The 57149-nt window shown below is 39.3% G+C and carries 59 protein-coding genes (1 of these 59 running past the window's edge); 31 read left to right on the top strand and 28 right to left on the bottom strand.

Annotation, left to right across the window (positions count from 1 at the left end):
• The first annotated feature begins 187 nt into the window (after positions 1-187).
• The 5 genes from V7Q04_RS09185 to V7Q04_RS09205 all read left to right on the top strand — a co-directional run bounded on the left by V7Q04_RS09185 (position 188) and on the right by V7Q04_RS09205 (position 3655).
• On the top strand, positions 188-526 hold the full coding sequence (locus V7Q04_RS09185; protein ID WP_333804716.1) for a hypothetical protein: 339 nt from the start codon (positions 188-190) through the stop codon (positions 524-526).
• Positions 527-772: 246 nt separating this feature from the next.
• A complete protein-coding gene (locus tag V7Q04_RS09190; RefSeq protein ID WP_333804718.1) occupies positions 773-1111 on the top strand; it encodes a hypothetical protein in 339 nt (112 codons plus the stop codon).
• 40 nt (positions 1112-1151) lie between these two features.
• Positions 1152-2708, top strand: a complete 1557-nt coding sequence (locus V7Q04_RS09195; RefSeq protein ID WP_333804719.1) for a DUF3373 family protein — start codon at positions 1152-1154, stop codon at positions 2706-2708.
• A 130-nt stretch (positions 2709-2838) separates the two neighbouring features.
• Positions 2839-3087: a DUF3862 domain-containing protein gene (locus V7Q04_RS09200; RefSeq protein ID WP_333804721.1), complete on the top strand. Its 249-nt coding sequence runs from the start codon at positions 2839-2841 to the stop codon at positions 3085-3087.
• 58 nt (positions 3088-3145) lie between these two features.
• A complete protein-coding gene (locus tag V7Q04_RS09205) occupies positions 3146-3655 on the top strand; it encodes a DUF4405 domain-containing protein (RefSeq protein WP_333804722.1) in 510 nt (169 codons plus the stop codon).
• Between the two features lie 50 nt (positions 3656-3705).
• Here V7Q04_RS09205 and V7Q04_RS09210 read toward each other — a convergent pair whose 3' ends face one another.
• Genes V7Q04_RS09210 through moaC form a run of 3 tightly spaced genes read right to left on the bottom strand, consistent with a single transcriptional unit; the run spans position 3706 to position 5679 of the window.
• Positions 3706-4959: a DUF6781 family protein gene (locus V7Q04_RS09210; RefSeq protein WP_333804723.1), complete on the bottom strand. Its 1254-nt coding sequence runs from the start codon at positions 4957-4959 to the stop codon at positions 3706-3708.
• 11 nt (positions 4960-4970) lie between these two features.
• Positions 4971-5228, bottom strand: a complete 258-nt coding sequence (locus tag V7Q04_RS09215; RefSeq protein ID WP_333804724.1) for an HP0495 family protein — start codon at positions 5226-5228, stop codon at positions 4971-4973.
• Positions 5200-5679, bottom strand: a complete 480-nt coding sequence (gene moaC / locus V7Q04_RS09220) for a cyclic pyranopterin monophosphate synthase MoaC (RefSeq protein ID WP_333804725.1) — start codon at positions 5677-5679, stop codon at positions 5200-5202. Before moaC ends, V7Q04_RS09215 begins: the two co-directional genes overlap by 29 nt.
• Positions 5680-5907: 228 nt before the next feature.
• Here moaC and V7Q04_RS09225 point away from each other — a divergent pair, with 228 nt between their 5' ends.
• Positions 5908-6186 carry an RNA recognition motif domain-containing protein gene (locus V7Q04_RS09225; protein ID WP_333804727.1) on the top strand — a complete coding sequence of 93 codons (279 nt, stop codon included), beginning with the start codon at positions 5908-5910 and terminating at the stop codon, positions 6184-6186.
• A gap of 54 nt (positions 6187-6240) precedes the next feature.
• Here the strand turns inward: V7Q04_RS09225 and V7Q04_RS09230 are convergent, their stop codons facing one another.
• Positions 6241-7290, bottom strand: a complete 1050-nt coding sequence (locus tag V7Q04_RS09230; RefSeq protein ID WP_333804728.1) for a phospholipase A — start codon at positions 7288-7290, stop codon at positions 6241-6243.
• 51 nt (positions 7291-7341) lie between these two features.
• Between V7Q04_RS09230 and yddG the strand changes: the two genes are divergently transcribed.
• On the top strand, positions 7342-8247 hold the full coding sequence (gene yddG, locus V7Q04_RS09235) for an aromatic amino acid exporter YddG (RefSeq protein WP_333804729.1): 906 nt from the start codon (positions 7342-7344) through the stop codon (positions 8245-8247).
• Here yddG and V7Q04_RS09240 read toward each other — a convergent pair.
• Complete coding sequence (locus tag V7Q04_RS09240) at positions 8222-8509, bottom strand: Dabb family protein (RefSeq protein WP_333804730.1); 288 nt, start codon at positions 8507-8509, stop codon at positions 8222-8224. The genes yddG and V7Q04_RS09240 overlap by 26 nt on opposite strands.
• Before the next feature lie 133 nt (positions 8510-8642).
• On the opposite strand from V7Q04_RS09240, the gene V7Q04_RS09245 reads away from it, so the two are divergent.
• Positions 8643-9779, top strand: a complete 1137-nt coding sequence (locus V7Q04_RS09245) for a nitrous oxide reductase accessory protein NosL (RefSeq protein WP_333804731.1) — start codon at positions 8643-8645, stop codon at positions 9777-9779.
• 50 nt (positions 9780-9829) lie between these two features.
• Here the strand turns inward: V7Q04_RS09245 and mobA are convergent, their stop codons facing one another.
• The 4 genes from mobA to V7Q04_RS09265 form a co-directional block, all read right to left on the bottom strand.
• Positions 9830-10405: a molybdenum cofactor guanylyltransferase gene (mobA, locus tag V7Q04_RS09250; protein WP_333804732.1), complete on the bottom strand. Its 576-nt coding sequence runs from the start codon at positions 10403-10405 to the stop codon at positions 9830-9832.
• Positions 10405-11670 (bottom strand): 3-isopropylmalate dehydratase large subunit, encoded by a 1266-nt coding sequence (gene leuC, locus V7Q04_RS09255; protein WP_333804733.1) that lies wholly within the window; start codon positions 11668-11670, stop codon positions 10405-10407. Before leuC ends, mobA begins: the two co-directional genes overlap by 1 nt.
• Before the next feature lie 127 nt (positions 11671-11797).
• Positions 11798-12025, bottom strand: coding sequence for a YgaP family membrane protein (locus tag V7Q04_RS09260; protein ID WP_333804734.1), 228 nt, complete (start codon positions 12023-12025; stop codon positions 11798-11800).
• 77 nt (positions 12026-12102) lie between these two features.
• The gene (locus tag V7Q04_RS09265; RefSeq protein WP_333804735.1) at positions 12103-12717 is read right to left on the bottom strand and encodes a Crp/Fnr family transcriptional regulator; all 615 of its coding nucleotides are present in this window, start codon (positions 12715-12717) and stop codon (positions 12103-12105) included.
• Positions 12718-12970: 253 nt separating this feature from the next.
• Between V7Q04_RS09265 and V7Q04_RS09270 the strand changes: the two genes are divergently transcribed.
• Genes V7Q04_RS09270 through V7Q04_RS09280 form a run of 3 tightly spaced genes read left to right on the top strand, consistent with a single transcriptional unit; the run spans position 12971 to position 16597 of the window.
• Positions 12971-14407, top strand: coding sequence for a catalase (locus V7Q04_RS09270; RefSeq protein ID WP_333804736.1), 1437 nt, complete (start codon positions 12971-12973; stop codon positions 14405-14407).
• Between the two features lies 1 nt (position 14408).
• Positions 14409-14939 carry an ankyrin repeat domain-containing protein gene (locus tag V7Q04_RS09275; RefSeq protein ID WP_333804737.1) on the top strand — a complete coding sequence of 177 codons (531 nt, stop codon included), beginning with the start codon at positions 14409-14411 and terminating at the stop codon, positions 14937-14939.
• An 11-nt stretch (positions 14940-14950) separates the two neighbouring features.
• A complete protein-coding gene (locus V7Q04_RS09280; protein ID WP_333804738.1) occupies positions 14951-16597 on the top strand; it encodes a methyl-accepting chemotaxis protein in 1647 nt (548 codons plus the stop codon).
• On the opposite strand, the gene V7Q04_RS09285 is transcribed toward V7Q04_RS09280, so the two are convergent.
• The gene (locus V7Q04_RS09285) at positions 16594-16995 is read right to left on the bottom strand and encodes a gamma-glutamylcyclotransferase family protein (RefSeq protein WP_333804739.1); all 402 of its coding nucleotides are present in this window, start codon (positions 16993-16995) and stop codon (positions 16594-16596) included. The two genes, V7Q04_RS09280 and V7Q04_RS09285, sit on opposite strands and share 4 nt — an antisense overlap.
• Before the next feature lie 108 nt (positions 16996-17103).
• Here V7Q04_RS09285 and V7Q04_RS09290 point away from each other — a divergent pair, with 108 nt between their 5' ends.
• The 11 genes from V7Q04_RS09290 to V7Q04_RS09340 all read left to right on the top strand — a co-directional run bounded on the left by V7Q04_RS09290 (position 17104) and on the right by V7Q04_RS09340 (position 27394).
• Positions 17104-17556: a GNAT family N-acetyltransferase gene (locus tag V7Q04_RS09290; protein ID WP_333804740.1), complete on the top strand. Its 453-nt coding sequence runs from the start codon at positions 17104-17106 to the stop codon at positions 17554-17556.
• Between the two features lies 1 nt (position 17557).
• Positions 17558-18013 carry a methylated-DNA--[protein]-cysteine S-methyltransferase gene (locus V7Q04_RS09295; RefSeq protein WP_333804741.1) on the top strand — a complete coding sequence of 152 codons (456 nt, stop codon included), beginning with the start codon at positions 17558-17560 and terminating at the stop codon, positions 18011-18013.
• Entirely contained in the window at positions 18010-19149 is a 1140-nt protein-coding gene (locus tag V7Q04_RS09300; RefSeq protein WP_333804743.1) for a glycerate kinase family protein, read from the top strand. The genes V7Q04_RS09295 and V7Q04_RS09300 overlap by 4 nt, the downstream gene beginning before the upstream one ends.
• Before the next feature lie 103 nt (positions 19150-19252).
• Positions 19253-20581, top strand: coding sequence for an NFACT RNA binding domain-containing protein (locus tag V7Q04_RS09305; protein WP_333804745.1), 1329 nt, complete (start codon positions 19253-19255; stop codon positions 20579-20581).
• A gap of 238 nt (positions 20582-20819) precedes the next feature.
• Positions 20820-21161 (top strand): hypothetical protein, encoded by a 342-nt coding sequence (locus V7Q04_RS09310; protein ID WP_333804746.1) that lies wholly within the window; start codon positions 20820-20822, stop codon positions 21159-21161.
• 59 nt (positions 21162-21220) lie between these two features.
• On the top strand, positions 21221-21985 hold the full coding sequence (locus V7Q04_RS09315; RefSeq protein ID WP_333804748.1) for a phosphatidate cytidylyltransferase: 765 nt from the start codon (positions 21221-21223) through the stop codon (positions 21983-21985).
• Complete coding sequence (dxr, locus tag V7Q04_RS09320) at positions 21986-23053, top strand: 1-deoxy-D-xylulose-5-phosphate reductoisomerase (RefSeq protein WP_333804750.1); 1068 nt, start codon at positions 21986-21988, stop codon at positions 23051-23053.
• A gap of 73 nt (positions 23054-23126) precedes the next feature.
• Complete coding sequence (locus V7Q04_RS09325) at positions 23127-24374, top strand: uracil-xanthine permease family protein (RefSeq protein WP_333804751.1); 1248 nt, start codon at positions 23127-23129, stop codon at positions 24372-24374.
• Between the two features lie 12 nt (positions 24375-24386).
• A complete protein-coding gene (locus V7Q04_RS09330) occupies positions 24387-25718 on the top strand; it encodes an alanine/glycine:cation symporter family protein (protein WP_333804752.1) in 1332 nt (443 codons plus the stop codon).
• Positions 25719-25733: 15 nt separating this feature from the next.
• Positions 25734-26855, top strand: coding sequence for a metallophosphoesterase (locus V7Q04_RS09335; RefSeq protein ID WP_333804753.1), 1122 nt, complete (start codon positions 25734-25736; stop codon positions 26853-26855).
• On the top strand, positions 26852-27394 hold the full coding sequence (locus V7Q04_RS09340; RefSeq protein WP_333804755.1) for a hypothetical protein: 543 nt from the start codon (positions 26852-26854) through the stop codon (positions 27392-27394). Before V7Q04_RS09335 ends, V7Q04_RS09340 begins: the two co-directional genes overlap by 4 nt.
• Here the strand turns inward: V7Q04_RS09340 and V7Q04_RS09345 are convergent.
• Entirely contained in the window at positions 27391-28002 is a 612-nt protein-coding gene (locus V7Q04_RS09345; RefSeq protein ID WP_333804756.1) for a class I SAM-dependent methyltransferase, read from the bottom strand. The genes V7Q04_RS09340 and V7Q04_RS09345 overlap by 4 nt on opposite strands.
• A gap of 102 nt (positions 28003-28104) precedes the next feature.
• Here V7Q04_RS09345 and V7Q04_RS09350 point away from each other — a divergent pair, with 102 nt between their 5' ends.
• Genes V7Q04_RS09350 through tsaD form a run of 4 tightly spaced genes read left to right on the top strand, consistent with a single transcriptional unit; the run spans position 28105 to position 33388 of the window.
• Complete coding sequence (locus tag V7Q04_RS09350; protein ID WP_333804757.1) at positions 28105-28698, top strand: FmdE family protein; 594 nt, start codon at positions 28105-28107, stop codon at positions 28696-28698.
• A 23-nt stretch (positions 28699-28721) separates the two neighbouring features.
• Positions 28722-31607, top strand: a complete 2886-nt coding sequence (locus V7Q04_RS09355; protein WP_333804758.1) for a cache domain-containing protein — start codon at positions 28722-28724, stop codon at positions 31605-31607.
• Positions 31608-31639: 32 nt separating this feature from the next.
• Positions 31640-32386 carry a M15 family metallopeptidase gene (locus V7Q04_RS09360; protein ID WP_333804759.1) on the top strand — a complete coding sequence of 249 codons (747 nt, stop codon included), beginning with the start codon at positions 31640-31642 and terminating at the stop codon, positions 32384-32386.
• Entirely contained in the window at positions 32387-33388 is a 1002-nt protein-coding gene (gene tsaD / locus V7Q04_RS09365; protein WP_333804760.1) for a tRNA (adenosine(37)-N6)-threonylcarbamoyltransferase complex transferase subunit TsaD, read from the top strand.
• Between the two features lie 4 nt (positions 33389-33392).
• On the opposite strand, the gene V7Q04_RS09370 is transcribed toward tsaD, so the two are convergent.
• Genes V7Q04_RS09370 through V7Q04_RS09385 form a run of 4 tightly spaced genes read right to left on the bottom strand, consistent with a single transcriptional unit; the run spans position 33393 to position 36022 of the window.
• The gene (locus tag V7Q04_RS09370) at positions 33393-34088 is read right to left on the bottom strand and encodes an SDR family NAD(P)-dependent oxidoreductase (RefSeq protein WP_333804761.1); all 696 of its coding nucleotides are present in this window, start codon (positions 34086-34088) and stop codon (positions 33393-33395) included.
• A gap of 12 nt (positions 34089-34100) precedes the next feature.
• Entirely contained in the window at positions 34101-34880 is a 780-nt protein-coding gene (locus tag V7Q04_RS09375) for a UDP-N-acetylmuramate dehydrogenase (RefSeq protein ID WP_333804762.1), read from the bottom strand.
• Positions 34881-35147: a flagellar biosynthesis protein FliQ gene (gene fliQ, locus V7Q04_RS09380; RefSeq protein WP_333804763.1), complete on the bottom strand. Its 267-nt coding sequence runs from the start codon at positions 35145-35147 to the stop codon at positions 34881-34883.
• Positions 35148-35158: 11 nt separating this feature from the next.
• Entirely contained in the window at positions 35159-36022 is an 864-nt protein-coding gene (locus V7Q04_RS09385; protein ID WP_333804764.1) for a menaquinone biosynthesis family protein, read from the bottom strand.
• 157 nt (positions 36023-36179) lie between these two features.
• Here V7Q04_RS09385 and recA point away from each other — a divergent pair, with 157 nt between their 5' ends.
• Genes recA through V7Q04_RS09405 form a run of 4 tightly spaced genes read left to right on the top strand, consistent with a single transcriptional unit; the run spans position 36180 to position 39495 of the window.
• Complete coding sequence (recA, locus tag V7Q04_RS09390) at positions 36180-37217, top strand: recombinase RecA (protein ID WP_198133102.1); 1038 nt, start codon at positions 36180-36182, stop codon at positions 37215-37217.
• Positions 37214-38485 carry a phosphopyruvate hydratase gene (eno, locus tag V7Q04_RS09395; protein WP_333804765.1) on the top strand — a complete coding sequence of 424 codons (1272 nt, stop codon included), beginning with the start codon at positions 37214-37216 and terminating at the stop codon, positions 38483-38485. The genes recA and eno overlap by 4 nt, the downstream gene beginning before the upstream one ends.
• Entirely contained in the window at positions 38482-38754 is a 273-nt protein-coding gene (locus V7Q04_RS09400) for a septum formation initiator (protein WP_333804766.1), read from the top strand. The genes eno and V7Q04_RS09400 overlap by 4 nt, the downstream gene beginning before the upstream one ends.
• Before the next feature lie 12 nt (positions 38755-38766).
• Positions 38767-39495: an AMIN domain-containing protein gene (locus V7Q04_RS09405; protein ID WP_333804767.1), complete on the top strand. Its 729-nt coding sequence runs from the start codon at positions 38767-38769 to the stop codon at positions 39493-39495.
• Between the two features lie 43 nt (positions 39496-39538).
• Here the strand turns inward: V7Q04_RS09405 and V7Q04_RS09410 are convergent, their stop codons facing one another.
• From V7Q04_RS09410 to topA, 3 genes are all read right to left on the bottom strand, one after another.
• Complete coding sequence (locus V7Q04_RS09410; protein ID WP_333804769.1) at positions 39539-40822, bottom strand: citrate synthase; 1284 nt, start codon at positions 40820-40822, stop codon at positions 39539-39541.
• A 141-nt stretch (positions 40823-40963) separates the two neighbouring features.
• Entirely contained in the window at positions 40964-41809 is an 846-nt protein-coding gene (locus tag V7Q04_RS09415; RefSeq protein ID WP_333804770.1) for a biotin synthase, read from the bottom strand.
• 57 nt (positions 41810-41866) lie between these two features.
• Complete coding sequence (topA, locus tag V7Q04_RS09420) at positions 41867-43939, bottom strand: type I DNA topoisomerase (RefSeq protein ID WP_333804771.1); 2073 nt, start codon at positions 43937-43939, stop codon at positions 41867-41869.
• Positions 43940-44099: 160 nt separating this feature from the next.
• Here topA and V7Q04_RS09425 point away from each other — a divergent pair, with 160 nt between their 5' ends.
• Positions 44100-46517 (top strand): flagellin N-terminal helical domain-containing protein, encoded by a 2418-nt coding sequence (locus tag V7Q04_RS09425; protein ID WP_333804772.1) that lies wholly within the window; start codon positions 44100-44102, stop codon positions 46515-46517.
• A gap of 85 nt (positions 46518-46602) precedes the next feature.
• Here the strand turns inward: V7Q04_RS09425 and V7Q04_RS09430 are convergent, their stop codons facing one another.
• The 10 genes from V7Q04_RS09430 to pseG form a co-directional block, all read right to left on the bottom strand.
• Positions 46603-48606, bottom strand: a complete 2004-nt coding sequence (locus tag V7Q04_RS09430) for a motility associated factor glycosyltransferase family protein (protein ID WP_333804773.1) — start codon at positions 48604-48606, stop codon at positions 46603-46605.
• Position 48607: 1 nt separating this feature from the next.
• Positions 48608-49231, bottom strand: coding sequence for a pseudaminic acid biosynthesis-associated methylase (locus V7Q04_RS09435; RefSeq protein ID WP_333804774.1), 624 nt, complete (start codon positions 49229-49231; stop codon positions 48608-48610).
• Between the two features lie 54 nt (positions 49232-49285).
• On the bottom strand, positions 49286-50341 hold the full coding sequence (locus V7Q04_RS09440; protein ID WP_333804775.1) for a hypothetical protein: 1056 nt from the start codon (positions 50339-50341) through the stop codon (positions 49286-49288).
• A gap of 31 nt (positions 50342-50372) precedes the next feature.
• Entirely contained in the window at positions 50373-51725 is a 1353-nt protein-coding gene (locus V7Q04_RS09445) for a B12-binding domain-containing radical SAM protein (RefSeq protein ID WP_333804776.1), read from the bottom strand.
• 85 nt (positions 51726-51810) lie between these two features.
• A complete protein-coding gene (locus V7Q04_RS09450) occupies positions 51811-53118 on the bottom strand; it encodes a DegT/DnrJ/EryC1/StrS family aminotransferase (protein ID WP_333804777.1) in 1308 nt (435 codons plus the stop codon).
• Complete coding sequence (locus V7Q04_RS09455; protein WP_333804778.1) at positions 53115-54077, bottom strand: Gfo/Idh/MocA family protein; 963 nt, start codon at positions 54075-54077, stop codon at positions 53115-53117. Before V7Q04_RS09455 ends, V7Q04_RS09450 begins: the two co-directional genes overlap by 4 nt.
• A 19-nt stretch (positions 54078-54096) precedes the next feature.
• The gene (locus tag V7Q04_RS09460) at positions 54097-55080 is read right to left on the bottom strand and encodes a hypothetical protein (RefSeq protein WP_333804779.1); all 984 of its coding nucleotides are present in this window, start codon (positions 55078-55080) and stop codon (positions 54097-54099) included.
• Entirely contained in the window at positions 55077-56114 is a 1038-nt protein-coding gene (gene pseI / locus V7Q04_RS09465) for a pseudaminic acid synthase (RefSeq protein WP_333804780.1), read from the bottom strand. The genes V7Q04_RS09460 and pseI overlap by 4 nt, the downstream gene beginning before the upstream one ends.
• Positions 56101-56583 carry a UDP-4-amino-4,6-dideoxy-N-acetyl-beta-L-altrosamine N-acetyltransferase gene (gene pseH, locus V7Q04_RS09470; RefSeq protein WP_333804781.1) on the bottom strand — a complete coding sequence of 161 codons (483 nt, stop codon included), beginning with the start codon at positions 56581-56583 and terminating at the stop codon, positions 56101-56103. Before pseH ends, pseI begins: the two co-directional genes overlap by 14 nt.
• Positions 56546-57149 carry the 3' portion of a UDP-2,4-diacetamido-2,4,6-trideoxy-beta-L-altropyranose hydrolase gene (gene pseG, locus V7Q04_RS09475; RefSeq protein ID WP_333804782.1) on the bottom strand. It continues 260 nt past the right edge of the window, so 604 of the gene's 864 nt are visible here — the last part of the coding sequence; its start codon lies off the right edge, out of view; the stop codon is at positions 56546-56548. The genes pseH and pseG overlap by 38 nt, the downstream gene beginning before the upstream one ends.

Genomic DNA, 57149 nt, shown 5'->3' on the forward strand with positions numbered 1-57149 from the left:
TATCTTATCGCCTTATTTACTTCAACCAAATCGGTTTCTTTTATTCTCTCTTATTGCATATTGTTAGAGAATATATCACTTATTTTTATTATAAATATTATTTAAATTTTTAAGTCGGATTTATTCAATTATTTTTTAGTCTCTTTGCGTTAGTATATTTATACAAACTTAACTAAAAGGATCAAGAATGAGAAAAGTTATAGGTTTAATTGCTACTGCATTCTTTGTACTTGGACTTATGGGTACAAATGCTCTTGCCGATGCTGCAAAGGGGCAAAAATACTATCTTAAGTATATGAAGAATGATTCTGGTATGAATGGTGCGAAATTCGCGGCACAGCACACGCAAGCAGAGTGGAAAGCTCTCTTTGATGGCAAAGCTGAGAAATTTATTGCAGAATACGCAGGAAAGTACCCAGCGTTAGATGGTTTCCTAAAAGGCGATAAATTTGAGAAGTTTATGCCAGATATTAAAGATTTCTGCATTGAGTTTGCAAGTGACAGTGGCAACGTTCCATCCTGCTAAATCCCCTCTAAAATAGATTTAGACTTTTCAGATAAAGTTAGTTTTATCTGAAAAGTTTTTATAAAAGTTAAATTAAAATTACTCACTATAGCCCTTATCTTCAGTTTAAAGCCTTTAGAATTTAGATTATCAAATAAAAGTAAAAATAAATTTTACTTATTTATTCTAAAAAACTCTTTTTTAAATTAAAATTTATTTTACTTTTGTTATGATGACTCCATATCTAAAATTTGAAAAGGAGAAATGATGAAAAAAGTCTTAGGTTTACTTGTTTCAGCTTTCTTGTTAGTGGGCATGATGAGCACATCTGCTTTTGCAGATGCGGCAAAAGGACAAAAGTACTATCTTAAATATATGAAAGATGGTTCAGGTATGAATGGTGCGAAATTCGCGGCACAACACACTCAAGCAGAGTGGAAAGCTCTTTTTGATGGTAAAGCAGAGAAATTTGTCGCTGAGTACACTAAGAAGTATCCAGGCTTAGATGGATTTTTAAAAGGCGATAAATTTGAGAAGTTTATGCCAGATATTAAAGATTTCTGTATTGAGTTTGCAAGCGATAGCGGCAACGTTCCGTCTTGCTAGTAGTGTCAAATAATTCTTACTATATAAAGGTAAAAAAAAGATGAAGAAAATCATCGCTCCACTGCTCCTTGGAGCAGCACTATCCTCAGCATTTGCTGCGGATGATTCACTTAAGCAAGAAATAGAGGCGCTTAAAGCTCAAATGGCAGAGCTAAAAAGTGCTCAATCAAAACTCAATGTGGATGCACTAAGAGCTCAAGTTTCTGAGATCAAGGCACATGATGCTGGGGATAATGTTAAATTTAATGTTGATTTTAGAACATCGTATGATGTCGTTGATTATAAAATGCAAACGCCAACAGGTGCAAAAACAAGTACAGATAATGGTATTTGGACGAATAAGCTTATCTTGGGAATGGGCGCACAACCTGCAGATAATTTAGTCTTTAAAGGTGCACTTGGGGCATATACTACGTTTGGCAACAATAGTTCAAGTGAGCAAAATGGATTTCAAGGGATGGATTGGTATGGTACTCAATCTCCTGGTGATTCAACTATTAAGCTAAGAGAAGCGTATTTTCTCTACACTGGTGATATGGGCGATGTCCATTACAGCGCATCATTTGGTCGTCGACCATCTGTTGATGGCTTCTTAACCAATTTAAGAGCTGGCAACGCTGATCCAGCTTCACCAATTGGTCATAACATCAATATGGAATTTGATGGCGCTAGCTTTAAATTTGATATTGATAAAATTACTGGTATTTCAGGTATGTATTTGAAACTCTGTTTAGGTAGAGGTAACTCTAGTGCAGATGCAAGATTCCCTGAATTTACTGGTTATAACGGTACAAATTTTGGCATGGCTAATGCAACAGCTGCTCATACACCATATTCGACTAATGGAGTTGATGCTCCAAATATGGACTTAGCAGGGCTTATTTTCCAAATTTATGATGATGGTCAGTATAAAGTAATGTCAAATTACTTTAAAGGGTGGAATATGATGGGGGCGAATTTTACAAGATTAAGTAATAATGGAACTCCTGCAAATCCAATGGATGATACTTATAATGTAGGCTTAACAGATGTAGGTGACTTGACAGGGGGTGCATTATCTTTCCAAGTGAATGGTATTGGAAATGGTATTAGTGACTTCTTAGATGATACTATTTTCTTTGCTTCTTATGCATTTAGTAAAACAGACCCAAAAGGTGTTCATAATATACTTAATCCATACTCTTCAACAGGAACAACTGCAACAACAGAGATGCTAGGGTCTGCTGATAAAGAGACAGGTTATTCTATCTATACGGGTATTCAAGTTCCTGGTATTATGAAAGATCAAAGATTAGGTCTTGAATACAATCATGGTAGTAAATACTGGAGAAGCTTTACTTATGGTGAAGATACGCTCATTGGCTCAAAACTTGCAGCACGTGGCGATGCATATGAAGTCTATTATACACTTCCACTTGTAGGAAAAAATCTTACAGCTCAACTTAGTTATATCTATATAGATTATGACTATACTGGTAGTGATATGTTCTTTGGTTCCACAGGAACACCGATGGACAAAGCACAAGCTGCTAAAAATGGAGCAACATTTATTGAATCAGCTTCAAATATTCGCGCTTCTTTAAGATACAGATACTAATCTCTATATAATCTTCTTTGAGAGGTCATATGACCTCTCATTTCAATACTAATTTATTACCCTTTCATTCAAAGCCACTAAACAGTAAAAATATGTTAGTCTTATTGTAAGATCGAATCAAGGAGTGGGCATGCGATATATCATGATAGCCTTAGCGGTGCTTATTTTTGCAGGATGTTCTAAAGTAAGCAAAGAAAATTATGACAAAATTCAAGTGGGCATGAGCTACACTCAAGTGAGCGATATTTTGGGAAAAGCAACTAAATGTGACTCTTTGGCAGGGATGAGTGATTGTACATGGGGTGATGAAAAGCATTACATCAAAGTCAAATTGGTTGCTGATAAAGTTATGTTTATGCATTCGCAAGGTGTTGAGTAATTAACAAAGGATTAACATAATGCATCTATAATTCCATTCGAAAATGAAGGAGTTATCGATGAATGTTATCCCTAGAAATATATTAAGTGCTTTGTTGACCGTTATGTTTGCAGTTGTTTCCATTACGGGAGTAATGATGTTTTTTAAAATTCGTATACTTTCCAGCGAGGCACTTCACATTTGGTTAGGTTTTGCTTTTGTAGCGATTTCTTGTTTACACTTGTTTAAAAATTGGAGTGGTTTTATATCGTATTTTAAAAAACGCTCAACCCTATGTGCAATCTTTTTGGGATTCTTGGTTATTTTAGCGTTTGTGCTTCCTCCATTGGTGAGTCCTCAAGAAAAAGGCGTTAATCCAAAAGGTAAAATTATTGGAACAATGATGAGCGCGCCACTTTCTAAAGTTGCAGCGTTTGTGGATTTAGATGAAGAGTTGATGGTGAAAGCATTAGCAGATCATCAGATACTAGCATCAAGTAAACAATCTGTAATAGAGATTGCAAAAGCTAATGGTAAAACCAATGATGATATTTTAAATCTTGTTTTTACTGCATCAAAAGTTCAGTAGTTTAAGCTTCTACATGTAAGGTTTTATCCTTACATGTAAACAAAAAAAGTTTATTTATCCTCTTTTTTCATTGCCTCTTTAGCTCCTTTGACAGCGCCATCCATCATATGTTTTGCGACTTCCCATGCACGAAACCCTAATTTTTTCGCCTCTTGTGCAACCTGTTTGGCTGTTTCACTTTCAAATTCAAATTGTTTAAAAGATTCTACTTTCGCAGAAGCTTTTTTCTCAAGTTCATTGACATCTTTTTTAAGAGACTCAAACTTTTTCTCTGCTTTGTCTTTAAATGTTTTTTCAAAAACAGAAGCATCTGCTTTGAGCTGTTCAATACGCTCACTGATAACTTCTTTAGCATCATTTGCTGCACGTTTAATTTTAGCAGTTGAGCTATTCATCTCTTTAGTCATTTCTTTTATAAGGCTAGAAGAGATACCTTCGCTTTGTGATGCAAGTGCTTCCAGCAGAAGAATAAACTGCTCATCCATACGTAAAAGTTCTTTGCGAAGCTCAGAAAGATCAGTTTCCAAAAGACCTTCCATTGCTTCGGTTGGAGCATATTTGAGATCATTTTTGAATTTATCAATTGCTTTGGTAATACCCTCACGCACGCCGTTAATTGAGCCATCAAGGATTTCTTTAGCATGTCCTAAGTCTTCATCGGCAATATCGATACTCGCTCCGATGATAGTCCCAGAGATGTCAATAATGCGTTGTTTGGTTAGATCGCCTTCGGATATTGTTTGAAAACTAAGATTTTTTGAAATCTCATGAACTGTATCAGCAATGTCAGTTCCATTCTCAAGGGTTGTAAGAAGGGCCTCTTGTGTTGTTTCTTTTAGAATCCCTAGCATCTCAATACCACGTAGTTTCGCATCGTGTAATGCTGTTAAGGCACTATCTTTCGTTTCTGGTTGCAGATGTGAAATATGTGCTTCTAAAACACTAAATGCTTCTGAAATCGTAGCTCGAATCTGTTGTTTTTGTGTAAAAATACTTTTTTCGAGTTGCTCTTTTTCGTAGACAGTTTTATATAAAAATGCCTCTTTATCATGGCTAGTTGCTTTTAAAAGACCATCGATTACAGCACTAATGGCACGAGGAGATTTTAGTCCTTCATCATGAAGTGCTTTGCAGTAAAGTTCAAAAAGCTCACCAATGCGGTTATGAATGTTGGTATCGTCTTTGAGACGTTGAACTTTTTTACGAGAGAGCTCAAATGTGAGTTCACTGATCAATTTGATAAGCTCAGGATTTCCCTTGTTCTCTTTAAGTGTGGCTAAAAAAATAGTGTATGTTGATTCCATGTTGACCTCTTTTACAGTACGAATTTTATATGTTGGTGTGCTTTAAGCATATGAAAAAGCATTTTGCGATCGTCGGCATTATGAACAAGGACGCGTAGCGTGTAGCTTATATAGTTACCTTTAGCACTATTTTGTGATTTGCGTATCTCGTGAATGCGCTCTTCTAATATCTCTTCAACAAGTGTTGTAACATTATGCTCGCTACTTAAAACGAGTTTGTATTCCCAATGGCAAGGATAATCAAGCAGTAGTTCTGGTGTAGTTTCCACTTTTCCCTCCACTTTTTGACTCTAGACGAATATCACTGATGACCATTGATTTATCGATGGCTTTTGACATATCGTAAATGGTTAAAAGCCCAATACTAACACCCGTAAGGGCTTCCATTTCTACACCTGTTTGACCTTTGAGTTTAGCGGTAACAGTTAGTTTAAATCCTGGAAGCTCTGGAAGCTCTTCAACGTCACAGTTGACAGAAGTCAGCATCAAAGGGTGACACATAGGAATAAGATCACTCGTGCGCTTGGTTCCTAAAATAGCTGCAATAACCGCGGTTTGAAGTACAGGACCTTTTTTGGTTTGCTGTGAAATAATCATGTCAAATGCTACCGAACTCATCGTGATAATACCGCTTGCTACGGCAACTCTAAAACTCTCTGCTTTGTCACTGACATCAACCATTTTTGGTCGATCTTTTTCATCTAAATGGGTTAGTTTCATCCGCCCCTCTTTATTTTTGTAATTATTATAACACCATTTCTCTTAAGAGAGTGCGTGATAAGAGTGTGTCATTTTTTCTCATTGTTCTGAAAAACAGGTGCCTCTCTGACTAGAAATCTTGATTTTATGCTACAATGATTTTGTAAAGTCATTCAGTGTTATCTTAGGTTAACGTAGGTTACGGGCAAAAGGGTAACGTGGATGATCCAAAAATGAGGAGTACGGTAAATGAATATTTACGTGGGCAATGTAAAGTATGAGATGACGGGAGATCAGCTTCAAGAGATGTTCTCAGCGTATGGTGAAGTATCAAGTGCAAGAATCATCAGTGATAGAGAGACTGGAAGATCAAAAGGTTTCGGTTTTGTTGAAATGCCAAATGATTCAGAAGCAAAAGCTGCAATTGACGCAACAAATGAAAAAGAGATCGGTGGAAGAACTTTAAAAGTTAATGAAGCTAGACCTCGTGAAGAACGCCCAAGAAGATCTCCAAGAGATTTCAACTAAGACGTTACATGCAAAGGAACTCCACACAGCAAGTGTGAAGTTCCTTTCCTCTTTTTAGCGTGAAAGCGCAAATCCTATACCAATACGATCCGTTCGTTTATCGTAATCGATAAGACTCTCTGCATATCCACTGTAAAGTTGAATATATCCAAATAAATTTTGCTCCCAAAGTGGGAATGTCCAATCAAACTGTACAGCACCACGATTGTCTTCTCTTTGAAGATTATTTTTGATTAAAAATTTAAAGGTCTGTTTTTTCCACGGATAAATAAGCTCCAAATCTGCTGATCCAAGGTAATCATCGATGTTTGGATTATCATCTGTTGCAGCATTTTCAGGAATACGGTACCAAACACGTGGAGCAATAACGAACCCACCCGCTTGGAGATACGTTTTAGCATAGATTCTATTCCATGAGCGTGATTTATCACCACCTTGTCCATTGGACTCATGTAAAATACCGAATTGATAAGCTTTGATAAAACTGTCTTTCTCAAAGTGAGGCATAATGACAAAAAGCTCTGGTTGATAGTTGCTTTCACGAAATGGCGCTGAATCTGCCGCAGTTTGCCACCATGATGTTTGGGTATACGCTGCTACAATGCTCTCATGTAGTCCAAAGAAGTTATCAACAATACTTTTTTGGAAACTGACTTGAAACTTTGTCTCTTGATGTTCTCGATTTGCATGATTGACATTGTCATAAGTGTAGGGTAAAAGATAGTTCATCTTGTACGGAGCGATATCAAACGTTTTTGTCACCATTTGTTGAACTGAATTTTTGGTCTCTTCGTCATCATTGTACGGTTCTAAGAAAGCGCTATACACAGCTTCTGTTCGTTCTGTTTTTTGCAGTTGTTGTGCAATGCTGTTTTCTAGGGCTTTATTTTGCTGGATAGTTTTAGGCTCAAAATTTAAAATTGCAGCTTGCTTGTACCAGAGTAACGAGCGCTCATTGTCATTTTGGGATTCATATTGTTTTGCCAGTTCGTATGCTGCTTTAGCATCTCCATGCTTTGCTTGTTCCTCAAGAATAGTCACGTCACTTGCCAAAAGTAGCCAAGGGATTTGTGCTAAAATAGCACTTATAAGTAATTTTTTCACTCTTTGCCTTTCAAAAGATGCAATTATAACGAAATCTTGATGGATAAAAAAATGAATCATGTACAAAAAGGTAACATTGCTGGTGTTCTTGCCATTTTACTTTGGTCAACTTTAGCTCTTTTTACAGTGGTTACTTCCAAAATACCACCTTTCCAGTTGATATTTATGGCCTTTAGTGTGGCTTTTATGATCGGGCTTACACTGTGGATAAAAGAGGGATCGGGGATCATGGTTCATCTACGATTACCATGGCGCGCTTGGATGATAGGCATTTACGGTCTTTTTGGGTACCATTTTTTCTATTTTTTGGCGCTGAAAAGTGCACCTCCTTTGGAAGCGAATTTGATTAACTATCTTTGGCCTTTGCTCATAGTCCTTTTTAGTGCCTTTTTGCCGAGTGAAAAATTACGATGGTTTCACATCTTAGGCGTATTGCTAGGCTTTTCTGGAGCTTTGGTTTTGTTGGGTTTTGGTAAAGGGATTGCATTTTCTTCTCAGTATGCATTTGGGTATTTTTACGCATTAGTATGCGCTTTTATTTGGAGCAGTTACTCGGTACTTTCACGCTATTTTGGCGCAATTCCGACATTGAGTGTAGGGGGCTTTTGTGGTGCTAGTGCACTGCTTTCCCTTGGTGCTCACATGGTATTTGAGCAGACGTATATACCAAATGCCATGGAGCTTCTAGCGGCTCTTGGATTGGGGCTTGGTCCTGTGGGGGTTGCGTTTTTTGTGTGGGATTATGGCATGAAGCAAGGTGACATCAAGTTTATTGGTTCATTCTCTTACATTACACCTCTTCTTTCAACTTTTATGCTCGTTCTCTTTGGACGATCAGCGCCCAATAGCACAATTTGGATTGCTTGTGCGTTGATCGTTTTAGGGTCAATCATTTCATCTTTACCTTTTTTTAAAGGGTTAGTGACGAAGCTTAGTATTCGTAATCGACCACTTTAGAGACAGCATTTAGGGACTTAATAAAATTAACAACTTCAACGTGAATAGGATGTGTTGCATAGGTTTGTAAGTCCTCTTTTGTTTCAAAGTCGCTCACAAGCGCTACATCAAACGCGCGCTCTTCGGCACAAAAGTTGATACCTACTTCAAGGTGTTTTACAAAATCCAATTTACCTTGCATACTCATAATACGATCTTTTACTGCTTGTTTATTTGCCTCAGAATTGTCCGGTAGTTTGAAAAATACAATATGCTTAACCATCGTTTCTCCTTAATTTTTGCTCTATTATAGCGCATCTTTATGGCAAAAAGATGATGGGATAGAGAGTGACATTTAACACTAATTTAACACTTTGGGAATAAACTCAAAAATATTTTCTAAAGAGGAGTAAGGTATGCAAAAAGGTCTATTGGCACTATTTTGCGCAATCATCTTGGCGTTTGGATTGCATGCAGAAGAGTTTAATAAGATGGCAACGGGCGAGCCAGAGTTGATTCAAAAAGGCGATGAAAAGGCGTATTGTCCTATTTGCGGCATGAGTTTAAAGCAGTTTTATAAAACATCACACGGTGTTATTTTAAAAGATGGCACGATGAAACAGTATTGTTCTATCAGATGCCTTGCATCAGATTATCTTTCCATTGAATCAAGCATCTCAAAAATAATGGTTACAGATGTAAAGAGTGAAAAACTCATTGATGTTAAAAGTGCGTTTTATGTTGTTGGATCAAAAGTTCCTGGAACGATGAGTATGGTCAGTAAGCTGGCATTTGCTAATGAAGCTGACGCCAAAGCCTTTGCTGCGGAAAATGGTGGTGATGTTATGGGCTTTGATGCCGCATTTGCAAAAGCAAAAGCTTCTTTGGCGGATGATGTGGATGAGTTTACTAAGAAAAAGCAAAAGGGTATGTACCCTATGGGTGAAAAGATTTACAATGCAAAATGCCAAAAAGAGAAGATTCATTTGCATGATTTTAACACCATTGCCGAACTCAAAGTAAGCGTGAAAAAAACGCAAGTATGTGGCGAAGTGAATGAGCAAGAGCTTCAAGCGGTTGGACTTTATTTGTGGGAGATTGTACGCCTAGAAGCGCACGATCATGATCATAAAACAACCATTCATGTGGAAAAAGATGAGAAATGCCCTGTATGTGGTATGTTTGCTTATAAATATCCTAAATGGGCAACACGTATGAATTATGCTGAAAATGGTAAGCCTGTGAGCCATGCATTTGATGGTGTTAAAGATATGATGAAATTTTATCTAAACCCTTCTAAGTGGGGTAATTATACAAAACATAAAGATGCTGAGCTGACCATTTTAGTGAGTGACTACTATACAGGCGATGCAATGGATGGTAAAAAAGCATTTTATGTGGTAGGAAGTGATGTGATGGGGCCAATGGGAAAAGAGTTTGTTCCGTTTAAAACGTTTAAAAGTGCACAGACGTTTATGAAAGATCATAAAGGTCTACAAATCGTAGAGTTTTCTCAAATTGATGAAGCTCTTGTTTATGCACAAGATAAATAAATGATGAAAATAGCCTTGGATAAAATCATATTCAAGGCTATTGAACCTTGTTATAAAAGCTTTTGAGCTTTTTCGTATTCATCCGGATGGTTGAGGTTTAAAAATAGGGCATCATCGTCAAATGAAACATATTTAGTGCGGCTTTGGTCGAGGAGTAATCGAATTTTATGTTCATTGAAAGCGAGTTGTGTGCGAATTTTTTCTACCATAGTAGGTGCATAAATGGCACAAAGTTGATGCGAAGAGCACGGTGACGTTGCAATGATAGCATCGTCTCCTTCTTTAAAGTTTTGATAAAGTATGTCAAAGACTTCAGAGGTGACAAAAGGCGTATCGACACTGAGTATGCAGACGGGTGTTTTCAAATGCTCTAAGATCGAGAGCAGTGCTACCAGCGGCGAGTGTTCACTGTATGCGGAAGAGTCTTCAATAAAAAAGGCTTCGAAATCAAACTTCTCCTTACTTTTTGAACTAACATATATATTGGAAAAGTAAGGTTTGAGTCTGTGCAGTTGATATTCGCTCAGTGTTTTAAAATCGCCAAAAGGAAGCAACGCTTTGTCACTTCCCATACGCGAACTCTTTCCGCCAGCAACAATGACGAGAGGCAGCGGAATAAAAGGCATTAAAGTGTTCTTGGGTCAGTAATTTTACCCATGACAGCACTGGCTGCTGCTACGGCTGAGTTGGCAAGATAAATCTCGCTGGTGCGAGCTCCCATTCGTCCTACAAAGTTACGATTGGTCGTGGAAACACAACGCTCTCCGTCGCCTAAAATACCCATGTATCCGCCTAAACAAGCGCCACATGTTGGGTTACTAAAGACGGCACCTGCTTCAACAAAAATGTCCACCAAACCTTCTTTTTGTGCTTGCAATGAAATTTTTTGCGTTGCAGGGGTAATGATAAGACGTGTTTTGCGTGCGACTTTACGACCTTTGAGGATGCTTGCTGCAATGCGAAGATCTTCTAAACGACCGTTGGTACAACTGCCGATAAAGACTTGATCGATGCTCAAATCATCTTTGACAGCTTGCTTGATTGATTTGCCGTTAGATGGTAAAAATGGATAGGCAATTACCGGATCAAGATCCGCCACATCGATGTGAAGAACTTGTATATACGTGGCATCTTCATCTGAGTAAAAGAATTTTGGTTCGCGTGCAAGGTTTTTATCTTTTAAAAATGCTTTGGTTATATCATCTACCGCGACGATACCATTTTTTGCACCCGCTTCAATTGCCATATTGCAGAGTGAAAAACGATCATCCATGCTAAGGTAAGCAATGGTGTCGCCTGTGAATTCAAGCGTGCGGTATAACGCACCGTCCACACCTAAAATGCGAATAACTTCAAGGATGAGGTCTTTACCATAGACATGTTGTTTCGGTTTTCCGCTAAAGACCACCTTGATGGCTTCGGGGACTTTAAACCAGTTATCGCCTGTAATCATTGCAAAGGCAAGGTCAGTAGAGCCCATACCCGTTGCAAACGCACCAAGCGCTCCATGCGTACAGGTGTGTGAATCTGCTCCGATGATAACATCGCCCGGCACAACAAGCCCTTTTTCAGGTAACAGTGCGTGCTCAATACCCATGTCTTTTTCGTCGAAATAGTTTTTGAGATTATGTTTGTAAGCAAATTCACGGCTAATTTTTGCTTGGTTAGCACTGGCAATATCTTTGGCAGGGATGTAGTGATCCATAACAACGCTGAAACCATCTGGATTGGCAAGTTTTGTTGCACCACTTTGCTCAAATGCGCGAATCGAAATTGGTGTGGTAATATCGTTACCGATAACCATATCGATTTTACTTTTAATAATCTCGCCAGCATGAACGGCGTGACCGACATGGTCGCTAAAAATCTTTTCAGTGATGGTTTGTCCCATGGTATGCCTTTTGTTTACATGTAGAATATGCGTATTTTAGCAAAAAAAGGTTTAAGAAAAAAAAAGAGGGAAAAGAGCTACCGCAAAGGGCAACTCTTTGGATGTAGTTTTGGTGTTAGAATAACGGTTATTTCCCGCAGCCACAACCGCCGCCACCGCATGAGCCTGATTCATCATTTTTGGAAGTGTCAATGCTAAAAGGAAGGTATGCTGGACAGAAACGAAAAAGTGCTGTTGCTAAAAGCACAATACCAATAAGTCCGAACCAACTGTTAAAAATAACCCCCACAATAATAATGGCAATACCCGCAATAGCGCGAAGTGATTTGTCTGTTTTTCCTACATTGCATTTCATTGAAAACTCCTTATTTTGATTTTGGTTATTATAAAACAAAAAAGCTTTACATGTCAGTAACATACGTTACATAGGTGTTACAAAATTTCAATCTCTTTGCGATGTAGCTTCACGAAGTTCTGTTTTTCAAGGTCTTTGAGCACTCGACTGATCACCACACGTGATGTTCCAAGAGCTTCTGCGATCTCTTCATGGGTTGCTTGAACGATCTTTGAAGGGTGTGCGCGAAGCCACTCTAAAATGCGACTATCGAGTTTTTTAAATTTAATGTCCTGAATCAGCGTAGCAAGGGCATCGAGTTTAATTGTAAAAAGTGTAAACACATAATTGAGGTATGTGGGGGAACGGTGCATGAGATATTTGACGACCTCTTCATTGATAAGCCAGCCTTCCACATCGCTTAAACTTTGTGCTGTGCCAATGGCAGGCGTTTGAGAGAGAGTACTTGAAGTGTTGATAACGCATTGCTCGCCTTCTTTGAGCGCATACAGTGGAATTTTTTTATCGCTTTCGCCGTACATGTAAAGTTCTATCTCGCCTTTCCCGAGTAATAAAATATCTTTGCAAATGTCTTCTTGGTAAAAAAGGATTGTATTTTTAGGAATGGAAACGCGTTTGGCATGGTGTAAAAGATAGTCAAACTCCTCGCGGTTGAGCACTTTTGCGAATTCAAAATCGTGTAAATCTAACATCCTTAAACCTTTACATGTAATAGTGGAAATTGTACTTAAAAAAGATGAAAATAAGAGAGGTCAATTTTTCTAAATAATAAAAATTACTATTGACAAATAATTATCATAATGTTATGATTTTGTTACATTTTAAGTTTAGACCAGATTTATTGGACTTCTTTCAACAGTATATTTTTGCAAGAAGAAAAAGCACCCAAGGTGCGCGAGCTTTCTGCCAAAGAAAACTCTCTGAAAACAACAAAAGGAAAACAAAATGGCAACACACTCAAAAACAATGACAACCACAGCGGGAAATCCAATCGCGGATAACCAAAATTCTTTAAGTGCCGGTTCACGTGGACCACTTTTAGTTCAAGATTATCAACTCCTTGAAAAACTAGCGCATCAAAATCGTGAGCGCATCCCTGAGCGTGTGGTTCATGCAAAAGGTTCTGCTGCCTTTGGAACGCTTACCATTACAGAGGATATTTCACGGTACACCAAAGCCAAAGTGCTTCAAAAAGGAGTCGTGACAGATCTCTTCTTACGCTTTTCAACCGTAGCGGGAGAGAGAGGAGCGGCAGATGCTGAGCGTGATGTAAGAGGCTTTGCAATTAAATTTTACACCGATGAGGGCAACTGGGACTTGGTGGGTAATAATACCCCTGTCTTTTTTATTCGCGATCCTCAAAAGTTTCCCGATTTTATTCACACCCAAAAGCGTCATCCCAAAACTAACCTAAGAAGCAATACAGCGGCATGGGATTTTTGGTCGCTTTCTCCTGAGAGTTTGCACCAAGTGACCATTTTAATGTCAGATCGTGGTCTTCCAAAAGATTACCGACATATTCACGGGTTTGGATCACACACGTACAGTCTTATCAATGCAGCAAATGAGCGTTTCTGGGTGAAATTTCACTTTAAATCAGAACAAGGAATTGAAAACTATACCAACGAAGAAGCGCAGGCCGTTGTCGCAAAATCACGTGAAAGTTCTCAAGAAGATCTTTTTAGTGCCATTGAGCGCAAAGAGTTTCCACGGTGGAAATTGAAGATTCAGATTATGACGCAAGCACAAGCTGAAACAGCTGCCTTTAACCCGTTTGATTTAACCAAAGTGTGGCCACATGGGGATTATCCATTGATCGATGTCGGTGTGATGGAGCTAAATCGTAATCCACAAAACTATTTTGCGGAGGTGGAACAAGCTTCATTTAGCCCTTCCAATGTGGTTTCTGGCATTAGTTTTTCACCCGATAAAATGCTTCAAGCCAGAGTCTTTTCCTATGCTGACGCGCACCGTTACCGTGTGGGAACGCACTATGAGATGTTGCCCATTAACCGCCCAAAAGTAGAGGTGAATACGTACCATGCCGATGGTTCTATGCGTTTAGATGTGCCTGATTTTGGCGATGCTTACTACGAGCCAAACAGTTTTGGAGGACCAAAAGAAGACAAAACGTATCTGGAGCCTGCATTTCCTGTGAATGGGGATGGCGATAGGTACGATCACCGTATGGGGAATGATGACTTTACCCAACCAAGAGCACTGTTTAGGCTGATGAGTGTCGATCAAAAAGCACAACTCTTTAGCAATATCGCCTCAGCAATGGAGGGCGTGCCACGAGAGATCATTGATCGCCAAATTGCCTTGTTTGATCACGTCGATCCAGTGTATGGTGCTGGTGTGCGCAACGCATTAGGAATTTAAGATGGAAACACTCAGTAAAGAAGAAGAGGCTCGCTACGGCGAGCTTCAGGAAATGGCGCTTGATTTTGCACGCCATGGTCAGAGTGCAATCTTGGCAACCATGCTCCAAAGTGGTTTACATGTAAACCTATCGGATGCAAAAGGCAACACACTTCTCATGTTAGCCGCGTACAATGGTGAACTTGATACGGTCAGGATGTTGCTCTCACAAGGTGCTTTAGTAGATCAACGAAACGATAGATACCAAACACCTCTAGGCGGAGCTGCTTTTAAAGGGTATCTTGAGATTTGCAAAGCTTTAGTGGAAGCAGGTGCAAAGGTGGATGCAGACAATGGTGGGGGACGAACTCCCATCATGTTTGCAGCGCTCTTTGGGCGTGTCAGCGTTGTGGAGTATTTGCAACGTGTGAGTTTAGATGCACGTCATCAAACACTACTAGGATTTTCATTGAACCGCATCGCCAAAATGGTTTTTTATGTTAAAATTCTTCTGACCGGAAAGCCTCAAAAAAAACTACTTTCCGCTACTTAAGGATTATAACCATGCAATTTTTTACACACTGGAGCATACGCCAAAAGCTCATAGGTGGTTTCGGTTTGGTTGTGGGTCTCATGTTTATTGTAACGGCTATTGGGATTCAAAAAGTTAATTTTATCGATGATACGCTGTATGAAATTACCGATGTTAATTCCCTTAAACAGCGCTATGCCATCAATTTTAGAGGCAGTGTGCATGATCGTGCGATTGCACTGCGTGATGTGGTGCTTTTGGATGATAAGAGTGCACAAGAGAGTGTTTTAAGCGACATAAAACGCTTAGAGCGTTTTTACGAAGAGTCTGCTAAACCTCTGGATGCTATCTTTGCAAAAGGGGAAGGCATTGAAGAGAAAGAGCGTGTTATTTTAGAAAAAATCAAAACGATTGAGCGTAAAACGATGCCGCTGATTGCTGAGGTGATCGCACTGAAACAACAAGGCAAACAAGAAGCAGCCAATAAGCTTCTTTTAGAGCAAGCCAGTCCTGCGTTTAAAGCGTGGTTGGGCGCTATTAATGAATTTATTGACTATGAAGAGGCAAAAAATCAAGTAGCAACGCCCAAAGCCAGAGATGTTGCGGGAAGTTTTGCACAGTTGATGATCGTCTTGCTTCTTATTGCTTTTGCGCTAGCAGGTATTATTGGGTGGAGCATTTCAAAAAATCTTTCCACTGCATTAGGTGCAGAACCTAAAGAAGTTTCAGAAATTGCCAATCATATTGCCAATGGCGATTTGATGCTTGATTTACGCGCTCAAAATGAAGAGAGCATCTTAGGCGCAGTGCTTAAAATGCAAGCCAATCTTAAAGCCATCGTTTTACACATCATTGATTCTTCCAATGTCTTAGCTCAAAAAGCAGAACATGTGCTCAATGCTTCTGAAAATTCGAAAGGGCTTGCCTCTGCACAAGAACAAACGTCACTCTCTTTGGCACGAGACATTGCTACGATCAGTGCGAAAATCGATGAAATAGCACTTATTTCAGAACAAGCAGAGTCAAATTCGAGTAAAAGTGCGGAACTCTCTGAAAAAGGGCGTGATGTTGTCAATCAAACTGCAACACAAATGGAAACAGTAACACGCAATGTCAGGGCTTCAGCTTCGCATATTGAGACGCTCAATCAGCATTCGCAAAGCATTGGTGGCAGTGCGGCTTTGATTAAAGAGATTACCGATCAGACCAATCTTTTAGCTCTTAATGCCGCCATTGAAGCAGCACGGGCAGGAGAAGCGGGTCGAGGATTTGCCGTGGTGGCAGATGAGATTCGCAAGCTTGCAGATCGTACCGATGTGGCGACAAAAGAGATTTCACAGATGATTGGAATCATTCAAGGTGAGACCAAAAATGCGGTTTCCAGTATGGAAAATGTGGTGGTGCAAGTTGAAAGTAGTTATGAGATGGCAAATGTTGCAGCAACACTTTTGGAAGAGATTTACGCGCAAGCGACAGATTCACTCTCCAAAACACACGAGATGAGCCTCTCCTCGCAAACCCAAGCGCATAATGTTTCTGGATTGGCGACCAATGTAAGCTCCATTGCGCAGATGTCACAAAGTACCAATGGTGCAATGGAAGAGAATGTCGGCGCGGTCAAAGAGCTTATGAACATCTCGAACGATCTTCAAAAGCTCATGGGTCACTTTAAAGTCTAAGCAAACCCCTTATAGTTGGACAAGAAGCGCTTGATGCCCTCGGTTGCAAAAAGCGCTTCACTCCACGGTTTGGGATCGATAATATCAAAGTGCTCCTCTTTTAGAACATACACAGATGCTTGGACAGGTTCGTTTTTAACCAGAAGCTCCACCTCTTTTCGTTCGTAATACTCGCCTTCAAAACTATCAAGAATGACCCTATCTTCCTCGCTTATATCGTAATAAACGACCCCTTCGACAAGCTCATCGGCTTGGAAGATGACAGGGTAAACATCATCTTTAACGCAGCGTCTGGCATAACCGTGTAATATGGCCTTTTGTGAAAGATAATTGCCCTTAACCAGCCTGTTCCAGACGTCTTCAAACATCAATGATCCATACGTAAAAAGGTGTGTCATGTGCCTGCTCCTTGATGAAAATAATACCACTCTTTGTAACCATTTTGGTGATCAAAAACTGTGCAAAGAGGGTATAATTCATAAAAATCATTGTAAAAGATTCCCCAAATGTTTATATGTAAAACAACCAACACGCATCAGGACTTTTGTGCATTGATCCATGCCTTAGATGCGGAGCTCAATGCGCGATATGGCAAAGAGCAAGCGCTCTATGATAAACACAATCTCCTCGATACTCTCGAAACGGCTTTGGTAGGTTATGAAGAAGATATGCCTGTTGCCTGTGGATGTTTTAAAAAAATAGATGCAGATACGATTGAAATTAAACGTATGTTTGTCAGGGCCGAATACCGTAGACATGGTTTTTCATCGCATTTACTGCGTGAACTTGAACTTTGGGCGAGTGCGCTTGGTTTTTCAAATGCTCAGTTGGAAACAGGTAAAGGTCAACCTGAAGCGATTGCACTATACCTGAAAATGGGTTACGCAATCATCCCTAATTATGCACCTTATGTGGGGATGGAAAATAGCGTGTGTATGCAAAAAGCACTAAGGAGTTAGTATGGTACAATGCACTTTTCCTTCTCCCGTAGGAACACTGCTTATCAGTGCCGATGAGCTGGGCATTTGCGCCCTTGATTTTGACGATAATGGTGAGGTATTAAACGGTACGAATGCACATATTGAGTTACTTAAAAAAGAGCTAGAAGATTATTTTGCGGGTCAACTTAAGACCTTTAGTGTGCCATTGCATCCCAAAGGTACATATTTTCAAGAAAGTGTTTGGGGTGTACTTCAAAGGATTGCCTATGGACAAACCATTTCCTACAGTAAAGAAGCAGAATGGCTTAATCACCCAAAAGCCACACGTGCCGTTGCCAATGCAAATGGTAAAAACAAAATTGCTATTGTTATCCCCTGCCATCGAGTCATCGCCAAAGATGGCGGTATAGGAGGCTATAGTGGAGGATTATGGCGTAAAGAGTATTTATTAGCATTGGAGGCGAAGTATCGATGAAAGTGGTTTTGGCGATTGATTCTTTTAAGGGATGTGCGAGTTCACAGGAACTTTCCGCATGGATAGAAGAAGGTATTTGTGCCGTTTACCAAGAAGCTACTGTGTCTGCATGTTATATTGCGGATGGCGGCGAGGGAATGCTTGAAGCCATCATGCAAAATGTTAAAGGGCAAATCGTTACATGTAACGTGCATGATCCGCTGATGAAGCGCATTAGTGCGCAGTATGGTATATTGGAAGATGGCGTAACGGCAGTGATTGAAATGGCGCAAGCTGCGGGGCTTCCTTTGGTACCTTATGAAAAACGCAATCCACTTTTTACGACAACATTTGGTGTGGGAGAACTTGTCAAAGATGCCATCGAAAAAGGGTATCGGAAGTTTATCGTGGGCATTGGTGGCAGTGCGACCAATGATGCAGGTCTTGGAATGATGCAAGCCTTGGGATATAAATTTTTGGATGAAGAAGGTACTGAGCTAGGTTACGGTGGGGAAATTTTAGAAAAGATCAATACCATCGATGAAAGTCATGTTTTGCCTATGCTTAAAGCATGTGAATTTGTTGTTGCCTGCGATGTCGATAACGTGATGTACGGTTCGCATGGTTCAGCGCAAATTTATGCCGGACAAAAAGGGGCGGACAGCGCAATGATAGAGCGCTTGGATGCCGGTATGATACATTTCACTCAACGTCTTAAAGAAGTATTTGGCAAAGATGTTGCTCTAAACGCTGGCTCAGGTGCCGCGGGTGGAATGGGTGGTGGTATGCAAGCCTTTTTAGATGCGACCCTTCGCTTGGGGATTGAGATTATTTTAGACCAGATTGGGTTTGATGCACACCTTACGGACACAACACTTGTCATCACCGGCGAAGGACGTATTGATAGGCAATCTTTGATGGGTAAAGTGCTTAGCGGGGTTTCCAATCGGTGTCAAAAAGCGGGCGTTCCCCTCATTGCATTAGGTGGTGGCATCGCCGATGAACTTGAAGATCATGAAGGTGTGGACGCACTTTTTTCCATTATGCGCTATCCGATGAGTCTGGAAGAAGCGATGGAAAAACCAAGAGCTGAAAAACTTGTCAAACAGAGTGTAAAAGAGATTTTTAGGTTGATGAAAACCTTTAACACAGCCTAATCCATTAAAATATTCTGGCTCGAAAGAGCCAAGCTTTAGTGCCTAGTGCAACGTAGCTTTTTAGGCTCTGCCTAAGAAGCGTATAAAAATGAAAAAGAGATATATGAAACACAGTGAACTTATTTGTATTAATGACTATTTAAAGCAATACCGTAAAATTTCCTCGATTTATCGTGTGGATGACAGTGTTTTACGCATTATTTTTGAAGCGGGTGAGCCACTCTTTATCGACCTTGGACGAGGGGATTCTTATATGTTTTTTAAAGAGGACTTCAAGCAGGCTAAGCGCTATAGTGCCCCTTTTGATGTATTGCTTTCTAAACGCTTCGCTAATGCAAAAATCGAGTCAATGGCGGTTGAAGAGGGAAACCGTATTTGGCGCATTGGTGTGCTTGCAAGTTCAAGTTATAAAGCGATGCGTACAACCTTACAGTTGGAATTTACAGGGCGAAATACCAATGCCATTATTCTTGATGAAAATGAGATTGTTTTAGAAGCGTTGCGTCATATCGACACCAGCGTCTCTTTTCGTAGTGTGAAAGTAGGTGAAGTACTGGAAATATTGCCTCCAAAAGAGCTCAAAGAGAAGCCTTTTATCCTAGATGAGGGCATAGAAGCATATTTAAAAGCCTCATACGAAAAACGTTTGCATGTTAAACTCGAAGAGATCAAAAAACAAAAAATTGCGCAAGTGGTTAAAAAGATTACCAAACTCACACAGGCGATTGAGGCACTGGAAAACGAAGAGGAATTGTATGCCCAAAGCGATATGGCAAACCATCATGGTACTCTTGTTTTAGCGCACTTGCATACGATCAAAGGATACCAAGAAACGGTAATGTTACACGATTTTGAGGGAAATGAGGTGACGATTTGCTTGCCACAAGCCCAAACACCGCAAATGGCGGCTAATCTACTTTTTAAAAAATCGAAAAAGTTACGTCAAAAAGCACTCTCTGTGCATCGTCAAAAAGAAAACTTGGAAGAGAAACGACTTTTTTTAGAGCGTATGGTAGATGTCATCAATGCAGCACATGATCCTGAAGAGATACAGATTTTAGTTCCCAAACAACGTAAGTCAAAACAAAAAGGAGATGAGAGCAGTTACTATGAAACCTTTTTGTTAGAGGGGTATCGTATTTTGCTGGGTAAAAATGAGAAAGGAAATATCGCGCTTTTACAAGAAGCAAAAAAGAGTGATATATGGCTTCATGTGAAAGATATGCCTTCTTCTCATGTCATTATTTGTACTGAAAAACAAAATGTTCCCGAATCCGTTCTCATTTTCGCCGCAAAACTGTGTGTAGAGTTTAGCATGGCTCAAAAAGGTGGCTATTTGGTCGATTATACTAAACGCAAAAACGTTAAACCTTTTGATGGAGCGAATGTTGCTTATGAAGAGTATCAGACGCTTAAAATATACAAGGAGTGAGCTCTTCACGTGTATGTTAAGAAGTTTTCTGACACGCATGTGCCAAGCTTCAGTGTAGAGTGCAACGTACCTACTCACCTTTACTTAAGAAATGTGTAAAGGTGAGTAGGTACGTTGCTGGCTAAATATGAGTGCGTTATTTGTCCTTTCTGCCTCCCAAAGAGGCAAGCTTCAGCGCATAGCGCAGCGTAGTTTTTTAGGCTTTGCCTAAGAAGCGTGTAAAAAGTAGGAGGCTTTCATGGCAAGTATTGGTTCCATTGGAAATGTGATTTATGCTAACCAGATGATACCTGTGCAAGCGGCGAAACAGATGGACTATCTCAATAGTGTTCAAATGCAAAGTGCCATAGCTGAAGCGATGCAAAATGAAAAAGAAGAAATTGTTGAAGATGTACGCCCCACAGAAGAGAGCTATAAAATAGACCCTGAACACGAACATGAACACCAACGACGGGATGAAGAAAATGGTGCATCCGAAGAGCAAATGAAGCAAAAAGAGGAGCTTGCAGAGCATCATGCTACTGCAGAAGAGGATGAAAAACCTGTTGTCCAAGAGGGTCATTTAGACATTAAAGCTTAGCCTCACCTTGACTTTGCTATCATTACTCCTAATACAACAACATCATAAAAGAGTTTCTCATGAACTTTAAAGCACTCTACGAATCAAATAAACAGCGCGTTTTTACAGGTCTTGTGATGATGGCATTTGCTGCATTTATCGCATTTTTGAACAATAACTTTGTTACATGGCTTATCTTGGGCGCTATGTATCTGTTTGCCTTTTATGAGGCAATGAATCTTTTTGAAATTAAAGATAATAAATTTTATGTTTATGCCGTAGTGTTGTGGCTTGCCGCTTTTATTTATCCTAATCCCGATGATCTGATTTATTTGGCGTTGATTGGCTCTTTGTCTGTGATGGCTTATACAAAAAAGGTCGATTATAAACTGCTTGCTCCTTTTTTCTACCCTTCCATTTCGATGTTTTTCATTTATACGCTTTACCATGATTTTGGTATGTCCGTTCTCATTTGGCTCGTTGTCATTGTTGCGCTTACTGACACAGGTGCGTATTTTGTGGGCAAAAGCATTGGTAAAACACCTTTTTCACCTACCTCTCCCAATAAAACACTCGAAGGTGTTGTTGGCGGTGTATTGATCGCTACCGTTGCAGGGGCATTGTACGGAACATTTTTTATCTCATTATGGCTTTCTGCGCTCATAGCGCTTTTGACGTCAGTAAGCTCCGTTTTTGGTGATTTATTTGAGAGTTATCTCAAGCGTGAAGCAGGCGTGAAGGACAGTGGAAATCTTTTCCCAGGGCATGGTGGAATGCTGGATAGATTGGATGGCTACCTTTTTGGTGGTGTCGTGATGGTCATTTTACTTCGAGGGCTTGCATAAGTGGTATTACTTGGCTCAACCGGCTCTATTGGAGTTAACGCGCTTATCATCGCTAAACGATTTGGTATTATGGTTGAAGCACTGGTCGCTGGTAAAAATATTGACCTTTTAAATCAGCAAATTAAAGAACATCAACCTAAATACGTTGCGATTAGTGATGCAAAAGACCGAACATTGGTCAACCATAAAAATGTTTTTGTTGGCAAAGAGGGCATTTTAGAGCTTTTGCAAAAAACACAGAGTTTTTTAGTGGTAAATGCGTTGGTTGGTTTTGTTGGATTAGCACCAAGTATTGAAGCACTTCGCCTTGGTAAGAAATTAGCCCTTGCCAATAAAGAATCTCTTGTCGTTGCCGGACATCTTTTAGACACCGCAAAAATTACACCGATTGATAGCGAGCATTTTGGTCTTTGGTATCTTATGGATAAACGCCCTGTCGACAGCATGACAATTACCGCTAGTGGGGGTGCTTTCCGCGACACACCACTGGAAAAACTCTCCAGTATGTCTTTTCAAGACGCGCTTAAACATCCTAATTGGAGCATGGGATCAAAAATTACCATTGATAGTGCCACGATGACCAACAAGCTTTTTGAACTCTTGGAAGCTAAATGGCTTTTTGGATGTGAAAAATTAGATGCGATCATTGAGCCAAAGTCTCTTATTCATGCATTTGTTGCTTTTCAAGATGGCAGTACCACGGCACATTTAGCCGTTGCTGATATGAAACTTCCTATCGCATTTGCTCTTTTAGGCGAAGTTCAAGAGCCTATTTTACCTTCCATTGATCTTGCTAGTATAGGATCTTTTTCGTTTCAACCTATTGTTAAAGAGCGTTATCCTATTTGGGAAATTAAAGACGACGTCCTTGCCAATCCAACCCGTGGCGTGGTCATTAATGCTGCCAATGAAGTGGGAATTGCTAAATTTTTCAATCAAGAGATCAATATTTTACAACTGGCAGAACTGACTAAAAAAGCGTATCGACATTTTGAAGATGCGATTCCAAAATCGTTAGATGAGGTTTTTGAGATCGACCGAGAAGTAAGGCATTATTGTCTTTCCTAGATTTATTTCTATCTGCTTAGATATCTACACTTTACGATAAAATGTCACAAAAATTTACCACAAAGAGGTGTCAATGTTACATAAAACAGACTACAACTTTAGGCTGAGGGACAGCATTATTGGGTTGCAGTTTTTATTTGTTGCCTTTGGGGCGCTGGTACTTGTACCCATTTTAACAGGGCTTGATCCCAATGTTGCTCTTTTCACTGCAGGATTTGGAACACTTCTGTTTCAACTGACAACACGTGAGCAGATTCCTCCCATTTTTTTAGCGTCATCGTTTTCTTTTATAGCGCCAATTATTTATGGGCTTAAAACATGGGGATTGGCTGGAACACTGTGTGGATTGGCTGCTGCTGGAATATTCTACTTTTTCTTGAGTATTGTAGTGCGTCTTAAAGGTTCAGATTTTTTACACAAACTTTTTCCTGCTGTCGTTGTAGGCCCTGTTATTATGACCATTGGTTTGATCCTCTCTCCTGTTGCGGTCAACATGGCAATGGGTAAAACGGGTGATGGTGCGATTGTCTTAGTTCCTCTTCATCAAGCGATGATGGTCTCTATGTCCGCACTTATTGTCACGCTTTTAGTAGCGCTTTTAGGTAAAGGGGTGCTTCGGTTACTACCGATTTTATGCGGTATTATTGCAGGCTATAGTGTCTCCCTTCTTTTGGGCATTGTCAGTTTTGACTCTGTTGCTAAAGCGGCTTGGTTTGCAATGCCAAATTTTGTTTTCCCCGAATGGAATCTTGAAGCGATTATCTATATTTTACCGATAGCCATTGCTCCAGCAGTAGAGCATGTAGGTGGTATTTTAACGATTAGTAATGTCACAAAGACGGATTATTTGAAAAAACCAGGTTTGAAAACGACACTTTTAGGCGATGCTATTGCGACAACAGCGGCATCTATGCTTGGAGGTCCTCCAAATACAACGTATTCAGAAGTAACGGGCGCGGTAACGATTACTAAGGCATACAATCCTGCCATTATGACATGGGCGGCAATTTTTGCGATTGTATTGGCATTTGTTGGTAAATTAGGCGGTCTTTTAGCGACGATCCCCGTTCCCGTTATGGGCGGTATTTTGCTCCTTTTATTCGGCATTATCGCTTCCATTGGTTTAGGAACGATGGTAAGAGAGCAAGTGGATATGAATGACCCTCGCAATATGATTATTGTTTCAATGGTTTTAGTCTTAGCGATTGGTGGTATGGTTGTTGATATGGGTGGCGTGGCATTTAGTGGTATTGGTTTAGGTGCGATTGTGGGTATTGTGCTCAATTTGGTCTTGCCAAAAGGGCATCATGTTAGTGAGTAGTAAGGAAGATAGATGGAATTGATTGAAAAATTGGTAGCAACCCTTTCAGGCATTGTTTGGGGTGCTCCAATGTTAGTGTTATTGGTAGGAACGGGACTTTATTTAACAATTATTTTACGGGGTATGCAGTTTTGGGCACTACCGCATGCGATGAAGCTAATTTTTCATAAAGAGCATGATGGAGAGGGTGAAATCAGTCACTTTGCAGCGCTTATGACGGCACTTGCCGCAACAGTGGGGATTGGTAATATTGTCGGTGTTGCAACAGCAATTGCTTTGGGCGGACCTGGGGCTGTTTTTTGGATGTGGATGACAGGACTTGTGGGAATGGCGACGAAGTATTCGGAAGCTGTTTTAGCTGTCAAGTATCGTCAACGTGGGCATCATCACGGTTTTAAAGGTGGACCAATGTACTACCTCACTTATGGTCTTAAAATGCCAAAGTTGGGTATGGCATTTGCTATTTTTACGGCTATTGCTGCGTTTGGCATTGGTAACATGACCCAAGCGAATGCTGTTGCTCAAATTTTATATACAGAAATGGCAATCCCAACATGGATTACAGGCGTGGTTCTTTTAACATTAACTGCTGTGGTTATTTTAGGTGGTATTAAATCGATCGGTAACTTTACCTCATTTCTTGTTCCATTTATGATTCTTGTCTATGTTTCAGTTTCGCTTGTTATTTTAGCAATGAATATTGATAAATTAGGTGACGCCTTTAGCCTCATCTTTTACCATGCATTTAATCCTATTGCGGCAGGTGGTGGATTTGTTGGTGCAACAATGGCAGCCGCTATTCGTTACGGTGTCGCGAGGGGTGTTTTCTCTAATGAATCTGGTCTTGGTTCAGCACCAATAGCAGCAGCAGCAGCTAAAACAAATGACCCCGTACGCCAAGCTTTAGTCAGTATGACACAAACATTTATTGATACATTGGTTGTGTGTACGATGACAGCGCTTATTATTTTGATTTCTCCATTTTGGCAGCAAGGTGTAAGTCCAAGTGCTATTACCATGCAGAGTTTTCAGCTCTATCTTGGCTCTTTTGGCGGAATTGTTGTTATTATTTCAACTGTATTGTTCGCGTATTCAACCATTTTAGGATGGAGTTATTACGGTGAAAAAGCATTTGAGTACATCTTTGGTGAACGTTTCATTCGCCTGTACAGAGTTCTTTTTATTGCAGGTGTGATGGTGGGCTCAATGCTCAAACTTGAGTTTGTTTGGAACTTCTCTGATCTTACCAATGGTTTGATGGCAATTCCAAATCTTATAGCACTTCTTTTGCTTTCGAAAGTCATTTCGTCAGAAAGTAAGCGCTATTTTGAGAGTCTTAAATAAGGAAAAAGCAGAAGCATGTTTCGCCTCTCTTTTGCGTTTGCAGCGATTGCTGTTTTAATGCTTATCAATTTTTACAGTTACAAGCGCTTTCTAAAGCGCTTGGATCTTTTTTTCAGATATCAGAGCGTGATTAAAGGTGTGATGATTCTTATCACACTGTGCGAAATCTTTTACTTTTTAGTCCTTCGCCTAGACAACCTTGATCCTTTGCTCTATTCACTTTTCTCGGCAATGCTGGGCGTCTCTTTTATGCTTTTTTGTGTCTCTATCATCTATGATTTATTTCATATTCCTTACGCCAAAATACCGTATGATTATTCAAGGCGTATGTTTGTCAAAATGGTTTTTGATGTGACGATGCTCATTTTAGCGCTTTCTTACATGACCAAAGGGTTTATCAATGGTATGAAGGCACCAATAATTAAAGAAGTCGATGTATACATTTCAGGGCTTAAAAAAGAGCTGTGTATTGTACAGGTTACAGACGTGCATATCGGAAAGACATTGGGCAAAGCCTTTATAGATGATATGGTAAAACAGATCAATACCCTAAATGCAGATATTGTTGTTATTACAGGTGACTTGGTAGATATGCCAGTGGAGCAAATTGGCAATAAATTGGATACTTTGAAAGAAATTAAAAGTCGTTTGGGTGTGTACTATGTACCTGGAAATCATGAGTATTTTTACGGGGTACATAAAATTATGGAGCATGTAAAATCTTTAGGTATTCATGTACTTTCCAATCGCTCAATGGTGATTAATGAAACGATTAACCTTGCAGGCGTCATGGATATGATGGGAAGACGTTTTGATTTTGAACCACCTGATCTTAAGCAAGCTCTGCGAGATGTCGTACCAGCGTTACCTACCATTTTACTTTCACATCAGCCCAAAATTGTTAAAGAGATGAAAGATGAAAAAATCGATCTTATCCTTTCAGGACATACGCATGGTGGACAGATTTTTCCATTTGGTCTTTTGGTGCTTTTGGATCAACCTTATTTAAGCGGTCTTTACCAACATTCAAAACGCACGCAAGTTTTTGTGAGTAATGGTGCTGGTTACTGGGGCCCTGCGGTGCGCATTATGGCGCCAAGTGAAATTGTTAAACTTACTCTTAAAGTCAAAGTATGAAATCATTTTTAGCACTTATCATTGTTGCACTTTTTCTTGGGGGATGTAGTGTCAAGCAAGAAACATTACAAGTAACGCCTGACAAAGTACAGCAACTTACCACAGAACTGACCAGTTTAGGGCACGATATAGATTATCAAGAAGCACGTATGTTTGCGTATGAAGCGCTGTTGTACCCACAGATTTTAGCTGAGCGATACGGCTTAGTTTATCCTCCAACATTTCATAACTTTTTGATCAACACCGGAATTAAAGATCGAGGTCTTTGCTACCAATGGAGTGAAGATATGATCACCCATCTTAAAGGTTTGAAGTATCAAAGTTTTGATTTGCGCTGGGGTGTTGCCAATAAGGGTGAATTCGATGAGCATAATTCCGTGGTTGTTGTTGCCAAAGGTGCGCCATTTCGTACCGGAGTCTTGATCGATCCATGGCGAAATTCAGGAACACTTTACTGGGCGAAACTAGGAGATGACCCTACGTATAAATGGGTTGAAAATATTGAACGAAGTCGTTATTATGGGACAGTTGGGCGTTAATTTGGTGCAATTTTTTGTAAAATAATACGAATGACACTTGCCCGCCCTATATGCTTATCCCCTTCATTGAGAAGCACAACTTCTTGTGCTAGCTTGTGCACTTTACATGGAAGAAGTTTTAGGATGTCAAGAATATCGTTCAAGTCATAGAGTGAAGCACTATTCTTAGGTCCTCCACTTTCAAAGTGGATTTGACTTTCACTAAAAAGTTCTGCAATAAAATAACCATTAGGCTTAAGCGCTAGAAGCGCTTTTTCAAAAAGCATTTTTTGATTTTGTTTCAGGAGCTGAAGGTAAGTACAAATTACGGCATCGTAGAGTTCTTCAGGCTCCCAATACTCTATGCGTGTATGACGTGTTTTAATAAAAACGTAACACTCTTTCGCACGCCTACGCAGTTTCATCAGTGCTACATCTGAAATATCTAGTGCTTCGACTTCAAGCCCTTTGTCAGCTAAATAAATGGCATTACGACCCTCTCCTTCAGCTAAACACATCACTTTTTTAGCGCTTAGCAGGAGTTCGGTATTTTCTTTGATAAAATTGTTTGGGGCTTCGCCATAGATGAAATTTTTTGTTTGAAATTTTTTATTCCAAAATGCTTGCATCTGCCACCTTCATCTTTTTTCACTTTTATTGTAACACAATTTAAATCAATGACATCCTTTTTGAATTGCGTTACAATCTTCGCATTCAATCAAGGAGTAACTATGAAATATCCAGCTTTTTTTGATACAACCCAAACCATTACCCTCTACGATCCACTTTCAGAAGTTTTGGGTGCATTTGAAGACGGCGCAATCACTTTTGGTTACCTTGATGTGGTTAAAAGTGCTGGACATAGTTGTCCTACAATGGCGGGAGCTTATCTGATGATTCGCGAAGGACTCAAGGCCTTATTTCCAAATGAATTACCAATGCGAGGCTCTATCGATATTTCTTTTAAAGAGAATCAAAACGATGGCACAACAGGCGTTATAGCCAATGCTTTTTCTCTGATTACCGGCGCTACAGATACATGGGGTTTTAAGGGTTTAGGCGGTAACTATGTCCGCAAAAATTTGATGCATTTTAAAGCAGATATACCATTGCAGGTAAGAATAAAGCGCCTTGATACCAACGCTTTTGTAGATGTGGCATATGATCCTCAAACGATTATCATCGAACCTGCGATGCAACCTTTAATGAAAAAGCTACTTACTGGAATACTCAATGAGGAAGAAAAAGCGTCATTTTCACAGATGTGGCAGAAGAGGGTAGCCCAAATTTTAGAAAATTTTGATAAAGTAATAGTTATAAAATAAACCCAATTTAGCCGGAGTGTTCATTGCTGAGCTTAAAAAAACAAAATATTACCAGATGGATTGTTTTTTTGCCAGCATTTGCCATTTTGCTTACCTTCTCCATTACGCTCGCTATTGTTATTACCGCAGAACGTGCTGAGTATCAAAAGTCACTTGAAAATACACGTATTGCTTATGTAAAACGCTCTAAAGCTCAAGCCCAAGAGCGTATTGATAAACTCATTGATTACGTCAATGACAATGAAAAATTTGTGATGAATGAAGCCAAAGATGAGATTAAAAATATTGTCAATCTTGCCTATCAAATCATCAATGATATTTACATCGAAAACCCAAATCTTCCTCGCGAAAAGATTTTGGAAAAAATCAAAAGTAAACTGAGAGATACACGTTTTTTCAATGATTTAAGTGGCTATTATTATATTTTTGACTTTCATGGTATCTGCGTCATGCATGGTGTGAACAAAGAGCTGGAAGGACAAAACTTTTTCAATGCACAAGATGCTTCTGGACGGTATTTTATTCAAAATGCCATTACCCGTTTTCAGACAGAAGAGGCATTCGCTTCGACATGGCGTTGGCAAAATCCTAAAGATGATATCTCTCGTAAAAAAATAGGTTATCAAAAGCGTTTTGAACCTTTAGGTATTTTTATTGGCAGTGGCCGTTATGAAGATGAAATAAGAGACCGCGTCAAAAAAGAGACCCAGAAATTGTTGCTCAATACCAAATATGGTGAATATGGTTATATCTTTGCTTATGATTATGCAGGTAACACGATCGCACATGGTGATAACTCTTTGGTTGGGAAAAATAGGCTTGATGTAACTACAAATGGTCAATTTATCATTAAAGACATTGTGGAAGGTGGAAAGAGAAACCTAGAGGGTTTCTTTATGAGTTATATGGCATCGTATCATCCAACAGCACAAGATCGCAGTAAAATCTCCTTTATTCGACCGATTCCTCAGTTCGAGTGGGTGATTGGCACAGGGGCTTATCTTTCTGAAGAAAATAATGCACTCTTAGAACAAGAGCAAGTATTGAAAAACAAAATGCAATCAACTATTATCAATATGCTTGCTGTATCGTTGATTATTATGCTCCTTGTTATGGGCATTATGTTTTTTATCTCAACAAAATTGCGCTCTGTTTTATCACGTTATGAGAACCATTTGCTCCTTAGTAACAAACAAATTCGTGAGCAAAAACTCGTTTTTGAAACGCTATACCAAAAGTCAGCCGATGGTATTTGGCTTCTTAAAGAGGGTATTTTTGTCGATTGTAATGAAGCCATTGTCAAGATGTTTAAGGCAAAAGACAAACAAGCGTTGATTAATGTAACGTTATCTGATCTCTCTCCTGAGTTACAACCAGATGATCAAAGCTCGTATGAAAAAGCACTTTGGATGAATGCTCTTGCTTCGCAACAGGGCATTCATAAATTTGAGTGGCAAGCACGCGCTTGTGATGGAGCACTTTTTTGGATCAGTATTATGATGACAACCATTCGCATGGATAAAGGTATCATCCAACACTGTTCGGTCAGAGATATTACGATTCGAAAAGAGTTAGAAGAGGAAAATAAAAAGCAGAAAAAACTCCTCATGCATCAAATAGAACATGATACGCTTACGGGACTTCCCAATCGTAATCTTTTGCAAGACAGGCTTACTCAATCAATCAAAAAAGCGAGTCGTGATGGCAAGGTACTTGGTATCATGTTTGTAGATGTTGATAAATTTAAAAGTGTTAATGACTCTCTCGGGCATGATGCTGGGGATATGCTTTTAAAAACGATTGCACAGCGTATGCGGGGCAGTGTTCGCGAAACCGATACCGTAGCGCGTCTGAGTGGTGATGAGTTCATTGTACTGCTTGATGGCTGTAAAGATGTCAGCGATATTTTTATTGCCATTAAAAAGCTGGTTTCTTCGTTTCAAGAGCCTTTTTTACTCGGCAATGAAAGCTTCAAGATCACGATGAGTATTGGTGTGAGTGTTTATCCCAATGATGGTGAAACAGCGAGTAAATTGCTTAAAAATGCTGATATCGCGATGTATAAAGCTAAGTCTAAAGGCCGCAATCGCTATGTCTTTTTTGACCAAGAGATGAATCAAGAGACCAACGAACATCTTGAAGTGGAAAAAAGTTTACACAAAGCGTTGGAAAACAATGAATTTGTTGTTTTTTATCAACCTCAGATCAATCTTCAGACGGATAAAATTGTAGGTTTTGAAGCGTTAATTCGGTGGAATCACCCTACCCGTGGGCTTACTGCTCCAGGCTATTTTATACATATCGCAGAAGAGAGTGAGCTGATTGTTGATATTGGTAGTTGGGTTATCCTCGAAGTAATGCGCCAGATTAAAGCGTGGTATGACATGGGTTTGGATCCTGGCAAAACGGCGATCAATATCGCAGGAAAACAGCTTGAGTCAGCTAACTTGGTAGCTTTTATGATCCAAAGTTTACGTGAGAGTGGGTGTAAACCAGAGTGGATCGAGATGGAGATTGTAGAACGGTTTATTATGAAAGACACCTCCAAATCCATAGCCCTTCTAAAGCGCTTTCGTGAACTGGGTGTGGATATTTCCATTGATGACTTTGGAACGGGGCACTCTTCCTTAGCATACCTCAAACAACTGCCTATTACAAAACTCAAAATAGACCAAAGTTTTGTACAAAATTTAGAAGACAGTCAAGAAGATCGTGCGATTGCGCGCACTATCATTGAACTTGGGCGAGGGCTTGGGCTTAAAGTACTGGCTGAAGGTGTTGAAACAGCAGGACAAAAAGAGTTTATTTACGGTAATGGATGTGAATTGATGCAAGGTTATCTCTTTAGCAAACCGGTGCGTGCTGAAGATGCGGAACTCTTATTAAAAAATCAAGCACACATGTTATAATCACACTGAAAATGTTTAAATAGGGCAAAGCAATGAGACGAAGAGATTTTTTAGGATTAATGGGGGCTACACTTACAGGGAGTCTTGCGCAAGCAGATGAGCTAAAACACCCCGATATTTGGCTTAAAGAAGAACAAAAAGCTGTTTTTGAATCTGTTATTAAAAAGCTTGAAATGGTTGAAAATACTGTTGGATATGCCAAATTTAATCTAATTTCATTTGATGAAACTCTAAAAATTGCTAAAAATTTTCCTAAAATTGGGGCATTCACTCCTACTGAGACGGCTTATATTGAAGAAGTATTTTACACGGATCCTGCTATTTATGGCTTTTATGGCAAACGCACAGTTGAAAATTTGAGCGACGTTGTTAGTGAAAAAGATGTTATTAAAATTGAAGGTACGGGGCATTATGTCTATCGTGGACGTTCTCATGAGCTTTTACTTGGGATTATGCACGATGTAGGGAAAACGATCATCTTAACTTCAGGTGTACGTGCGACCATGAAACAACTATCTCTTCATCTCGATAAAATTAAAAGCGAACATGGAAATATTACCGTCGCAGCACGTTCTTTGGTTCCCCCTGCGTATTCTTATCACTCAATCGGTGATTTTGATGTGGGTAAAAAAGGGTGGGGACACCAAAATTTTACAGCTAATTTTGCACGTACAGAAGAGTTTTGGAATTTACAAAGACTCTCTTATGTCTCTATGCGTTATACGATTGGAAACGGTGATGGTGTCAGGTTTGAGCCTTGGCATGTGAAAATTGTATAGATGATATTAAGCATTGAAAGTAGTTGCGATGATAGCTCTATCGCTATCACACGCATAAGTGACGCAAAACTCCTGTTTCATAAAAAAATATCCCAAGATGCCGAACATGCGCAGTATGGTGGCGTTGTACCCGAACTTGCGGCACGTTTGCATGCGGTGACGCTTCCTAAAATACTTGAAGAGACAAAGTCTTATTTTATGGAGCTTAAAGCCATCGCTGTGACGAATGAACCTGGACTTTCGGTCACACTCGTTGAGGGTGTTAGCATGGCAAAAGCGCTGAGTGTTGCGCTGAATCTCCCTCTTCTTGGAATCAATCACCTTAAAGGTCACATCTGCTCTTTGTTTATCGAAGATGAAACACGCTTTCCGATGGATGTTTTGCTCGTTTCTGGTGGGCATACACAGCTTTTACATGTAAAGAGTTTGGAAGAGATAAAACTTCTTGCAACGACGATGGATGACAGCTTTGGCGAGAGTTTCGATAAAGTGGGTAAAATGCTTGGGCTTCCCTATCCTGCGGGTGCTATTATCGAAAGTTATGCTAAAAGAGGCGATGCCAAGCGGTTCGATTTTACCATTCCTCTTCAAGGAACGTCCTCATCTTTACTTGCTTTTAGCTATTCAGGACTTAAAAATCAAGTGAGGCTCTGCATTGAAGCGCAAGAAAATATGGATGAACAAACCCTTTGTGACATCTGCGCTTCATTTCAACGTGTTGCGGTTGCCCATCTGATGCAAAAGATTAAAAAAGCATACAAAGAGCGTGCAGTTGAGCATTTTGGAGTAGTGGGTGGTGCGAGTGCAAATCTCTACTTACGCCGCGAACTTGAAGCTTTTTGTAGCTCAAAAAAAGCGAAGTTGCACACTGCAAAAATGGAATTTTGCTCTGACAATGCAGCTATGATAGGAAGATGTGCAGTAGAGGCTTATGCTCAAAAAGCATTCGTTAGCCTCGCTGATTTGAAAGTGCGTAGCTCTTCAAAGGATATTTTCTTTTAATTTTTTAGCGTGGGAAAGATCCGTTGTTAATATCAATCACCGTACCATTAATGTACTCAGGTGATTCTGTCGCAAGCCAAACAATCGTTTTGGCAATTTCTTCAGGCTCTGCAAATCGCTTTGAAATGACGGATTTTAAAAAAGCTTCTTGACGTGCGGGTGGAATGGTGTTGAGCATGTCCGTTGCGACAGGACTTGGTGCAACTGCATTGACAATAATTTTGCCTTCAAAGATTTTTGAGAAGCTTTTTGTGGCATTGATAAGCCCTGCTTTGGTTATGCCATACCAAACATCAGGATGTCCAATCTGCCCTGCAATAGAGGTGTTGTTGACAATACGCCCACTTTTTTTCAGCATATTTTTTGCCACTTCTTCCATTAATTTCACAGGTGCTTCAAGGTTGACTTTAAGCATGGTATTAATTTGGGCATTTCCATAATTTTGGTAAGGGATTGAATACATCACTCCAGCATTATTGATAAGAATATCGATGGGTGGAAGCGAGTCGATAAGTGCGGAAATAGCATTAACGTGCACTAAATCAAATAGGATAGTTTTAATATGCGGATGTGTTGATAATTCAAAATTTTTAAAATCACGGGCAAGGATAATGACGTCACAGTCCAATGCTAAAAATGCCTTTGTTACTTCAAGACCTATGCCTTTATTGCCACCCGTAATTAAAACAGTTTTGCGCATGAATGTTCCCTTTTATTGTTTTAAAATAATAATCTCTTCTTCAAGTCTCACACCAAATTGGTTTAAAACCTCTTCTTTGACAGCGGAGATAAGTTCAATGGCTTCCTCGTAAGTACCGCCTCCAAGATTGACTAAGAAGTTGGCATGAACATTGCTGAACATCATATTCCCCACTTGCTTGCCTTTAAAGCCAGCCTCTTCAATGAGCTGACCTGCAAAGTGTCCCACAGGATTTTTAAAACAACTCCCTGCACTAGGCTCTTTGGGTTGATTGTCACGCATTTTTTTAAACATGGCGAGTAGATTTGTATCAAAACCACTTTTGCAAGCAAAGGTCGCTTCATAGACAATGCCTTCGATTCTAGCGAAGCGGTAGCCATGTTCGATGGATTCTTTTTTTATCCACCCTTTTTCGGTGCGAATGGCGATGAGGTCATTGAAAATTTCCCACGTTTTAAGTCCTGCATTCATAGCCACCATGCCACCCAATGTTCCGGGGAGTTTTTGCATCAGCTCAAAACCTGCAAGATCGTGTTTTTTGGCAAAAGAGAGGATTTTCCCACTGGGTGTTGCACCACCTATGTGTAAAACAGTACCTTCAAGATAAATGAAGTCAAAAGATTTATCTAACATCGCCAAAGGAGGTGGAGTAGGGCTAACTAAAAGGTTGTTTGCTCCACCAATGAGTTTATAATCTTGGGGCAGCGGTATGATAGTATCAAGCAGTAAAACATTCAGTACGGGACCAATTTTAATGCTGGAATAGGTCGAAAAATTAATGGATTTGGTCATTTAAAAGACAAATGAGGGAATAAGCTCGATCATGCGGGTTGTAAACTCGATCATCATGTTCATCATCCACGGCATTGTAAAGATGGCGACAACGATGGTAATAAGAACTTTGGGTACAAAACTAAGTGTTGATTCATTGATTTGAGTAACCGCTTGAAAAATACTAATGGCAAGACCTGCAATAAGACCAGCCATGAGCATAGGCATGGAAAGTAAGAGCGCTATTTTAAACGTTTCGACGCCCAGACCAATGAGTTTAGCTTCCATAAAATGCCTTTCTAGCTGTTTCGCAACGCTTCGTATTCTTTAGGAATAAGATAGTCAGATGCTTTAATTTGTTGATCGTAAAAACCATGTTTATAGCCGATTTCAAAAAGTGTATCAATCGCTTGATACTGAATGTCGCTCATCTCGATAGAGTTTTCATTGGCATAGAGACCAAGGTATTTTTTGAGTGTTGCTTGGTCCACTCGAACAAGATTACGTTCTAAAAGCATTTTTGAAAGAAGTCCTTGATGGGTATGGGCAATGTCAACCGCTTGAATCAGAGCATTTTCACAGTCAATTGCTCGTAAAATTGGCATTGAACGACGTAGCGCCATGCCTCCAAGAGGTAAAGGAAGTTCTGCTTGGCAAAGCTCTTTCCATATATCCCAGAGTTCTCGCTCCACTACAAGTTCATCACTAAAATTAAGGATGCTCTCATGAATTAAAACACCAGCATCTACTTCGTTATCAAGAACGGCTTGTTCGATCTCTAAAAAGTTTTTGTAAACAATACGCGCTTCAGGATATGCGATTTTGAAAAGAAGAGCATTTGTGGTATGGGTACCGCTAAGGGCAACTTTAAAATTCTTTTTAAGCTTCGTCTCTTTTTTCTTTACAAGTTTAGGACCATAACCTTCGCCAAAGCTTACCGCCGTACGTAAAAGAGCATATTCACTGCGAATTTTTGGATAAAGCGCAAAGCTAATCGCAGTAATGTCATAACTGTTTTTAAGGGCTTCAAGGTTGAGCGTTTCAATGTCCAAGGCTATATTTTCAAAACTAAGATTCTGTGTGCTCACCCAACCAAATTTGATGGCATAATACATAAAAATATCGTCTGCATCAGGTGAATGTGCTACGCTAATCGTTTTCAAAAAGTATCCTTGTAAAAGTGTTAGGATTATTTTAACATATTACATATTGAAATATTTTGAACTGCTTCTAAATAAATTGTATAGAATTGCTTCAAAGGGCTTTTTCAAGCTCAAAATGATAAAATATTAACACTATAAATGAGGTACTACAATGCAAATCGATGAAAATAAAAGAAAAGCGCTTGACTTAGCGATCAAGCAGATTGACAAAGCGTTTGGAAAAGGTGCTCTTGTAAGACTTGGCGATAAAGTTGTGGAACCAATTGCTTCAATCAGTACAGGTTCTATTGGATTGGATCTTGCGCTTGGAATCGGTGGTATTCCACAAGGTCGTATTATTGAAATTTATGGACCTGAAAGTTCAGGAAAAACGACACTGTCACTTCAAATTATTGCAGAATCCCAAGCAAAAGGTAGCATCTGCGCCTTTGTTGATGCTGAGCATGCTCTTGATGTAAAATATGCGGGTAATCTAGGTGTTGACATTGAAAATCTTTTGGTTTCACAACCCGATTTTGGTGAACAAGCTCTTGACATTGTTGAGACACTAGCACGTAGTGGTGCGGTGGATGTTATTGTTATTGACTCGGTAGCGGCACTGACACCAAAGAGTGAGATTGAAGGCGATATGGGCGATTCGCACATGGGTGTTCAAGCAAGACTTATGAGTCAAGCACTCCGTAAACTCACAGCGGTTGTGCACAAGATGAATACGACGGTTATTTTTATTAACCAAATTCGTATGAAAATCGGTACGATGGGTTATGGCTCACCTGAAACCACAACAGGCGGTAATGCCTTGAAGTTTTATGCTTCAGTACGTATCGATGTACGTAAAATTGCGACACTGAAACAAGGTGAAGAGCAGATTGGTAACAGAGTTAAAGCAAAAGTCATTAAAAATAAAGTGGCTCCTCCGTTTCGTCAAGCAGAGTTTGATATTATGTTCGGCGAAGGAATTTCAAAAGAGGGCGAAATGGTCGATTATGGTGTCAAACTTGACATCATCGATAAGAGTGGTGCTTGGTTTAGTTACAATGAAACAAAACTGGGACAAGGAAGAGAAAATGTGAAAGCATTTTTGAAAGAAAACAAAGAGTTAGCGTTAGAAATTGAAGATAAAATCAAACAAGCAATCGGTGGCAATGCAATGGTCATGACATGTGGTGCCGATGAGATAAAGGAAGATGAATGATCTATATTGAAGATATTGCAGCAGACGAAGTACTCGACAGTCGTGGCAATCCAACGGTACGTGCAAAAGTAACGCTTAGTGATGGCACGTGTGCCAGCGCTATCGTACCAAGTGGTGCAAGTACAGGTAAAAGAGAAGCCTTAGAGCTAAGAGATGCAGACAGTCGTTACATGGGCAAAGGTGTTCTTAAAGCATGTGAAAATGTTAACACTGAAATTTCTGATGAATTGATTGGACTTAACCCATTTAATCAAGCTGCAATTGATGAAGCAATGAAAAAATTGGATGGCACAGACAATTATGGTCGTTTAGGTGCAAACGCAGTATTGGGTGTTTCTATGGCTGTAGCGCGCGCTGCTGCACTTAGCCTTGGTGTTCCACTTTATCGTTACCTTGGAGGCAGTAATGCCATGACACTTCCAACGCCTATGTTTAACATCATCAATGGTGGAAGCCATGCCAATAACAGCGTTGATTTTCAAGAATATATGATTATGCCTCTTAACTTTGAAAATTTTGGAGATGCACTAAGATCGTGTGTTGAGGTTTATCACCAACTTAAAAAAATCATTGCAGGTATGGGCGAGAGTACAGCTCTTGGTGATGAAGGTGGCTTTGCTCCAAACCTCAAAGACAATGAAGAACCGATTAAAGTGATTATGCAAGCAATTGAAAAAGCTGGATATAAACCTGGCGTTGATATTGCTATTGCACTGGATGTCGCAAGTAGCGAACTTGTGTGTGAAGGTGGCTATAAACTTGAATCAGAAAAGAGAACATTGAGCAGTGCTGAACTTGTTGCGTACTACGAAAATCTTTGTGCAAAATATCCTATTGTCTCTATTGAAGATGGTTTAAGTGAAGATGACTGGGCTGGCTGGAAACTCTTGACTGAAAAACTTGGCACAAAAGTTCAACTTGTAGGTGATGATCTTTTTGTTACCAATGAGAAAATCTTAGCGGAAGGTATCGCTAAAGGTGTCGGTAATGCGATCTTAATCAAGCCAAATCAAATTGGAACTGTTACTGAAACGATGAGAACAGTGCGTCTTGCACAACGCAATAATTATAAATGCGTTATGAGTCATAGAAGTGGTGAGAGTGAAGATGCATTTATCGCTGATTTTGCAGTGGCACTTAACACAGGTGAAATCAAAACGGGTGCAACTGCACGTGGAGAGAGAACAGCTAAATACAATCGTTTATTAGAGATTGATAAAGAGCTTGAGCTTGGCGAGTACATAGGAAAACAACTCTTTACTAAATGAGTGACGTTTTAGATGAATTTGACGATGAAGCCGAAGAGAGTGGGCGATCTGCTCTCTTTTATCTTAAAATTTTATCGTTAGTTGCTGTAGTCGTTGGATTTGGCTTATATATAGGCGATGTTTTATTTGGTAAAAGTTCACTGGATGTTCTTTTAAACCTCCAATCCGATAAAGATACCTTGACTTCAAAAATCAAAAGTCTCAAAGATGAGAATGCTGTGTTACAAAAAGAGTATTTTGAATTACGACAATTGGACCCCGATAGATAATAAGGAGAACAGATGCAGAAGATTCTTTGGCTTTTTCTATCTCTTGCCGTGATTATAGAGGCGAGAGAAAATCCTTTCGAGACAGGTATATCTCCTCAAACTGCTGGTAAAGCTACACAAATTAAAGATGAAAGAACAGATTTTAGCACGACATCATTAAATCTTCCTAGTAGTGCACGTATTTTAAAAAGTGCTTCTGTGACTTTTCAAAATTTAGATGGTTCTATTAGCGAAGAGATTGTTGCCATCGAGCAAAATGTTGATTGGCATGCACCACTGATTTTAAGCCAGACAACAGATACGAATGCGACTACTCCAATATCAACCTCTATTGCTGTTCCTGAAACAAAAAAAACTGCTGAGAAAAAAGTCTCCCCAGCCTCTATTGTTAAAGAGGAAAAAATTGTAACAACGGCTATTGCTCCAAATGTAAGTGTCGATAATACCTTTAAACTTAACGAAGAGATCTCTTTCTATATAAATCAAAATGAAATTACTGTTTTTACGAAAGATAGCAAAATGCGAGACTTTCTCATCGCAGATCCATATAAAGTAGTTATTGATTTTAAAAAAGAGAAGAGTGCTTATGTAACCAAAATGATAGAGTTTAAAAAAGCCTCTTTTGTTTCTGCAACATTGGGAACACATGATGGATTTTACCGTATTGCGATTTTACTCGATGGGCATTATCGTTATGATTTGCAGCCATTTAATGGTGGTTATATTATTAAATTGAAGTAAAGAGAGATACATGTAAGGAAAATCCTTACATGTAAAGAAGCCATTAGTCAAACTTTGGCGTACGCTCTAGTGGTCCAAGATAGTGTTGACGAGGACGTGCAATCTTCATATCAGGTTGTTCTTTAAGCTCAATCCATTGAGCAATCCATCCAGGTGTTCTACCAATAACAAAAATTACCGCAAACATCTCTTTTGGAATCTTTAATGCTTGGAGAATTAATCCTGAATAGAAGTCGATATTTGGATAGAGTTTACGTTTGATAAAGTACTCATCATTCAGTGCAATCTCTTCAATACGGTGTGCTACAGCCATTAATTCGCTATCAATTGAAAGCTCATTGACCAATTGTTTTTGAAGATTTTTTAAAATCGTTGCACGTGGGTCAAAGTTTTTATAAACTCTGTGTCCAAATCCCATCAATCTGAATGGATCTTCTGGATCTTTAGCTTTTGCAATAAATTTATCAACATTGTCAACACTTCCAATAAGTTCAAGTTGGCGAATAACAGACTCATTAGCGCCACCATGTGCACGACCCCAGAGCGCACCAATGCCTGCACTTATGGCTGCATAAGGATGTGCATGGGTTGAAGCAACAACACGAACAGCAGTTGTTGACGCATTTTGTTCATGGTCTGCATGCAGTGTAAAGATAGTATCGAGTGCTTTTACTTCAATTGGCTTTAGATCAATATGATGATGAGGATAACCTCTGATCATGTATAAAAAGTTTTCAGTGAAACCTTTATCTAAATCAGGATAGATAATCGGTAAACCTTGAGAGTAGCGGTACGAAAAAGCTGCAATCGTTGGGATTTTAGCAATAATGCGATGTGCCATCTCTTTAGCTTGTTCAGGTGAATCCATATCAAGGTGATCAAAATAAAACGCGGAAAGCGCTGAAACAGCAGCCGATAAAATTGCCATTGGATGGGCATTATCAGGGAATGCATCGAAGAGTTTACGCATACTTTCATGAATAAAAGAGCGTTTTTTCAGTTCTGCCAAGAAGTTTTTATATTCATCTTTATTGGGGAGTTCTTTATGTAAAAGTAAAAAAGCCGTATCTAAAAATGACTTCTTCGTTGCTAAATAAGCAATATCGTAACCACGATACATTAATTTACCAATGTCACCATCGATATAGGTGATACGTGAACGACAGCTTGCTGTAGATGTAAATCCACGATCAAGTGTAAACATTCCTGTAGTGCCATAGAGTGTTGCAATATCTATAACATCAGGTCCCATCGTTGACTTGAGGATCGGAAACTCATACTCTTTGCCCGTACGATTGTCGATAAGGGTAACTGACTCTTTACTCATACGCATCCTTTATTAAATAATAAAATATTATATCAAATTTTGTTTTGCACGCTTAATAAATTGTAAGCATTATTATATTAGAGAGAAGAATATTAAAAAAGTTAGTTTGAAAGTTTTAGGTAGAGCGTAGCAGTAAAACTGCTACGCATGACAGGTTGTTGCGATCTCGTAGCCTAAACGTTGAATCATCTCACGATCCTTTGTTGGAAGCTCCCCTTTGGTTGTCAGATAGTCACCAATAACGATAGCATCGGCACCTGTTGCAAAAATATCACACTCTTTGCTTGTAAAAGTCGTTTCACGTCCACCTGCGATCATCAGTCGTGTATTTGGAAGGGCAGCTCTTACTTCAGTAATAATTGCAAGCGCTTCTTCTTCACTTAAAGGCGCAGCTTTGAGAGGTAAGGCAGGATTGTGAATGTAAAAATTTAGGGGCATGGTGTCTGGGCTGAGGGATTTTACACTTTGTATAAATGCAGATCTCTCTTCTTTACTTTCACCAAGTCCAAAAATCCCTCCACTGCATAAAGATAGCCCAGCTTCTTTAGCATTGAGACAGGTTTGGTAACGACTCTCCCATGAATGGGTGGTGCAGATTTTGTCATAAAAGTTTTGAGAACACTCTAAATTATGGTTATAAGAGTTGACCCCAGCCTCTTTAAGTGTACGAAGTTGTTCGACACTAGCGATGCCATTGCATGCAATTAAATTGAGATCAGGAAGCTCCGCTTTAACGGCGCGTGCCACTTCGCAGACAAAAGCCAGCTTTTTATCATCCAGTCCTAATCCTGATGTCACGAGACAAAAACCAATAGCACCATTGTTCGTAGCATTTTTAGCTTCGAAAACAATTTGTTCAACAGGTTTATATTTGTAACGTTCTATATCGGCATGATGACGGGCACTTTGGGTACAAAATCCACAATCTTCAGGACAGCTTCCGCTAGAGATATTTGAAATGGCACATAAAAAAATTGATTTTTTCATTGTTCAATAATCCTTGTTATTGGTATAATTTTAGAAGAGAGAAGTAAGAGGAGAGCGTTAAGCTTCCTCTTTGTGTTTGCATTTAATGCATTCGTAGATCTCTTTTTTGCGAAGTTCTCGTTTTGCCATAATGTAGTCACATTCTGGACATTTTTTATCGGTTGGTTCGTGGTTGGAGATAAATTTACATTTTGGATAGTTCCCACAGCCAAAGAATTTTCCTCTGCGTGAACTACGCTCTAAGATAGGTCCACCACATTCAGGACATGGAACGGCGAGTGTAATTTTTTCTTTAGGCGCTGTTTCACTTACTTTTTTAAGGTTTTGGGTGTATTTGCAGGTAGGGTAAGTACTGCATGCGATAAACTCCCCAAAGCGACCTTTTCGTTTAACAAGCTCTTTGCCACAGTCTGGACACATTTCACCCGTAAAGACAATGACTTTTTGACTTTCAATGTTTGTTTTTCCCGCGCTTACTTGCTTTTCAAATGGTTCGTAAAAATTCCATAAGGTTGTTTGCCAGTTTTCTTTATCTTCAGCGATTAAATCTAGTGTCTCTTCCATTGTGGAAGTGAAAGATGAATCAACAATTTGAGGGAAGTGTTTTTCCAAAAGCTCGGTAACACTAAAAGCTATTTCACTTGGAATAAGTTGCTTTTTTTCAATCGTGATGTAATCACGTGCTGTCAGAACCGAGATCGTTGGAGCATAGGTGGATGGACGTCCGATACCTAAACTTTCTAATTTTTTAATCAAACTTGCTTCAGAATAACGTGATGGTGGCTCTGTAAAGTGTTGGTTTGCATCAATTTTTGTAAGCTGAACTTCTTGACCAAGGGCGAGGTCTGGTAAAAGTTTGTCTTTATCATTGTCGCCATAAACTTTATAAAAACCATCAAAAAGAAGTTTTCGTCCACTTGCCTTAAATTTACCACTGTTACTTTCAAACATAAGCGTTTGTGACTCAAAACGTGCATTGTTCATTTGTGACGCTAAGAAGCGGTTGTATATAAGTGTATAGAGTTTAAGCTCATCAGGTTTAAGATACTCTTGAGCGATTTGAGGGGTAAACTCTAAGATAGTAGGGCGAATGGCTTCGTGCGCTTCTTGTGCACTTTTGGATTTATTGGCATAAAAGCGTGGCTTTTCAGGAAGATAAGCAGCGCCATAATTTTTTTTGATTTGATCACGAGCAGCCTCAATGGCTTCTTTAGAAATATTTAAAGAGTCTGTTCTCATATACGTAATAACACCCATAACACCTTGATGCGTTTTTACACCTTCATAAAGGGTTTGTGCGAGCATCATCGTTTTTTTAGGTGAATAGCCAAGTGCACTCGAAGCACTTTGTTGTAGCGTTGATGTCATAAAAGAAGGGCTCGGTGAACTCTCGCGTTCTTTTTTCTCCAAAAGTGCTACTTTAAAGCTCTCTTGTAAAAGTTTATCTTTGATCAAATGGGCTCGTTCACCATTTGTGATGGTCATTTTTTCAATTTTTTCATTTGAAAATTCAACCAAAGACGCTTCAATGGTTTTATTGAAAAGGGCATCTATACTCCAAAACTCTTCTTCTTTAAACGCGCGGATCTCTTTTTCACGATCCACAACAATTTTAAGTGTTGAAGACTGAACACGTCCTGCGCTGAGTCCTTTTTGAATTTTTGACGAAAGAAGTGGTGAGAGTTTATACCCAACGATTCGATCTAGCAGACGTCGTGCTTGTTGCGCATTAATACTACTTGCATCTAAAACTCTAGGATTTTCAAGCGCATGGGTGATCGCATTTTTCGTAATTTCGTGAAAGACAATACGTGGAAGCGATTGGGGGTCTTTACCGATAGCTGTTGCGATATGAAAACCAATCGCTTCTCCCTCACGGTCCTCATCGGTCGCGATATAGACTTGATCAGCAACTTTTGCAAGATCTTTGATCTCTTTAACTACCGCTGCATGATCTTTGGGTATGCGATACTCAGGAATAAAAGTTTGGTTATCGATCTTAATACCAAAACTACTTTTGGGAAGATCTCGGATATGTCCCTTAGATGCGACAACAGTATAGTCTTTACCTAAAAAATTCTTAATCGTTTTTGCTTTAGTCGGGGATTCGACAATAATGAGATTTTTCAATTCTTTTCCATCTTTATATGTAAACATTTTTGAGTATTCTATCTAAAAAAAAATCTTTTTAAAAATTGTTGTTTGGATTAAAGTTTTTTTGCAAGGCTCCGATCTTGTTTTTATCAAAGGCAAGGATGCCTGCGAAATACAAAAGATAAAAGGATTTATCATGGGTTTCCGTATTAACACAAACGTTGCGTCACTTACTGCACAAACAAGTGCCGCAGTCAACAACAGAAACATGGACAATGCACTTGCTAAATTGTCTTCAGGTCTTCGTATCAACAAAGCTGCAGATGATGCATCTGGTCTTGCAATTGCGAACTCACTTCGTGCGCAAGCAAGTTCACTTGGTCAAGCTGTCTCTAATGGTAACGATGCAATTGGTTTGATCCAAACTGCGGATGGTGCACTTAGTGAGTACTCAAATATTCTTGATACTATCAAGACTAAATCTGTACAAGCTGCATCTGATGGTCAAACTGCAAATAGCCGTTTGGCAATTCAAAAAGACATTAGCCGTCTACTTGAGAACTTGAACAACATTGCTAAAACAACATCGTTCAATGGTCAAAAACTTCTTTCTGGTACCTTTACCAACAAAGAATTCCAAGTGGGTGCGAATGCAAATGAGACAATCAAGGCTTCTATTACTTCTGCTGAGACAAGCCAAATTGGACAAACAAGCCGTGCTACACTCACTGTTGCTCAGCTTGGTGAAAACCAATTAACACTTAAAAGTGCTCAAAGTGGTACTGAAATTAAGCTAGAAGCGGTTAATTTGAAAATGAACAACGACCCAGAAAATGGTATGGGGAAATTGGCAGATCTTATTAACAAAAACAGTGCTGAAACAGGTATTACAGCTAAAGCTGTTGTAAGTTCTACTACAGAGGCTATAAAAGCAGGTACTACAGGGTCAGACTTTGCTATCAATGGTGTTAATATTGGTTCTATCAATGTTTCAGCAAATGATAGCCAAGGAACATTGTTAAATGCTATTAACAGCAAATCAACTTCAACTGGCGTTACTGCAACGAAAACAGCTGATGGTAAACTTACACTTTCATCATCTGATGGACGCGCTATCAACGTTGAGGGTGATCTTTCAGGTGTTACTACAAGCACAGGTAAAAGTCTTAGTACAGTAGGTCACCTTGAAGTAGTTCAAGCAGGTTCTTCTACATTCCAAATTACTGGTTCAAAAATGGGTGCTGCGGTAGGTGAAGATCTTACAACCAATGCAACTGTTACAACGGTGGATGACTCTATCTTGAAATCAGGTTCTACTATTGTAATTAGTAGTACATTAGCAGCTGGTACTGAACTAGGTGCTGATTATACAAATACAGGTGTCAACTTTAGTGCAACAGCAGATACTACAGTTGTTGCTGGTTCAACTATTACCGATAGTTCTACCATCAGTAAAGGAACAACACTAGGCGCAACTGTTAATGTTCGCGGAACGACTTTAAGTAGTGATATGCTTATTAAAGCAGGATCTACTTTAGCAACAGGTTCTGTCTTAGATGCAGGTACAACACTTCAACAAGATATTACAAACGGTACAACACTTTACAAAGCAGGTACAGTACTTCATACTGACCTTACGCTGTCTCAAACAGTTACACTTTCAAAAGATATGTTAATGACAGTGGATACGTTAAGTCCAAATGCTACTATTTTCTCTGGTAGTAAACTATTAGCGGGTACAACGTTAGGTGCAAACTTCCAAATCAGTGGTACGGTAACAACATCACAAGATATGGTTGTTAAAAATGAGTCTATCCTTAATAGTGGTAGTACCATGAAAGCTGGTAGTATTATCGGTGATAAAGTTGCTATTGAAGCAGCGATGACTACAACCAGAGATTCTAAAGTGGCAGGTACGTCTATTTTAGGAACTGGTACTGTGATTAAAGAAGAGTCTACATTAGGTGCTTCCGTTCAAACAGCTGGTGACGTTACGCTTAATCGAGATATGGTCATTAAAGCGAATTCAATCTTATCTACAGGTACTGTTCTCAAAGCAGGCACTGTTATCAATCAAGACCTTACTGCGCAACAAGTAGGCAGTGGAAATGGCCCTGGAATCAAAGCGGGTACAGTATTAGGTACGGATGTTACATTAACGGGTACTGTAAATGTAACTGATGACTTTACTATGATCAAAGGTACATCAGGTACAAATGCTGTAATCAAAGGAAATTCAACGATTGCAGAAAATGTGAATGGTGGACAAGATAGCGTTAAATTAGGCTCAACAGAGTTCTCTGATTTATCCAAAATTGATGTTACAACGCTTGAAGGCGCTATGAAAGCGATTGATACTGTAAGTGCTGCGATGACAAACCTTGATACGATTCGTTCAGATTTAGGTTCTGTTCAAAATCAAATCACTTCAACGATCAATAACATCTCAGTAACTCAAGTAAACGTTAAGAGTGCTGAGTCTGGTATTCGTGATGTTGACTTTGCTTCAGAGTCTGCTAACTTCTCTAAATTTAACATTCTTGCTCAGTCAGGAAGTTATGCGATGAGCCAAGCTAACTCTGTACAACAAAACGTACTTAAACTACTTCAATAGTAGAGTAGCGTAAGCTATAAGGCTGCTAAGCAGCCTTATATACCTCAAGCCCAAGTTATATTGTTTATGACTTGGGCTTTTTTTATTACTTCAAAAAACTTTCTAATTTTGAGATATAAAGCCCTGAAATTTTAAGTAGTTGTTGAACAAGTAATGTATTGAGTGGCACAATGTGCTTTTCTGGATGCTTAAGCTCTTGAGTATTGAAAAGATCATAGATATAACTCAAAATGATTTGAAAATATTGGTAATAAACTTCTGCTAGGTTAGAGCCTGTTCTATTTTCTTGGTCACCCAAAATCCACGAAAGCCTTGCTAGTTTCTCAAGATATTCTGTAGCGTTAATAAACTCTTTTTTTTGAAAATTCTTAATGAGTTTTTCAAGCTTTTTTGCTTCATTAATTTGATAATTAATTTGTGCGCGATCTTGTGCGTTGAAATTGGCTTCTGAAATAGAATGAAAAAATTCAGAAACTTGTGATTGAATCGTGGAATATGTCAAAGTCTCTAGTTTTTCCCATGGATAGGTATCTATTTGCAAAGGTTCACAGCCTTGTATATATGCTCCGTTACTAAGATTGTAAATGTGATGATGTTCTTTTTTTAATCGTTCAATAAAAAAATCAGCTTGTTCTATCGATAGTTTATAACCATATTGGGTTGGAATTTGTTTAAGAAAATTGCCTTTGACATAAATGACAGAGCTATTAGGATCCATAGAAGCATTTTGATTGTCAATTATTCCTGTTGCTTGGTACGGATGATGATCGCCATGTGTTTGTAAGGTTTCTGGGTCAAGTGCCAAATCTACACCGAGCATATACATATTTGAAATTCCTAACACTAACATCAGACCTAAAGTATATTCTCCAACGCTTGGTGCTGAAAAATAACCAAATCCTTTTTTATATTCTGTGCCTTGTTCAATAAAATAGATATTTTCTTTAGGAAATTTGTTGACTGTGTGTTTGTCTACATTGGATGCAAGTATGGCTAGAACATCGTCAAAATAGTTTTCTGCATCGAGCCCTTTAAATAACAATGCACTGTTCTCGCCTGGATCGATATGCACAATGATATTTGGTTTTACCCCATGCGAATGTAACAATTTGCATGTTGAAAGCGCTGATACAACAATAAATTTATCTCGATACAGTTTAAGCCATTCGATATTTTTTGAAGCGGATGGACCTGAGAAAAACATAAGAACAGGTTTTTGACTAAAGATATTGCCTTCTCTCCCATGGTAGTGTGTCATGATATTCATAAATGCATAGTTTTGAGCAAGATATAGCGGTGAGTCAATGTAACGTAATAGAAGAGCACTATAACCATAGTTTATAAAATCTTGTGAAAGTACATGGGATTGAAGCCTTTGGAGTTCACTTTGGTAGTTAAGTCTAAAAGGAACATGTTTGATATTGAGGTTATGGTTATTCCCTATATTTAAGAACTCGAGAAAAACTTCTCTTTCTTGCAATTCATCATCGGTTAGAGAAAAATAGACAATACATTCTTTTAAAGCTTCTTCGTAGTCTGTTACAAATAAAGAGAGCCTAAAAATCTCAAGATTGGGTTCTTTGATAAAAACAACTCTTGGGTTGAGCTTTTGAAGCATACCTTGAATATAAAGCCCTAATCCGATACCCAGAAAAATAATTTTGTTTGATCTAACCATATGCATTTCATCAGAAGCATATTTTTTTGTGTAGTTAATAATTTTAATCGTTGACCAAAGTGCATTATGAAAAGAGAGTTCACTTTTATCAATCATTTCTGCTTGTTCATCACTCGCTTCACAAAATTTTTGAGCTTTAAAAACGCCACCTGTTTTTTTAAGATTGTAGGCATTGATAACTCTTTGTGCACTTTCGAAGCTATTCTCATTGTACAGATATTCATTAGAAGAGAGTTCATAGACATCGAAATAACCTTCTTTATACTCTAATGAATACTGCTCTGTATAATGTCCTTCTTCAATAAGCGTGTTTAAGAGGGTGATTTGATCATATACTGCTTTGTGGTGCGTCTCAAAATAGGCTAAGTTTTTTTGAAATGTTTTAAGTGCTCTTTGCTCTATATTTTCCATATTAATTGTTCTTTTCCATTAAAAACCATGTGATATCGCCTTGCGTAAAGGCAGGGTCACGGTGATAGCAAAAGCCGTAATCAATAAGTTTAAGATCGGGGTATAAATCCATCATTTCACCTGCAAAATCTCTTTTAAATAATTTGTCTTGATGCCCATGATAAGGAATTTCAACAGGAGTTGGATTGTAATATTCTGCAAGGCAAACGTAACGGCTAGAAGATTCATAGAGCTTTTGATAAACCGTAGAGAGCACATTGGGATCAAGATGAATCAAAACACCTTTGATAAAAACAAGATCTCTTTGTTTTTCACATGTAAAATCTAAAATGGATTGATGGTAAATAGAAAGACCATTAATGGCGTTAAGTTGCTCGACGGCAGATTGATTAATCTCGATTGCGCTAAGCTCTGCTTGTGGCAACAGTTGTTTAATGGCGTGTATATTAAGCCCTATATTTGAGCCAAATTCAATAATGGAAGATATGTGAGGTGTTCTTGAAAATATTTTGGCAAAGAGCGCAATATTGGCTGCAATAATCTCTTTGTCGTTGTTTCTTTGGATGTAATTGTTCCCAAATTCGCCTGCCCAAAATTTTTCCTGCTCGGTTTTATATTCTTTCATTGTTCCATCCATTCATGATTATTTAATTTTAACTTAAAAGCAAAAATAATTCCACTAAAATCTAGCGTCTATCTCGGTTTTGAATTCCTCAACTAATTGAAGAAATGATTGTTTATCAAAGAATTTGATGCCTTGTGTATGCGAAGCCATATTGGTTCCCATTCCCCTTTTAAAATGTGAAATATTAAGTTCTTTATCGCCTGCATAGTCATTAAAACCGTCAATTTTATTGAGGTTACAAGGTTGCCCAAATCCTAATGTTTTAAAGCCTAGATTTTTAAAATAGACCATCGCATGCCAGAGTAGATAATGGTTTAACGGCAAGTTTTGAAAAAATTCATTTGTATCATAAGCACTACTTGCATAAACCGCATTTTCAGTATCGTGGAAAAAATAATCTGTCATCACGGTTCTATTGTTGTATTGAACCGCAATAACCGTTGCTAAATTTTTTTCAATAAGATTTAATTGTTTGTCGTATATTGCATCAGATTTTGGTTCTTTACCAGCATTGATCATATGAATTTTATGGAAATTGACATAGTGTTGATGTAACTCTTTGAAGTTTGAACTATCCGAGTAAAGAAGCGAATATTCACTACTTTTCGTCAATGAATTGATCAGGGCTTTGTAGCTTTTTCTAAGATTTGTCCATAGCTGTTCTTGTGACTTTTCTAGGTTTATTGCACACGTTGTATTGGTCGTATCAAAAAAACCATAGAGTCGAAGTCTGTTAAAAGAGCTGTTTTCAAATAAAGAGAGTTTGAATTTTATGAGAGAGAGTTTCAAATCCAAACTTAATGTATCAATGTGACTGAATATCAGTTGCTCATTTTTCGTTGAACTTGCCAAAGGAGCCATGATGTAGCCTCCTGAAATTGAAACCGATAAAGAGCCATTAATATTTTCTATCGGTAAAAGGCAAATCCCAACGCATTCATTGTTTAGCTCTAAAACAAAGCTTTTATCTGTCACAAGGTCAGAACTCGTTGTAAGATAGTACTCAATGATAGGGAGCGAATATTGAAAATCTATGTGATGATGAACTAAAAATTTATTCCATAGCTCCTCAAAATAGTCTTTATTCTGCTCTTTAAAGACTAAATTCACGCGGCAGCTTTACACTGTATCATGGTGGAGATCATACAAGGATGTCCCCATGGACATTAATGAACTCATTGTATGCTACAAGGTATTTTTTTTCTTCATTTTTATCCATCCACGGCACACTGACCCATTTGTTGTACTCATAGTGTGTCACGCCCTCAAGTTTAGCCCAGCCTTCCAAGGTATTGGGGAAGGTAATGCCAAATTGCTTGACGTACTCAAATAAGTCAGTACCTGGCAAAGGCCTAAAGAACGTTGTACTGAGTTTAAACCTTGGATGTTTTTGTCTGATTTTTTTCACATATTCTAACGTTTCATACAAGTTTTCAGCGGTCTCCGTTGGTGCTCCAAAGATGCATCCCGATGTTAATTCAACATCCGCTTGATACAGTTTTTCAGCAGCGTCCAAATAACTCTCCAAGTGACCTGTCCCTTTTTTGTAGACCTCTTCTACAATTCTTTTACTTCCGCTCTCAAGTCCAACGGTTAAGTGGTGGAGTTTTAAATTGCTTTTATTGATCTCTCTTAGGTCTTCAACGGTGTAGTTTTTAAGTTCCATCGCTCTCGCATCAGCAATCCACTCAATATGTGGAAATTCTTCGGAGACAAATTCCATAATCTCTTTAACACGTGCCTTGCGTGTAAACAGAGTCGCATCGAAAAATACGAGTTGTTTAAACTGTGTTGCTTCATATAAGTAACGTAAATCTTGTTTGATCAGTTCAATAGGTTTTTCTGCCCATTTACGAGTCTCTGGTGTCGCACAGAAGGTACATTTTGCGGGACATCCGTATTGGGTGACGTAGATAACTCTTTGGGTAGCAGGGTTAATATATTTGCTAACGTCAATCTTGTGATAGGGAATGGCATTCCATGTGATATCTCTATAATTTTTTGGTGTTTCGGTGTAGGTGATCTGAAGATTGTCTGAGGCTCCCATAACACGCTCTTTTGAATAGACACCTGGTATCAATCGAGTGACTTTCCCATGGTTTAAAAGATCCGCAATAAGCTCTCTAAACGAATTTTCACCATAGCCTGCAATGGCATAATCAACCAGTTCTGATTTGATGGTTTCATGTGGAAGGGCGGTTACATGAGGGCCACCTACGATCGTAATAATTTTGCTATTGAAGTTTTTGATTTTCGTTAATAAATCAAATCCAGATTTTGTTTGATAGCCCGTAAACATAGAGACGCCAACAACATCAGCGTTTTGGAGTAACGCGTTTAATCGTAAATCATCATCGACTCTTTCATCAAAAATCTCATAATTGATTGAATCAAGTGTGCTAATAGCAGCAGAAATTGCAAGTATGCCCAGTGGAAAATAATGAAAATCTTTGTAGGGTTCCATCTTTGGCATGATTAAAACAATATTTAGCATGAATGAGCCTTTTTGTTAGCATATATGATTTTTCTATTCAGTTTTGAGCAATAAATTACATTATAAAACATAGTGTATACGCTTGTCAATCTATTTTCAGTTCCTCTTTGTTTTCCCATACTTTGGCAAACGCTTTCACCACATCATCCATATCTTCTCTGCTCATACCCGGACGCATAAGCTCATGGGTAAACAGACGTTCAAAATGCAGACTCTCGCACACAGGGCAGTCGCCTTTTTGGTACGTTACATTGGAGAGGTTAAACGGATAGCCTTTGCTTCCAAACGCAATTTTGTGTACAAACATGGGTTGCAGGTAAATGGGCTTCACATAACCACATCCGATTAGCACATCAGAGTCATCGCGCATGATGGTACGAGGTAGTTCGGCTTTAACCGCTTTGATGAAGAGGTCACGATGAACGCCCGCAAGGTTTGCGTCAAACTCTAAAGGATGCACGTAAAAGGCATGTTTGATATGCTCTCGAAGGGTTGTTGTTTTAAGGCATGGAATGCTTTTAAGCGCCTCGCTGATGTAGGCGACATTTTCTTGGCGTATTTTTAGCAAAGAGGGCAGTTTTTTGAGTTGTTCACGTGCTACTGCACACTCCATCTCTGTCATACGAAAGTTAAAACCGACCATGTTGATAAGCTCATTTGGTGCGCTAAAGCCTTTATTGGCGATGACGGATTCTGCGTGGTTGCGGATGAGTTGGAGTTTATTAGCCAGTGCGTCATCATTGGTAACGATGACACCACCTTCGCCTGAGTGTATATGCTTGTGGTAATTGAGTGAGAAGACACCCATATCGCCCAAAGTTCCTGCAAATTCGTTTTTATGCATAGCACCTGGAGCTTGCGCAGCATCTTCGATAACGATAAGGTTATGTTTTTTAGCAATGGCATTGATGGCTTCAACATCATAAGGTTGCCCAAAAATGTCCACAACAATGATGGCTTTTGTTTTGGGGGTAATCTTTTGCTCAACGCTTTTAGGGTCTAAACAGTAGGTATCTTCCTCCACATCAGCAAACACAGGAATACCACCGTAAAAAAGCGGTGCAACGGCTGAGGCTGACATGGTGTAGGGGCTAACGATGACTTCATCGCCCGCTTCGATTCCAGCGGCTCCCACAGCGCAAATAAGCCCAGAGGTTGCAGAGTTGACACTAATGGCATGCTTGACACCAAAAAATGCTGCCCACTCTTTCTCAAAAGCACGTACTTCATTTCCACCGTAAAAATCATCATGCCAAGCACCCAGGTAAGTAGAGAGTTTGCCACTACGAAGTACACGTAGTACGGCTTCTTCTTCCTCTGCCCCTATAGTGTTATAAGCTGGAAAAGGGTTGGTTCTTACTTTCTCTCCGCCGTTGATGGCTAGTTTTTTCATCTTCGTTTCTCTTTTGCAATGGTTTCAAAAATTTTCATGTGAACATGCAGCTGTTCTTGCAATATCTGCTTGCAGGTTATATCGTCGTTTTGGAGTAAAAATTCAAGGGAATGTAGGGCATAGTTTTTCAATGTATTGGGAAGTGTTTTTTCATGTTCCAAACTAAAATAGCCTTCGTATAGAGGCGAGGGTATTTTGATAAATGTATCGATGCACAAGCCTCCATCTTTGATCTCTACTTTGCCATTTTCAAACCAGATGGTAAGATCAAACGCAGAGTAAGGAAGCTCTTCCATGCAACTGAGTACGCCTTGTGCATTGGCGAGTTTTACGTCAAAATCACCGCTAATATCTTCGTGCAATGGTGTTACATTTAACGCATTTATACTCTGTATTTCACCAAAAAAGTGGCTAAGTAGCGCTAGCATATGAACACCATTGTGAAGTAAGCCTTTGGTAAATACACCTTGAAAACGCACAGCTTTACCCCATTTTTCTTCAGCAATTGCGTTGGCAAGTTGAATCAAAGAAGGGTCATAGCGACGCATAAGGTGAATAAGAATTTTTTTCTCACTTGCAAGCAGTAGAGGTGTTAAGTGGGCCAATTCTTCAGCCGTGGCTACCAAAGGTTTTTCGCAGATAATGGCACTCAAATTTTCTACCGCTAAAGCCTCTTCTAGAGCTGCTGCATGAAACTGTGTGGGTGAGGCAATAGCGAGTAGGTCGATAGTTTCATACTGTAAAAGAGAGTCGAGTGAATGGTAAACGCCCATCTCTCCCCAGCGCCCGATAAATGCACCTTGGTTCGTACTATCAGGCTCACAAATAGCGGTTAATTTACAGTTGGGGTGTTTGCTGATAGCATGAGCATGCGAGGCAATGTTCTCACTGTTTGGCGAGTCGATAAGCCCACCAATACTACCTGCTCCAACAATGGCACATGAGAAAATTTTTTGCATTAAAAGTGCCTTTTCATAGCTATTTTTCTAAGAATGAAGCAAAATCTATGCCGAAATCTTCGGGGTTTTGATGCTTTTGCTCCAGCACCGAAAGTTCAAAATGCTCAAAACTGGTCAGTTGGTTTGCTTTTGGTAGAGGGACTAAGCATTCTCGCTTGGATGAAGGTATATATGAGATAACATTTTTACCCAATAGATAGGCCGTATAAAGCGCAACCGTGTCAATTCCAATGATAACGTTTGCGCTTGCGATATCCTCTAAAAGAGTGGCATGGCTAAATGTTGCATTGGGATCAATCGCTTGGTAGGTTTCAGGTGTATCGGAAGGGTGTAGGCGTATAAGGATATTTTTACAACCAAATTTTTCTTGATTTGCAAGAATGTCTTCAAAAACCTCTTTTTCGCTAAAGCCCCAACCATAGGCATCCCCAAAAGAGCGCTCAGCCACCTTGGCAGTCGGTTCACTCAAAAAGAGTAGGGTATCAGTCTTCTTGGTATTTGCTAAAACAGTTTGTGCGTCTTTGAGTTGAGCCAATAAGGCATAATTTTTGATGGCAATGATATTGGGAAGCCCTAAACTTTTGGCTTTATTGAAGCTTGCTTGATCGTGCGCTGCGATGAAAGAGGGGAGGTTATTCTCCCAATTTTTTTCGGGATATCCAAAGCGTTCACGGTAGTTTGTCCAGTGGTCTAAAAAAGCGATATTAAGGAGAGTGTGCGCTTTTGCATAGTTTAAAAAGTGGTATTCTAGATGGTTTTGCCAGCCTGTACTATAGAGCACAATAGAGGGGTTAAATGAAGCCAATTTGGTTTCAATGTCGCTTTTTTCTGGCGCTATTTCAGACCAGAGATGCTGGAGTTTTTTCGCTTTCATGAGTTTATTACAGGGTGAATCTGCTAAGCAGAAAATGCGAAATTCCCCCAAGGACATAGAGGCTTTTAAAAGCTCTAAAAGTATTTCAGCCCCTCCTGTATCGTGGGCAAAGAGAGCGATTTTTCTCACTCGACATCTTCTTTTTCAAGCCTGTCGCCAAAGCTCAAATTTTCTTTGGCACATTTGCCTAAAATATCTTTGATATAGCGAGGATGGAGTCCATACCCTGGGCGAACGGAGCGGATGTTTTCTTCGCTCAATACTTCACCTTTGGCAATATCTTTGGCGATATAAAGACTACGTGAGAATTGTCTACCTTTTATGGTTTTTTCATCGGTATGGTAGGTAGGGTGTCCTAATAATTTTTCAGTGTCACGTACCGCTTGAACCATTGCGGTAAATGCTTCAACGTCCAGTGAAAAACTCGCATCTGCACCACCAATAGCTTTGTCTAAAATGAAATGTTTTTCGATGACTTTAGCACCGAGCGCTACGGCAGTAATCGGTGCAGTGATGCCAAGCGTATGGTCTGAAAAGCCTGCAATAACGCCAAAACGTTTGGCAAGATCGGGTATGGTAAGAAGGTTTGCGCCCTCTAGTGAGGCAGGGTAAGATGAGGTACATTGCAATAAAATAATCTCAGAGTTATCTTCCCTTTGGCAAATGCGTATAACATCTTCAATTTCATTCAGTGTGGCAATACCGGTAGAGATAATCATAGGCCTCTGCTTGGAAGCCATATAGCGAACCAACTCGTAGTCCGTGATTTCAAAACTGGCTACTTTATAAGCGGGAGGATCAAATTGTTCTAAAAAATCCACAGCACTTTTATCAAATGGGGTTGAAAAACAGAGGAGTCCCTCTTCTTTGGCGACTTCAAAAAGCTCTTTGTGCCACTCCCACGGTGTGTACGCCTCTTTATAGAGTTCGTAGAGTGTTTTATTATCCCAGAGCGTGCCACCTTTGACGACGAAGTCCTCTTTGTCACAGTTAAGCGTTAATGTGTCAGCCGTATAAGTTTGAAGCTTGATGGCATCAGCCCCCGCTTTTTTAGCCGCTCTTATGGTCTGCTTTGCAGTTTCTATACTGTTGCCATGGTTTGCAGAAAGCTCTGCTATGATAAGTGTACGTGTGTCATCTAAGTTAAAATTACCGATGTTCATTGGTTAGCTCCATGCAAATAACCTCTTTGTCGTTAATGCTTATGCGCTCTTTTTCGCAAAATCCAAATTTTTCATACAATGCTTTTGCTTTTGTGTTTTCAGTAAAAACTTCCGCTTTGAGTATGTTCACCTTTAATCTCTTAAACGCATACTCTACAATACTTTGCATCAAAAGCGAACCAATCCCTTTTTGATTGAGCGTTGGGTTGGCATAAAGTCCCATCACGACACTCTCTTTGGATATCTCATTAAAGTCGATAACACCAATGTCAATGCCCGCGTTTTGGACTAAAAAATAGCGGCGATCTTCGCTTGTTTGCAGCGCTTCAATAAACCCAAAATGCTCTGCCTCGCTGATGTCATTCGTGTTATACATGTATGCTTTGACATTTTCGTGATTTCGCCACGCTAAAATCATCTTTTTTTGGGACTCATCCAGCGTTGTAAAGTTGCATAAATAAAGACGCATCCCACTCCTTTAAAACAGGATACTCCTGCTTTTGAAGATATGCAAACATATCGTCTTGGTTGTGTGCTACTTTAATCGCAATGAAAGGTACTTCCATGAAAAGTACCTCATGCACCATAACACTCGGCGTTACGATGGCAAAGCGGCTTTGGTGAAGTAGTTTGGCAACTTCGTTGGAGTTTACATGTAAAGCAATATTGGGCTTACCCTGCGCGTAGTTTTGAAGCTCACCAAGATGCGCATTTGCCATGGTTGAAAGAACGCATATACGCAATTTTTGTGGGAGTGTTTTAAGAATGGAAAGCGTGATGTTGGTCGCATCTGTCCCACCCATCGCTATAAATACGTCGTAAATTTTTTCACGCGCTTGTTTTTTTTCTTCTCTAAATTCGTTGCGAATGAGTGTATAAAGACTGCCACAACGAAGTTCACATTTTTTAGGCACAAGGTTTTTATAACGTTTGGCGTCTGCCGAAAGATTGTGGTTTAAAAGAATGTCGCAGTGATGAAGCTCATACGTGTCATCGAAGCTTAGGATTTTTACTTTTGTGGCCTCTTTTATTTTT

The sequence above is a fragment of the Sulfurospirillum sp. genome (genome assembly GCF_036802865.1).
In the GTDB taxonomy this organism is placed as follows: Bacteria; Campylobacterota; Campylobacteria; order Campylobacterales; family Sulfurospirillaceae; genus Sulfurospirillum.

What these genes read in the sequence shown, in the direction of transcription:
- V7Q04_RS09285 (WP_333804739.1), bottom strand. Translation starts at nt 16,995, where the DNA reads ATGACACACCTTTTTACGTATGGATCATTGATGTTTGAAGACGTCTGG.
- V7Q04_RS09245 (WP_333804731.1), top strand. Translation starts at nt 8,643, where the DNA reads ATGCAAAAAGGTCTATTGGCACTATTTTGCGCAATCATCTTGGCGTTT.
- V7Q04_RS09455 (WP_333804778.1), bottom strand. Translation starts at nt 54,077, where the DNA reads ATGCAAAAAATTTTCTCATGTGCCATTGTTGGAGCAGGTAGTATTGGT.
- V7Q04_RS09260 (WP_333804734.1), bottom strand. Translation starts at nt 12,025, where the DNA reads ATGAAATGCAATGTAGGAAAAACAGACAAATCACTTCGCGCTATTGCG.
- V7Q04_RS09445 (WP_333804776.1), bottom strand. Translation starts at nt 51,725, where the DNA reads ATGCTAAATATTGTTTTAATCATGCCAAAGATGGAACCCTACAAAGAT.
- V7Q04_RS09200 (WP_333804721.1), top strand. Translation starts at nt 2,839, where the DNA reads ATGCGATATATCATGATAGCCTTAGCGGTGCTTATTTTTGCAGGATGT.
- fliQ (WP_333804763.1), bottom strand. Translation starts at nt 35,147, where the DNA reads ATGGAAGCTAAACTCATTGGTCTGGGCGTCGAAACGTTTAAAATAGCG.
- V7Q04_RS09410 (WP_333804769.1), bottom strand. Translation starts at nt 40,822, where the DNA reads ATGAGTAAAGAGTCAGTTACCCTTATCGACAATCGTACGGGCAAAGAG.
- V7Q04_RS09290 (WP_333804740.1), top strand. Translation starts at nt 17,104, where the DNA reads ATGTTTATATGTAAAACAACCAACACGCATCAGGACTTTTGTGCATTG.
- V7Q04_RS09330 (WP_333804752.1), top strand. Translation starts at nt 24,387, where the DNA reads ATGGAATTGATTGAAAAATTGGTAGCAACCCTTTCAGGCATTGTTTGG.
- V7Q04_RS09310 (WP_333804746.1), top strand. Translation starts at nt 20,820, where the DNA reads ATGGCAAGTATTGGTTCCATTGGAAATGTGATTTATGCTAACCAGATG.
- V7Q04_RS09305 (WP_333804745.1), top strand. Translation starts at nt 19,253, where the DNA reads ATGAAACACAGTGAACTTATTTGTATTAATGACTATTTAAAGCAATAC.
- V7Q04_RS09430 (WP_333804773.1), bottom strand. Translation starts at nt 48,606, where the DNA reads ATGGAAAATATAGAGCAAAGAGCACTTAAAACATTTCAAAAAAACTTA.
- V7Q04_RS09275 (WP_333804737.1), top strand. Translation starts at nt 14,409, where the DNA reads ATGGAAACACTCAGTAAAGAAGAAGAGGCTCGCTACGGCGAGCTTCAG.
- V7Q04_RS09400 (WP_333804766.1), top strand. Translation starts at nt 38,482, where the DNA reads ATGAGTGACGTTTTAGATGAATTTGACGATGAAGCCGAAGAGAGTGGG.
- V7Q04_RS09450 (WP_333804777.1), bottom strand. Translation starts at nt 53,118, where the DNA reads ATGAAAAAACTAGCCATCAACGGCGGAGAGAAAGTAAGAACCAACCCT.
- V7Q04_RS09280 (WP_333804738.1), top strand. Translation starts at nt 14,951, where the DNA reads ATGCAATTTTTTACACACTGGAGCATACGCCAAAAGCTCATAGGTGGT.
- V7Q04_RS09360 (WP_333804759.1), top strand. Translation starts at nt 31,640, where the DNA reads ATGAGACGAAGAGATTTTTTAGGATTAATGGGGGCTACACTTACAGGG.
- V7Q04_RS09205 (WP_333804722.1), top strand. Translation starts at nt 3,146, where the DNA reads ATGAATGTTATCCCTAGAAATATATTAAGTGCTTTGTTGACCGTTATG.
- moaC (WP_333804725.1), bottom strand. Translation starts at nt 5,679, where the DNA reads ATGAAACTAACCCATTTAGATGAAAAAGATCGACCAAAAATGGTTGAT.
- V7Q04_RS09240 (WP_333804730.1), bottom strand. Translation starts at nt 8,509, where the DNA reads ATGGTTAAGCATATTGTATTTTTCAAACTACCGGACAATTCTGAGGCA.
- pseI (WP_333804780.1), bottom strand. Translation starts at nt 56,114, where the DNA reads ATGAACATCGGTAATTTTAACTTAGATGACACACGTACACTTATCATA.
- V7Q04_RS09370 (WP_333804761.1), bottom strand. Translation starts at nt 34,088, where the DNA reads ATGCGCAAAACTGTTTTAATTACGGGTGGCAATAAAGGCATAGGTCTT.
- V7Q04_RS09300 (WP_333804743.1), top strand. Translation starts at nt 18,010, where the DNA reads ATGAAAGTGGTTTTGGCGATTGATTCTTTTAAGGGATGTGCGAGTTCA.
- mobA (WP_333804732.1), bottom strand. Translation starts at nt 10,405, where the DNA reads ATGCCTTTTATTCCGCTGCCTCTCGTCATTGTTGCTGGCGGAAAGAGT.
- V7Q04_RS09190 (WP_333804718.1), top strand. Translation starts at nt 773, where the DNA reads ATGAAAAAAGTCTTAGGTTTACTTGTTTCAGCTTTCTTGTTAGTGGGC.
- tsaD (WP_333804760.1), top strand. Translation starts at nt 32,387, where the DNA reads ATGATATTAAGCATTGAAAGTAGTTGCGATGATAGCTCTATCGCTATC.
- V7Q04_RS09405 (WP_333804767.1), top strand. Translation starts at nt 38,767, where the DNA reads ATGCAGAAGATTCTTTGGCTTTTTCTATCTCTTGCCGTGATTATAGAG.
- yddG (WP_333804729.1), top strand. Translation starts at nt 7,342, where the DNA reads ATGAATCATGTACAAAAAGGTAACATTGCTGGTGTTCTTGCCATTTTA.
- leuC (WP_333804733.1), bottom strand. Translation starts at nt 11,670, where the DNA reads ATGGGACAAACCATCACTGAAAAGATTTTTAGCGACCATGTCGGTCAC.
- V7Q04_RS09315 (WP_333804748.1), top strand. Translation starts at nt 21,221, where the DNA reads ATGAACTTTAAAGCACTCTACGAATCAAATAAACAGCGCGTTTTTACA.
- V7Q04_RS09415 (WP_333804770.1), bottom strand. Translation starts at nt 41,809, where the DNA reads ATGAAAAAATCAATTTTTTTATGTGCCATTTCAAATATCTCTAGCGGA.
- V7Q04_RS09340 (WP_333804755.1), top strand. Translation starts at nt 26,852, where the DNA reads ATGAAATCATTTTTAGCACTTATCATTGTTGCACTTTTTCTTGGGGGA.
- V7Q04_RS09325 (WP_333804751.1), top strand. Translation starts at nt 23,127, where the DNA reads ATGTTACATAAAACAGACTACAACTTTAGGCTGAGGGACAGCATTATT.
- V7Q04_RS09435 (WP_333804774.1), bottom strand. Translation starts at nt 49,231, where the DNA reads ATGAAAGAATATAAAACCGAGCAGGAAAAATTTTGGGCAGGCGAATTT.
- V7Q04_RS09195 (WP_333804719.1), top strand. Translation starts at nt 1,152, where the DNA reads ATGAAGAAAATCATCGCTCCACTGCTCCTTGGAGCAGCACTATCCTCA.
- V7Q04_RS09375 (WP_333804762.1), bottom strand. Translation starts at nt 34,880, where the DNA reads ATGACCAAATCCATTAATTTTTCGACCTATTCCAGCATTAAAATTGGT.
- V7Q04_RS09335 (WP_333804753.1), top strand. Translation starts at nt 25,734, where the DNA reads ATGTTTCGCCTCTCTTTTGCGTTTGCAGCGATTGCTGTTTTAATGCTT.
- eno (WP_333804765.1), top strand. Translation starts at nt 37,214, where the DNA reads ATGATCTATATTGAAGATATTGCAGCAGACGAAGTACTCGACAGTCGT.
- pseH (WP_333804781.1), bottom strand. Translation starts at nt 56,583, where the DNA reads ATGCGTCTTTATTTATGCAACTTTACAACGCTGGATGAGTCCCAAAAA.
- V7Q04_RS09185 (WP_333804716.1), top strand. Translation starts at nt 188, where the DNA reads ATGAGAAAAGTTATAGGTTTAATTGCTACTGCATTCTTTGTACTTGGA.
- V7Q04_RS09295 (WP_333804741.1), top strand. Translation starts at nt 17,558, where the DNA reads ATGGTACAATGCACTTTTCCTTCTCCCGTAGGAACACTGCTTATCAGT.
- V7Q04_RS09210 (WP_333804723.1), bottom strand. Translation starts at nt 4,959, where the DNA reads ATGGAATCAACATACACTATTTTTTTAGCCACACTTAAAGAGAACAAG.
- V7Q04_RS09270 (WP_333804736.1), top strand. Translation starts at nt 12,971, where the DNA reads ATGGCAACACACTCAAAAACAATGACAACCACAGCGGGAAATCCAATC.
- V7Q04_RS09350 (WP_333804757.1), top strand. Translation starts at nt 28,105, where the DNA reads ATGAAATATCCAGCTTTTTTTGATACAACCCAAACCATTACCCTCTAC.
- V7Q04_RS09265 (WP_333804735.1), bottom strand. Translation starts at nt 12,717, where the DNA reads ATGTTAGATTTACACGATTTTGAATTCGCAAAAGTGCTCAACCGCGAG.
- V7Q04_RS09225 (WP_333804727.1), top strand. Translation starts at nt 5,908, where the DNA reads ATGAATATTTACGTGGGCAATGTAAAGTATGAGATGACGGGAGATCAG.
- V7Q04_RS09345 (WP_333804756.1), bottom strand. Translation starts at nt 28,002, where the DNA reads ATGCAAGCATTTTGGAATAAAAAATTTCAAACAAAAAATTTCATCTAT.
- V7Q04_RS09425 (WP_333804772.1), top strand. Translation starts at nt 44,100, where the DNA reads ATGGGTTTCCGTATTAACACAAACGTTGCGTCACTTACTGCACAAACA.